The organism is Pseudomonas sp. YuFO20 (assembly GCF_035064975.1).
GTDB lineage: Bacteria > Pseudomonadota > Gammaproteobacteria > Pseudomonadales > Pseudomonadaceae > Aquipseudomonas > Aquipseudomonas putida_AE.
The window spans coordinates 1-55,466 of the sequence record NZ_JAXDEO010000020.1 but is presented as its reverse complement, the minus strand read 5'-3'; the positions used below and the strand labels follow the sequence as shown (position 1 = coordinate 55,466).

52 protein-coding genes and 5 tRNA genes (1 of these 57 running past the window's edge) are annotated in these 55,466 nt (G+C 61.4%); 29 read left to right on the top strand and 28 right to left on the bottom strand.

Going from position 1 to position 55,466, the window contains the following annotated elements:
• The 10 genes from paaD to paaF form a co-directional block, all read right to left on the bottom strand.
• Positions 1–508: the 5' portion of a 1,2-phenylacetyl-CoA epoxidase subunit PaaD gene (gene paaD / locus SOP85_RS13310; RefSeq protein WP_323627194.1), read on the bottom strand. It extends 26 nt beyond the left edge of the window; 508 of the gene's 534 nt are visible here — the first part of the coding sequence; its start codon is at positions 506–508; its stop codon lies off the left edge, out of view.
• A complete protein-coding gene (gene paaC / locus SOP85_RS13305; RefSeq protein WP_274075479.1) occupies positions 495–1,256 on the bottom strand; it encodes a 1,2-phenylacetyl-CoA epoxidase subunit PaaC in 762 nt (253 codons plus the stop codon). The genes paaD and paaC overlap by 14 nt, the downstream gene beginning before the upstream one ends.
• 8 nt (positions 1,257–1,264) lie before the next feature.
• The gene (gene paaB, locus SOP85_RS13300; RefSeq protein WP_007943393.1) at positions 1,265–1,546 is read right to left on the bottom strand and encodes a 1,2-phenylacetyl-CoA epoxidase subunit PaaB; all 282 of its coding nucleotides are present in this window, start codon (positions 1,544–1,546) and stop codon (positions 1,265–1,267) included.
• A gap of 171 nt (positions 1,547–1,717) precedes the next feature.
• Positions 1,718–2,707, bottom strand: coding sequence for a 1,2-phenylacetyl-CoA epoxidase subunit PaaA (paaA, locus tag SOP85_RS13295; protein WP_274075478.1), 990 nt, complete (start codon positions 2,705–2,707; stop codon positions 1,718–1,720).
• Between the two features lie 310 nt (positions 2,708–3,017).
• On the bottom strand, positions 3,018–4,343 hold the full coding sequence (gene paaK / locus SOP85_RS13290; RefSeq protein WP_323627190.1) for a phenylacetate--CoA ligase PaaK: 1,326 nt from the start codon (positions 4,341–4,343) through the stop codon (positions 3,018–3,020).
• A gap of 99 nt (positions 4,344–4,442) precedes the next feature.
• Complete coding sequence (gene pcaF / locus SOP85_RS13285) at positions 4,443–5,654, bottom strand: 3-oxoadipyl-CoA thiolase (RefSeq protein WP_323606868.1); 1,212 nt, start codon at positions 5,652–5,654, stop codon at positions 4,443–4,445.
• A complete protein-coding gene (gene paaI / locus SOP85_RS13280) occupies positions 5,647–6,096 on the bottom strand; it encodes a hydroxyphenylacetyl-CoA thioesterase PaaI (RefSeq protein WP_323627189.1) in 450 nt (149 codons plus the stop codon). Before paaI ends, pcaF begins: the two co-directional genes overlap by 8 nt.
• On the bottom strand, positions 6,089–7,606 hold the full coding sequence (gene paaH, locus SOP85_RS13275) for a 3-hydroxyacyl-CoA dehydrogenase PaaH (RefSeq protein WP_323627188.1): 1,518 nt from the start codon (positions 7,604–7,606) through the stop codon (positions 6,089–6,091). The genes paaI and paaH overlap by 8 nt, the downstream gene beginning before the upstream one ends.
• 3 nt (positions 7,607–7,609) lie before the next feature.
• On the bottom strand, positions 7,610–8,401 hold the full coding sequence (gene paaG, locus SOP85_RS13270) for a 2-(1,2-epoxy-1,2-dihydrophenyl)acetyl-CoA isomerase PaaG (protein WP_274075473.1): 792 nt from the start codon (positions 8,399–8,401) through the stop codon (positions 7,610–7,612).
• 37 nt (positions 8,402–8,438) lie between these two features.
• Positions 8,439–9,212: a 2,3-dehydroadipyl-CoA hydratase PaaF gene (paaF, locus tag SOP85_RS13265; protein WP_323627187.1), complete on the bottom strand. Its 774-nt coding sequence runs from the start codon at positions 9,210–9,212 to the stop codon at positions 8,439–8,441.
• Between the two features lie 350 nt (positions 9,213–9,562).
• Between paaF and paaY the strand changes: the two genes are divergently transcribed.
• The 3 genes from paaY to feaR all read left to right on the top strand — a co-directional run bounded on the left by paaY (position 9,563) and on the right by feaR (position 12,205).
• Complete coding sequence (gene paaY / locus SOP85_RS13260) at positions 9,563–10,153, top strand: phenylacetic acid degradation protein PaaY (RefSeq protein WP_323627185.1); 591 nt, start codon at positions 9,563–9,565, stop codon at positions 10,151–10,153.
• A 128-nt stretch (positions 10,154–10,281) separates the two neighbouring features.
• Positions 10,282–11,205: a phenylacetic acid degradation operon negative regulatory protein PaaX gene (paaX, locus tag SOP85_RS13255; RefSeq protein ID WP_274075470.1), complete on the top strand. Its 924-nt coding sequence runs from the start codon at positions 10,282–10,284 to the stop codon at positions 11,203–11,205.
• A gap of 85 nt (positions 11,206–11,290) precedes the next feature.
• Entirely contained in the window at positions 11,291–12,205 is a 915-nt protein-coding gene (gene feaR, locus SOP85_RS13250) for a transcriptional regulator FeaR (protein WP_323627184.1), read from the top strand.
• A 132-nt stretch (positions 12,206–12,337) separates the two neighbouring features.
• Here the strand turns inward: feaR and tynA are convergent, their stop codons facing one another.
• The 3 genes from tynA to SOP85_RS13235 all read right to left on the bottom strand — a co-directional run bounded on the left by tynA (position 12,338) and on the right by SOP85_RS13235 (position 15,715).
• Positions 12,338–14,626 (bottom strand): primary-amine oxidase, encoded by a 2,289-nt coding sequence (gene tynA / locus SOP85_RS13245; protein ID WP_323627183.1) that lies wholly within the window; start codon positions 14,624–14,626, stop codon positions 12,338–12,340.
• 106 nt (positions 14,627–14,732) lie between these two features.
• Complete coding sequence (locus SOP85_RS13240) at positions 14,733–15,401, bottom strand: DUF3313 domain-containing protein (RefSeq protein ID WP_274075467.1); 669 nt, start codon at positions 15,399–15,401, stop codon at positions 14,733–14,735.
• A complete protein-coding gene (locus tag SOP85_RS13235) occupies positions 15,401–15,715 on the bottom strand; it encodes a hypothetical protein (RefSeq protein ID WP_274075466.1) in 315 nt (104 codons plus the stop codon). Before SOP85_RS13235 ends, SOP85_RS13240 begins: the two co-directional genes overlap by 1 nt.
• 164 nt (positions 15,716–15,879) lie before the next feature.
• Between SOP85_RS13235 and SOP85_RS13230 the strand changes: the two genes are divergently transcribed.
• The 5 genes from SOP85_RS13230 (at position 15,880) to SOP85_RS13210 (ending at position 22,196) form a co-directional block, all read left to right on the top strand.
• Positions 15,880–16,587: a response regulator gene (locus SOP85_RS13230; protein WP_323627181.1), complete on the top strand. Its 708-nt coding sequence runs from the start codon at positions 15,880–15,882 to the stop codon at positions 16,585–16,587.
• The gene (locus tag SOP85_RS13225; protein WP_323627180.1) at positions 16,584–17,930 is read left to right on the top strand and encodes an ATP-binding protein; all 1,347 of its coding nucleotides are present in this window, start codon (positions 16,584–16,586) and stop codon (positions 17,928–17,930) included. Before SOP85_RS13230 ends, SOP85_RS13225 begins: the two co-directional genes overlap by 4 nt.
• Positions 17,931–18,026: 96 nt before the next feature.
• On the top strand, positions 18,027–18,527 hold the full coding sequence (locus SOP85_RS13220) for a sigma-70 family RNA polymerase sigma factor (RefSeq protein WP_323627179.1): 501 nt from the start codon (positions 18,027–18,029) through the stop codon (positions 18,525–18,527).
• 157 nt (positions 18,528–18,684) lie between these two features.
• Positions 18,685–19,668: a FecR family protein gene (locus SOP85_RS13215; protein ID WP_323627178.1), complete on the top strand. Its 984-nt coding sequence runs from the start codon at positions 18,685–18,687 to the stop codon at positions 19,666–19,668.
• A gap of 98 nt (positions 19,669–19,766) precedes the next feature.
• A complete protein-coding gene (locus SOP85_RS13210) occupies positions 19,767–22,196 on the top strand; it encodes a TonB-dependent siderophore receptor (RefSeq protein WP_323627177.1) in 2,430 nt (809 codons plus the stop codon).
• Between the two features lie 86 nt (positions 22,197–22,282).
• On the opposite strand, the gene SOP85_RS13205 is transcribed toward SOP85_RS13210, so the two are convergent.
• Positions 22,283–23,434, bottom strand: coding sequence for an MFS transporter (locus SOP85_RS13205; protein WP_323627176.1), 1,152 nt, complete (start codon positions 23,432–23,434; stop codon positions 22,283–22,285).
• 169 nt (positions 23,435–23,603) lie between these two features.
• Here SOP85_RS13205 and SOP85_RS13200 point away from each other — a divergent pair, with 169 nt between their 5' ends.
• The gene (locus tag SOP85_RS13200) at positions 23,604–24,596 is read left to right on the top strand and encodes a diaminopimelate epimerase (protein WP_323627175.1); all 993 of its coding nucleotides are present in this window, start codon (positions 23,604–23,606) and stop codon (positions 24,594–24,596) included.
• A 109-nt stretch (positions 24,597–24,705) separates the two neighbouring features.
• On the opposite strand, the gene codA is transcribed toward SOP85_RS13200, so the two are convergent.
• The 5 genes from codA to SOP85_RS13175 form a co-directional block, all read right to left on the bottom strand.
• Positions 24,706–25,953 carry a cytosine deaminase gene (gene codA, locus SOP85_RS13195; protein WP_274075458.1) on the bottom strand — a complete coding sequence of 416 codons (1,248 nt, stop codon included), beginning with the start codon at positions 25,951–25,953 and terminating at the stop codon, positions 24,706–24,708.
• A gap of 522 nt (positions 25,954–26,475) precedes the next feature.
• Complete coding sequence (locus tag SOP85_RS13190) at positions 26,476–27,306, bottom strand: alpha/beta fold hydrolase (protein WP_274075457.1); 831 nt, start codon at positions 27,304–27,306, stop codon at positions 26,476–26,478.
• 84 nt (positions 27,307–27,390) lie between these two features.
• Positions 27,391–27,747, bottom strand: a complete 357-nt coding sequence (queD, locus tag SOP85_RS13185) for a 6-carboxytetrahydropterin synthase QueD (RefSeq protein ID WP_008056290.1) — start codon at positions 27,745–27,747, stop codon at positions 27,391–27,393.
• 75 nt (positions 27,748–27,822) lie between these two features.
• Positions 27,823–28,902: a patatin-like phospholipase family protein gene (locus tag SOP85_RS13180; RefSeq protein WP_323627174.1), complete on the bottom strand. Its 1,080-nt coding sequence runs from the start codon at positions 28,900–28,902 to the stop codon at positions 27,823–27,825.
• Positions 28,903–29,005: 103 nt separating this feature from the next.
• Entirely contained in the window at positions 29,006–29,704 is a 699-nt protein-coding gene (locus tag SOP85_RS13175) for a murein L,D-transpeptidase catalytic domain family protein (protein WP_323627173.1), read from the bottom strand.
• An 82-nt stretch (positions 29,705–29,786) separates the two neighbouring features.
• Between SOP85_RS13175 and SOP85_RS13170 the strand changes: the two genes are divergently transcribed.
• The 3 genes from SOP85_RS13170 to SOP85_RS13160 all read left to right on the top strand — a co-directional run bounded on the left by SOP85_RS13170 (position 29,787) and on the right by SOP85_RS13160 (position 33,223).
• On the top strand, positions 29,787–31,547 hold the full coding sequence (locus SOP85_RS13170) for a L,D-transpeptidase family protein (protein WP_323627172.1): 1,761 nt from the start codon (positions 29,787–29,789) through the stop codon (positions 31,545–31,547).
• Positions 31,548–31,652: 105 nt separating this feature from the next.
• Positions 31,653–32,441 carry a lipopolysaccharide biosynthesis protein gene (locus SOP85_RS13165; protein WP_274075453.1) on the top strand — a complete coding sequence of 263 codons (789 nt, stop codon included), beginning with the start codon at positions 31,653–31,655 and terminating at the stop codon, positions 32,439–32,441.
• A 122-nt stretch (positions 32,442–32,563) separates the two neighbouring features.
• Positions 32,564–33,223, top strand: a complete 660-nt coding sequence (locus SOP85_RS13160) for a ribonuclease T2 (RefSeq protein ID WP_323606855.1) — start codon at positions 32,564–32,566, stop codon at positions 33,221–33,223.
• Here the strand turns inward: SOP85_RS13160 and SOP85_RS13155 are convergent, their stop codons facing one another.
• Positions 33,224–33,691, bottom strand: a complete 468-nt coding sequence (locus tag SOP85_RS13155; RefSeq protein WP_323606854.1) for a hypothetical protein — start codon at positions 33,689–33,691, stop codon at positions 33,224–33,226.
• Positions 33,692–33,903: 212 nt separating this feature from the next.
• Between SOP85_RS13155 and SOP85_RS13150 the strand changes: the two genes are divergently transcribed.
• Complete coding sequence (locus SOP85_RS13150) at positions 33,904–35,475, top strand: sensor domain-containing diguanylate cyclase (protein ID WP_274075450.1); 1,572 nt, start codon at positions 33,904–33,906, stop codon at positions 35,473–35,475.
• Between the two features lie 116 nt (positions 35,476–35,591).
• Positions 35,592–36,998, top strand: coding sequence for a DUF1254 domain-containing protein (locus tag SOP85_RS13145; protein WP_323627169.1), 1,407 nt, complete (start codon positions 35,592–35,594; stop codon positions 36,996–36,998).
• A 54-nt stretch (positions 36,999–37,052) separates the two neighbouring features.
• Here the strand turns inward: SOP85_RS13145 and SOP85_RS13140 are convergent, their stop codons facing one another.
• Entirely contained in the window at positions 37,053–37,352 is a 300-nt protein-coding gene (locus SOP85_RS13140) for a hypothetical protein (protein ID WP_274075448.1), read from the bottom strand.
• Positions 37,353–37,509: 157 nt separating this feature from the next.
• Here SOP85_RS13140 and SOP85_RS13135 point away from each other — a divergent pair, with 157 nt between their 5' ends.
• Positions 37,510–38,304: an exodeoxyribonuclease III gene (locus SOP85_RS13135; protein ID WP_274075447.1), complete on the top strand. Its 795-nt coding sequence runs from the start codon at positions 37,510–37,512 to the stop codon at positions 38,302–38,304.
• Between the two features lie 111 nt (positions 38,305–38,415).
• Positions 38,416–39,243, top strand: a complete 828-nt coding sequence (locus tag SOP85_RS13130) for an arylamine N-acetyltransferase family protein (protein ID WP_323606850.1) — start codon at positions 38,416–38,418, stop codon at positions 39,241–39,243.
• A 59-nt stretch (positions 39,244–39,302) separates the two neighbouring features.
• Here the strand turns inward: SOP85_RS13130 and SOP85_RS13125 are convergent, their stop codons facing one another.
• Positions 39,303–39,626, bottom strand: a complete 324-nt coding sequence (locus SOP85_RS13125) for a BrnA antitoxin family protein (protein WP_274075445.1) — start codon at positions 39,624–39,626, stop codon at positions 39,303–39,305.
• Between the two features lie 3 nt (positions 39,627–39,629).
• Positions 39,630–39,911: a BrnT family toxin gene (locus tag SOP85_RS13120; protein WP_323627168.1), complete on the bottom strand. Its 282-nt coding sequence runs from the start codon at positions 39,909–39,911 to the stop codon at positions 39,630–39,632.
• Between the two features lie 255 nt (positions 39,912–40,166).
• Between SOP85_RS13120 and SOP85_RS13115 the strand changes: the two genes are divergently transcribed.
• The gene (locus tag SOP85_RS13115) at positions 40,167–41,684 is read left to right on the top strand and encodes a nucleobase:cation symporter-2 family protein (RefSeq protein ID WP_274075443.1); all 1,518 of its coding nucleotides are present in this window, start codon (positions 40,167–40,169) and stop codon (positions 41,682–41,684) included.
• 138 nt (positions 41,685–41,822) lie between these two features.
• Here the strand turns inward: SOP85_RS13115 and SOP85_RS13110 are convergent.
• Positions 41,823–41,898, bottom strand: a tRNA-Asn gene (locus SOP85_RS13110).
• 230 nt (positions 41,899–42,128) lie between these two features.
• Between SOP85_RS13110 and SOP85_RS13105 the strand changes: the two genes are divergently transcribed.
• Complete coding sequence (locus SOP85_RS13105; protein WP_274075442.1) at positions 42,129–42,359, top strand: hypothetical protein; 231 nt, start codon at positions 42,129–42,131, stop codon at positions 42,357–42,359.
• Here SOP85_RS13105 and SOP85_RS13100 read toward each other — a convergent pair.
• Entirely contained in the window at positions 42,356–42,559 is a 204-nt protein-coding gene (locus SOP85_RS13100; RefSeq protein WP_111282164.1) for a hypothetical protein, read from the bottom strand. The genes SOP85_RS13105 and SOP85_RS13100 overlap by 4 nt on opposite strands.
• Before the next feature lie 235 nt (positions 42,560–42,794).
• Positions 42,795–43,991: an amino acid aminotransferase gene (locus tag SOP85_RS13095; RefSeq protein ID WP_323627167.1), complete on the bottom strand. Its 1,197-nt coding sequence runs from the start codon at positions 43,989–43,991 to the stop codon at positions 42,795–42,797.
• A gap of 337 nt (positions 43,992–44,328) precedes the next feature.
• Here SOP85_RS13095 and uvrB point away from each other — a divergent pair, with 337 nt between their 5' ends.
• Positions 44,329–46,344 (top strand): excinuclease ABC subunit UvrB, encoded by a 2,016-nt coding sequence (gene uvrB / locus SOP85_RS13090; RefSeq protein WP_274075440.1) that lies wholly within the window; start codon positions 44,329–44,331, stop codon positions 46,342–46,344.
• Between the two features lie 107 nt (positions 46,345–46,451).
• On the opposite strand, the gene SOP85_RS13085 is transcribed toward uvrB, so the two are convergent.
• Both SOP85_RS13085 and SOP85_RS13080 read right to left on the bottom strand, forming a co-directional pair.
• Positions 46,452–47,942, bottom strand: a complete 1,491-nt coding sequence (locus tag SOP85_RS13085; protein ID WP_323627222.1) for an MDR family MFS transporter — start codon at positions 47,940–47,942, stop codon at positions 46,452–46,454.
• A 49-nt stretch (positions 47,943–47,991) separates the two neighbouring features.
• A complete protein-coding gene (locus SOP85_RS13080; RefSeq protein WP_323606849.1) occupies positions 47,992–49,080 on the bottom strand; it encodes an HlyD family secretion protein in 1,089 nt (362 codons plus the stop codon).
• Positions 49,081–49,301: 221 nt separating this feature from the next.
• Here SOP85_RS13080 and gltX point away from each other — a divergent pair, with 221 nt between their 5' ends.
• The 10 genes from gltX to SOP85_RS13030 all read left to right on the top strand — a co-directional run bounded on the left by gltX (position 49,302) and on the right by SOP85_RS13030 (position 55,310).
• Entirely contained in the window at positions 49,302–50,783 is a 1,482-nt protein-coding gene (gltX, locus tag SOP85_RS13075; protein ID WP_323627166.1) for a glutamate--tRNA ligase, read from the top strand.
• Between the two features lie 263 nt (positions 50,784–51,046).
• A tRNA-Ala gene (locus SOP85_RS13070) sits at positions 51,047–51,122 on the top strand.
• A 79-nt stretch (positions 51,123–51,201) separates the two neighbouring features.
• Positions 51,202–51,277 (top strand) — tRNA-Glu (locus tag SOP85_RS13065).
• A gap of 53 nt (positions 51,278–51,330) precedes the next feature.
• Positions 51,331–51,406, top strand: a tRNA-Ala gene (locus SOP85_RS13060).
• Positions 51,407–51,487: 81 nt separating this feature from the next.
• A tRNA-Glu gene (locus tag SOP85_RS13055) sits at positions 51,488–51,563 on the top strand.
• Positions 51,564–51,747: 184 nt separating this feature from the next.
• Positions 51,748–52,287 (top strand): TetR/AcrR family transcriptional regulator, encoded by a 540-nt coding sequence (locus SOP85_RS13050; protein WP_274075437.1) that lies wholly within the window; start codon positions 51,748–51,750, stop codon positions 52,285–52,287.
• Between the two features lie 29 nt (positions 52,288–52,316).
• Positions 52,317–53,150, top strand: coding sequence for an alpha/beta fold hydrolase (locus SOP85_RS13045; protein WP_274075436.1), 834 nt, complete (start codon positions 52,317–52,319; stop codon positions 53,148–53,150).
• Between the two features lie 49 nt (positions 53,151–53,199).
• A complete protein-coding gene (locus SOP85_RS13040; RefSeq protein WP_323627165.1) occupies positions 53,200–53,637 on the top strand; it encodes an acyl-CoA thioesterase in 438 nt (145 codons plus the stop codon).
• Between the two features lie 145 nt (positions 53,638–53,782).
• Positions 53,783–54,742 (top strand): tRNA dihydrouridine synthase, encoded by a 960-nt coding sequence (locus tag SOP85_RS13035; RefSeq protein WP_274075434.1) that lies wholly within the window; start codon positions 53,783–53,785, stop codon positions 54,740–54,742.
• A 121-nt stretch (positions 54,743–54,863) separates the two neighbouring features.
• The gene (locus SOP85_RS13030; protein WP_323606846.1) at positions 54,864–55,310 is read left to right on the top strand and encodes an Hsp20 family protein; all 447 of its coding nucleotides are present in this window, start codon (positions 54,864–54,866) and stop codon (positions 55,308–55,310) included.
• Positions 55,311–55,466 lie beyond the last annotated feature (156 nt).

Sequence of the window (55,466 nt, the reverse complement as noted above, 5' to 3'; positions counted from 1 at the left end):
GTTCCCGGCAATCGACGCAGCGGTACAGCGCCTTGCACGCGGTGGAACCAAACTCGCTGAGCACCTCGGTGTGGGCGCTGCCGCATTGCGGGCAAAGAACCAGCGGGCTCTCGCCTTGCAGGCTGCGTTTGCTGGTGCTGCCTTCGGGCGGCGCGATGCCGTAGGCGCGCAGGCGTTCGCGGCCGCTGGCGCTGATCCAGTCGGTGGTCCAGGCCGGGGTCAATTTGCGCTCAAGTTGCGGCGCCTTGAATCCGGCGAGTTCCAGCGCCTGGCGGATATCGCCCTCGATCACTTCGGTGGCCGGACAGCCGGAGTAGGTCGGCGTGACCACCACGTGAAGGTGGCCGGCCTGCCAATCCAGGTCGCGGACGATGCCGAGGTCGACGACGCTGACCACCGGCACTTCCGGGTCCATGACTTCGGCCAGGATCGCCCACGCAGCGGCCAGGTCGGTCGGTTGAGCCGGCCGGGCGCCGAGGTCGCTGGCGATCAGCTCACCAGGTTGCATCGGGGTACGCTCGTGGCAGGAACTGCATTTCGGCCAGCAGGATGCCCAGGTGTTCGGTGTGCAGGCCCTTGCGTGCGTTCAGATAGAAATAGCTTGGCGCGGCCGGCACGGGCAGGGTGGCGCTGGTGAAGATCTGGTTGACCTTGGCTTGCCACTGGGTGGCGATGCTGGCGATGTCCGGAGTGATGCCGGCTTCGCACAGGCGCAGCTCGCTGTCATCGGCCGCGATCAGTTCCACGGTGAAGCGCCAGACTTCGGGGATGGCCGCGAGCATGCGCTGGTGGCTTTCCTCGGTGCCGTCACCCATGCGCTCGATCCATTCGCCGGAGCGGCGCAGGTGATAGGTCACTTCCTTCACGGCCTTGGCAGCGATCCCGGCAATGCGTTCGTCGCTGGACTGGCTCAGGCCCTGCAACACCGGCAAATGCCAGGCGTCATAGAGGAACTGCTTGAGCATGGTCACCGCGAAGTCGCCGTTGGGTTGTTCCACCAGCAGCAGGTTGCGATAGGCGCGCTCGTCGCGGCGGAACGCCAGGTGATCGGCGTCACGGCCGTCGTCCAGCAGTTCGGCGGCGTAGTCCAGCCAGTTGCGCGCCTGGCCCACCAGGTCGAGGCCGACGTTCATCAGCGCCAACTCTTCTTCCAGCGCTGGCGCCTTGCCGCACCACTGGCACAGGCGCTGGCCCTGGATCAGGGCGCTGTCGCCGAGGCGCAGCAGGTATTCGATCAGATCAGTCTTGTTGTTCATGGTCGACCTCACATGTGCCCGACTTCGGCCGGCAGCTCGTAGAAGCTGGCGTGGCGGTAGACCTTGTCGTCCGACGGATCGAACAGCGGGTCTTTTTCATCCGGCGAAGAAGCGGTGATCAACGCGGAAGGCACCACCCACAGGCTCACGCCTTCGCTGCGACGGGTGTACAGCTCACGCGCGTTCTCGATGGCCATGGTGGTGTCGGCGGCATGCACGCTGCCGACGTGTTTGTGGTTGAGGCCGTGCTTGCTGCGCACGAAGACTTCGAAGAGGGTCCACTCGGACATTTCAATTACTCCACATCTGTTCGGTTTTTTGCTGACGGGGCTGAAGATCAAAAGATCGCAGCCTTCGGCAGCTCCTACATGGGATCACCGGCTCCTGTAGGAGCTGGCGCAGCCTGCGATCGTTTGGCGGCATGGGAGTCGCCGAAGATCAAGATCATCAAACGGGCCGGATCAGGCGGCGTTCTTGTTTTGTTTTTTGCGGGCGTGGGCGACGGCGGCTTCACGAACCCAGGCGCCGTCTTCGATCGCCTTGCGGCGGGTGGCGACGCGTTCGGTGTTGCACGGGCCGTTGCCCTTGAGCACTTCGTAGAATTCGCTCCACTGGATTTCGCCGAAGTCGTAGTGGCCGCGTTCGGCGTTCCACGCAAGGTCCGGATCGGGGCAAGTGCAGCCCAGCAGTTCCAGCTGCGGGATGGTCTGGTCGATGAAGCGCTGGCGCAGTTCGTCGTTGCTCTGGCGCTTGATTTTCCAGGCCATGGACTGCGCGCTGTTCGGCGAGTGTTCGTCGCTCGGGCCGAACATCATCAGCGACGGCCACCACAGGCGGTTGATCGCGTCCTGGACCATGTCTTTTTGCGCCTGGGTACCGTGACGCATCATGGTCAGGAGAATTTCGTAGCCCTGGCGCTGGTGGAAGCTCTCTTCCTTGCAGATGCGCACCATGGCCCGGGAGTAGGGGCCGTAGGAGGTGCGCTGCAGCACCACCTGGTTGACGATCGCCGCGCCATCCACCAGCCAGCCCACCGCGCCCATATCGGCCCAGTTCAGCGTCGGGTAATTGAAGATGCTCGAGTACTTGGCCTTGCCGCTGTGCAGCTTGGCGATTTCTTCATCACGGTCGGCACCCAGGGTTTCCATGGCGCTGTACAGGTACAGGCCGTGACCGGCTTCGTCCTGGATCTTGGCCATCAATTGCAGTTTGCGTTTGAGGCTTGGCGCGCGGGTGACCCAGTTGCCTTCCGGGAGCATGCCGACGATTTCGGAGTGGGCGTGCTGGGAAATCTGCCGGATCAGGGTCTGGCGGTAGGCATCTGGCATCCAGTTCTTCGCTTCGATCTTGATTTCTGAATCGATTTTTTCCTGGAAGGCGCGTTCCTGTTCGGACATCTCCGAGAGGTCTTTTATGCGCTTTACGCCTGTTTCTACGAGCTGTGCGTACATGGGGGGTCTCCCGCCGTGAATCTGTTGAAGGCATGGAGAACTTTATAAGCGATACAGAATTTAATATCAAACATAAAATGACGTGTCGTATTTATTTTTGTATCGCTTTCAGGTTGAGCGGTCCTTCATGAAACACCGTTCCCCTGTAGGAGCTGGCTTGCCAGCGAAAGCGGTGGCTCAGTTGGCAAATTTATCGACTGGACGCATGCCTTCGCTGGCAAGCCAGCTCCTACAGAGAGGGGTGTCTGTTTTTCATGAAAAAAACCCAAAAAAAAGCCCCGCAAAAGCGGGGCCATAAGGGGTGCAGCAGTCATGCTTTAGGGCGTTTGTCCAATACGTGGCAAGCCTTGCCCTCGGAACGCTTGATCGAGTGGAACGGCTGCAACACGATCCGCGAACTGATCCCGATATACGTCTTGATGTGCTTGCTCAACTCCCCGCAAATAGCCTTCTGCTGTTCATCGCTCAGGTGCTGATGTTCGGCCTTCAACTCGACGTGCACGTCCACGCTGTCCAGGTTGCCATTGCGATACAGATGAATCTCATAGCACTCGGCAAGTTGTTTGACTTTGAGCACCTGCTCCTCGATCTGCGTCGGGAACACGTTGACTCCGCGGATGATCAGCATGTCATCGCTGCGCCCGGTGATCTTGTCGATGCGCCGCATCGGCCGCGCCGTACCCGGCAGCAGGCGCGTCAGGTCGCGGGTGCGGTAGCGGATCATCGGCAGGGCTTCTTTACTCAGGGAGGTGAACACCAGTTCGCCCATCTGCCCGTCCGGCAGCACTTCGCCGGTGACCGGGTCGATGATTTCCGGGTAGAAGTGGTCTTCCCAGATCGTCGGGCCATCCTTGGTTTCGGCGCATTCCATCGCCACGCCCGGGCCCATGATTTCCGAGAGGCCGTAAATGTCCAGGGCGGTGATGCCCATGCGCGCCTCGATGGCGCTGCGCAGTTCGGCGGTCCATGGCTCGGCGCCGAAGATGCCCAGGCGCAGGGCCAGCTTGTGCGGGTCGATGCCCTGGCGCTCGATCTCGTCGGCGATGTTGAGCATGTAGGACGGCGTGACCATGATGATGTCCGGCTGGAAATCCTTGATCAACTGCACTTGTTTTTCGGTCTGGCCGCCGGACATCGGGATCACCGTGCAACCCAGGCGTTCGGCTCCGTAGTGGGCGCCGAGGCCGCCGGTGAACAGGCCGTAGCCGTAGGAGATGTGCACCTTGTCGCCACGCCGGCCACCGGCGGCGCGGATCGAGCGCGCCACCACGTTGGCCCAGGTGTCGATGTCATTCTGGGTGTAGCCGACCACCGTCGGTTTGCCGGTGGTGCCGCTGGACGCGTGCAGGCGCACGATGTCGTGCATCGGCACGGCAAACATGCCGTAGGGGTAGTTGTCGCGCAGGTCGGACTTGGTGGTGAAGGGGAATTTCGCCAGGTCGTCGAGGGACTTGATGTCGTCCGGGTGCACGCCCAGCGCATCGAAGCGCTGACGGTACAGCGGCACATTGTTGTAGGCGTGGTTCAGGCTCCAGCGCAGGCGCTCCAGCTGATGCTGGCGCAGCTCGTCGATGCTGGCGGTTTCCAGCGGGTCCAGCACGGGATCAAGCACGGCTTGGGCAATTGGCATGTTCATGTGTTCACTCGAATTGTTTTTGTGTTCCAGCCCCTGCATGCAGGGGCTTTGAGTGCATGCCCCAAGGATACCTCTCGGCTCCCCGGGAATCGCGATTCTTTAGTGGGATAGACGCTCGATGATCAGCGCGATCCCCTGGCCGACGCCGATGCACATGGTGCACAGGGCGTAGCGGCCATTGCGTTCCTCAAGTTCATGCAGGGCGGTGGTGACCAGGCGTGCGCCGCTCATGCCCAACGGGTGGCCCAGGGCGATGGCGCCGCCGTTGGGGTTGACCCGTGGGTCGGTGTCGCTCAAGCCCAGTTCGCGCAGTACGGCCAGGCCTTGGGCGGCAAAGGCTTCGTTGAGCTCGATGACGTCCATGTCCGCCAGGCTCAGGTTGGCCACTTCCAGCACCTTGCGCGTGGCTGGCACCGGGCCGATGCCCATGATGCGCGGTTCGACGCCGGCGGTGGCCATGGCGACAACGCGACCGCGGGCGGTCAGGCCGTGGCGTTTGGCGACTTCCGGGCTTGCCAGCAACAGCGCGCAGGCGCCGTCGTTGACCCCGGAGGCGTTACCGGCGGTGATGCTGCCGCCTTCGCGGAACGGCGTGCCCAGTTTGGCCAGCTGTTCCAGGGTGGTGTCGCCACGCGGATGCTCGTCGTGCTCGACCACTTTGGTCGGGCCTTTGCGCTGGGGAATTTCCACCGCGACGATTTCCCTGGCCAGGCGGCCGTTGGCCTGGGCCGCGGCGGCGCGTTGCTGGCTGCGCAGGGCGAAGGCGTCCTGGTCGGCCCGGGAGATGTTGAACTGTTCGGCGACGTTCTCTGCCGTTTCCGGCATTGAGTCGATGCCGTAGGCCTTTTTCATCAGCGGATTGACGAAACGCCAGCCGATGGTGGTGTCGAAAATTTCCGCAGAGCGGGAAAACGCCTGCTCGGCCTTGCCCATCACCAATGGCGCGCGGGACATCGATTCGACGCCACCGACCAGCATCAACCCGGTTTCGCCGCTGCGAATCGCCCGGGCTGCAGTGCCGATGGCATCCAGCCCGGAGCCGCACAGGCGATTGAGGGTGGTACCCGGCACGTTGACCGGCAACCCGGCCAGCAATGCCGACATGCGCGCGACGTTGCGGTTGTCTTCACCGGCCTGGTTGGCGCAGCCGTAGATCACATCGTCCACGCTGCTCCAGTCGACCTGCGGGTGGCGGCGCAGCAGTTCGCGCAGGGGCACCGCGCCGAGGTCGTCGGCGCGCACGCTGCTCAGGACTCCGGCGTAGCGACCGATCGGGGTGCGGACCGCGTCGATGATCAGGGCGTCATTCATTGGGGGTCTCCTGCGCCAGCACCGAGCCGCGCACTTTGTAGGATTTGCCGTGGAACAGGGCGATTAGCTGGCCCTGCTGGTTTTCGATGCGTACGTCGTAGTTGCCGGTGCGGCCGGAACGGCTTTGCTCGATGCAATCGGCCGTCAGCGTGTCGCCCAGGCGCGCCGGGGCGATGTAGTCGATGCTGCAGCCGATGGCCACCGTGGCTTCGTTGTAGCTGTTGCAGGCAAAGGCGAATGCCGAGTCGGCCAAGGCAAACAGAAAGCCGCCGTGGCAGGTGCCGTGGCCCTGCACCATGTCTGCACGCACGGTCATACCCACACGGGCGCAACCAGGGGCCGCGGACAGTAGACGGATGCCCATCCCCTGGCTGGCGGCGTCACGCTGGAGCAGCGTTTGTGCACAGTTGACGGCCAGGTTCATCGCTTCGTGGTTAGTCATGGAACGTTCTCCCTTCGGCGACCCGACGGCGCAGCAGTAGCGACGGCCGGTAGCGTTCTTCGCCATAGGTGGCTTGCAGGTTGTCCAGCACGGTCAGGATTTGCTCGAGCCCGATGGCGTCGGCCCAGGCCAACGGCCCCTGTGGATAATTGACTCCGGCGCGCATCGCCAGGTCGATGTCGGCCGCCGAGGCCACGCCTTGCAGCAGGGCATCGGCCGCTTCGTTGGCCAGCATCGCCACGGTGCGCAGGACGGCCAGTGCCGGGCTGTCGCTGAGCAGGCTGACCTTGAGGCCGGCGCGTTGCAGCAGGGCGATTCCTTGTTCCAGGGCCAGCGGATCAATGCCCGCCGCATGGCTGATGGCGATGCGTTGGGCCTTGCTGTAATCGAGGGTCAGATCCAGCAGGATCAGGTTGCGCAGTCCGTCTTCCCTGGCGCGGTGACAGGCCATGCGCCCGTCGCTCAAGGCCAGCACCGCGTCACCGACCCGCAGCAAGCCGCGACCATCGCGCTGGATGACGTTGATGCCTTGCTCGCGCAGACGCACAAGCAAGCCTTGGGCGATGCCCAGGTCGCCTTCGGCAATGCACGCTTCGACGGCCGCAGCACTGCTGATCTCGGCGGCGGGCGGACGCTCGGCCCCTTGGACGTAGCTGTAGAATCCCTGGCCGCTTTTACGACCCAGGCGCCCGCCGTCCACCAGCTCTTTCTGGATCAGCGAAGGCAGGAAGCGTGTGTCCTGGTAATAGGCATCGAACACCGAGCAGGTCACGGCATAGTTGACGTCATGGCCGATCAGGTCGGTCAGCTCGAACGCGCCCATGGCAAAGCCGCCGGCCTCGCGCATCAGCGCATCCAGGGTCGCGCAGTCGGCGGCACCTTCCTGGAGCATGCGCAGGCTTTCTGCGTAGAACGGCCGGGCCACGCGGTTGACGATGAAACCCGGGGTGGAGCGGGTGTGCACTGGTTTTTTGCCCCAGGCCTTGGCGGTGTCGTACAGGCACTCGGCCAACGCCGGATCGCTGGCCAGGCCGCAGACCACTTCCACCAGCGGCATGACCGGCGCCGGGTTGAAGAAGTGCAGACCGAGCAGGCGTTGCGGGTGAACGAGTTGCGCGGCGATGCGGGTGATCGACAGCGACGAGGTGTTGCTGGCCAGGATGCAGCGCTCGCCGCAAATCTCTTCCAGCTGGCGGAACAGCGCGCGCTTGACCTCGAGGTTCTCGACGATGGCTTCGATGATCAGCGCGCAATCGGCCAGGGCTTCGATCGCTTCCACGGCGTGCAGGCGTGCAATCGTCGCGCTGCGCGCATCGGCGGACAGCTTGCCGTTCTCGACCCGTTTGCCCAGTTGCCGGTCGATGCCGGCAATGGCCTGGGCGGCAGCGCCGGGGCGATTGTCCAGCAGCAGCACCGGATGCCCGGCCTGCGCCGCGACCTGGGCAATGCCGGCGCCCATGGCACCGGCGCCGATCACCGCGATACGTGCAGAATTGTTCAGTGCGGTCATGACTCAGCGCCCCTTGAAGCTTGGGCTGCGTTTTTCCATGAACGCGCCGACACCTTCGCGATAGTCCTCGCTGCGCCCGGCCAGGCGTTGCAGGTCACGTTCCAGTTCCAGCTGTTCGTCAAAGGTGTTGCTCAGGCTGGCGTTCAGGCTGCGCTTGATCAGCGCCAGGCCGTAGGTCGGCTGGGTGGCCAGGTGTTGCGCCAGTTTCAGGGCTTCATCGCGCAGTTCGGCGTCTTCCACGCAGCGATAGATCAAGCCCCATTGCTCGGCCTGTTCGGCCGTCAAGCGATTGCCGAGCAGGGTCAGTGCCTTGGCGCGGGCCATGCCGACCAGGCGCGGCAGGGTCCAGGTGCCGCCGGAGTCGGGGATCAGGCCGATCTTGCAGAACGCCTGGATGAAGCTGGCCGAACGCGCTGCCAGCACCAGGTCGCAGGCCAGCGGAATGTTCGCGCCGGCACCGGCGGCCACGCCGTTGACCGCGCAGATGACCGGCATCGGCAGGTCGCGCAGCTGGCGGATCAGCGGGTTGTAGAACTTCTCGATGGACTCGCCCAGGTCCGGCACGGCGCTGCCTGGTGCGACATTGCGGTCGCTCAGGTCCTGGCCGGCGCAGAAGCCACGACCTTCGCCGGTCAGCAGCAACACGCGCACGTCGGGGTTCTGCCGCACTTGCTTGAGCGCTTCCTTCACTTCGCCATGCATCTGGGTGTTGAAGCTGTTGAGCTGCTCCGGGCGATTGAGGCTGAGCAGGGCGACGCCGGCCTCGATGGAAAACAGGATGTGTTCGAAGTTCATGGTCTTGGCGCTCTCTTGGCGATCTCGAATTCGGTGATTACTGACCGGTGAAGGTCGGCGTGCGTTTTTCCTGGAAGGCGGCGATGCCTTCGTCGCGGTCGCGGGTGCCGGCCAGCACGGTGAAGGCATGGCGCTCGAAACGCAGGCCGCTGGCCAGGTCCGTGTCCATCGCCTTGAGCAGCGCTTCCTTGGCCAGGCGCACCGCCAGCGGGGCTTTGCCGGCGATGTGGCGGGCGATCTGCAGGGCGCGATCGACGGTGAGTTCCGGCTGGGTAACTTCGCTGACCAGGCCGGCGCGCTGGGCCTGGCGGGCGTCGATCGGCTCACCGGTCAGGACCATTTGCATGGCCATGGACTTGCCGACGGCGCGCAGCAGGCGTTGGGTGCCGCCTGCGCCGGGCATGATCCCGAGATTGATTTCCGGCTGGCCGAAGCGGGCGTCAACACCTGCAATGATGATGTCGGCGTGCATCGCCAGTTCGCAGCCACCGCCGAGGGCGAAGCCGTTGACTGCGGCGATCAGCGGTTTGTTGAAGCGGGTGATGGCCTGCCAGGAGGCCTGGCGCGGGTCGTCGAGGATGCCGACCAGGTCGCGCTCGGCCATTTCCTTGATGTCGGCACCGGCGGCGAAGGCCTTGCGACTACCGGTCAGGACCACGGCACGGGTCTCGGGATCGGCTTGGGCCACGCTCAATTCGTCCGCCAGTTCGCCCAGCAGCTGCGTGTTCAGGGCGTTCAGCGCTTGCGGGCGCTGCAGGGTAATCAGGCGTACGCCAGGCTCGATGAATTCGACGGCAAGGGTTTGAGGCATGGCGGAGGCCCTCACGGTGAACGCTCGGCGGTGATGCCGGCTTGTTATTGGATCGGCCTCAGGGGGCCGGTTTTGCCGGAGTATACCTGCAATGTGATACGCAAAAGCAATACGAAAGTTTGTTTAATGTGTCTTATTGATGTGACGTGAGCTGTGATCGAGTGATGTCGTATCGCTCTGAATGGCGGGGTTTATCCCTATTTTATTGGGTTTAATGGCTGTTTTTGCGCCGCGGCGCAGGTCGTCGGAAAAGCCTCATTCAAGTGATACGCTTTTTTGTCTTTATGAATGTAAAAGAGATATGATACAAAACAAGTCAATATCCGCATCGCTTTGTGAAGGAAGCTGCCATGACCTGCTACAGCCTTGATGGCCTGACCCCGGTGGTTGATCCGAGCGCCTATGTGCATCCGTCCGCCGTGTTGATCGGCGACGTGATCATCGGCCCCCACTGTTATGTAGGGCCGCTGGCCAGCCTGCGGGGCGACTTCGGGCGGATCGTGCTGGAGGAGGGCGCCAACATCCAGGACACCTGCGTGATGCACGGCTTTCCCGACAGCGACACGGTGGTGGAGCGTAACGGTCACATCGGCCACGGCGCGGTGCTGCACGGTTGCCGGATCGGCGCCGATGCGCTGGTGGGGATGAATGCGGTGGTGATGGACAACGCGCGCATCGGCCCGCGGTCCTTCGTTTCGGCGGCGGCCTTCGTCAAGGCCGGCTTCGAATGCCCCGAGCAGTCGCTGGTGATGGGCGCACCGGCCAGCGTCAAGCGCACCTTCAGCGATCAGGAAGTGGCGTGGAAACAGGCGGGGACTCGTGAGTATCAACAGCTGGCCAGGCGGTGCCTGGAACAGATGCAGGTGTGTGAACCGCTGGCGGAGCCAGAGCCGGATCGCCCGCGTATCAGCGACAGCGGCCATCGCCCTAAAGGCGGTTGATTCCCCCGTAGGAGCTGCCGCAGGCTGCGATCTTTTGATGTTGATTTTTGAAAGATCAAGATCAAAAGATCGCAGCCTCCGGCAGCTCCTACCGGTATATTCCTTTTCTTTTTTTGCTCGGTACGCCCATGTCGTCCCTGACACCCTTGAATCACCTGATCACCCGCTTCCAGGAACAGACGCCGATCCGCGCCAGCTCGCTGATCATCACGTTGTACGGTGATGCCATCGAGCCCCATGGCGGTACCGTGTGGCTGGGCAGCCTGATCCAGTTGCTCGAACCGATCGGCATCAACGAACGTCTGATCCGCACCTCGATTTTCCGCCTGACCAAGGAAGGCTGGCTGACCGCCGAAAAGGTCGGTCGGCGCAGTTACTACAGCCTGACCGGCACCGGTCGCCGGCGTTTCGACAAGGCATTCAAGCGGGTCTACAGCACCACGATGCCGGCCTGGGATGGTTCCTGGTGCCTGGTGATGCTGTCGCAACTGACCCAGGACAAGCGCAAACAAGTGCGCGAAGAGCTTGAATGGCAAGGTTTTGGTGCGATATCACCTGTGGTGCTGGCCTGTCCGCGCAGTGATCGCACCGATGTCAACGCCACGCTGCTCGACCTCGGCGCCCAGGAAGAAACCATCGTCTTCGAAACCACCGCCCAGGACGTACTGGCCTCCAAGGCCCTGAGGCTGCAGGTGCGCGAGAGCTGGAACATCGAGGAACTGGCCACCCACTACAGCGAATTCATCCAGCTGTTCCGACCGCTCTGGCAAGCACTTCGCGAGCAGGAGAACCTGCAGCCTTCGGACTGCTTCCTGGCGCGGATCCTGCTTATTCACGAATACCGCAAATTGCTGCTGCGTGACCCGCAACTGCCGGACGAGTTGTTGCCCGGCGATTGGGAAGGACGCGCGGCCCGACAGTTGTGCCGCAACATTTACCGTTTGATCTACGCCAAGGCCGAGGAATGGCTGAACAGTGCACTGGAAACCGCCGACGGCCCGTTGCCGGATGTGGGCGAGAGCTTTTATCGACGCTTTGGCGGGTTGAAATAACCCGTCGAGGGTAAAGGAGAGTCGCTGTTCAGGAGAACCTGTTGATTGACGTAGACAATAAAAACAAGCCTGCGTGAGGCCTGACATGATTTCTACAACTGCACAGCGCCAGGATGGGTTCGATCAGTGGATCCATCAGATCAACCAGATCTGTGGCGCCTTCAACGCACAACCCCTGGGTACCGGCTTTGCGGGCCAGATCCGCGAATACCGCAGCGATGCCCTCAAGCTCAGCTTCGTCGACGCCTGCCAGGCGCGGCTGTACCGCACGCCGCAGGAAGTGGCGGCGGGCGAGGGTGGCAAATACTTTGCGGTGTTCCAGCTCGATGGCACTGCGGGCATGGCCCAGGGCGACGACCGGGTGCTGCTGTCCGCCGGGGACATCACCTTGATCGATGCGGCGCGGCCCAGTGATTTCACCTACAGCGAAAACTCCCGGCAGTTGTCGTTGATCCTGCCGTATCAACTGGTCGAACAGACCCTGCGCTTCAACCAGGTCAAGTGCGGCCACCGCATCGCTGCGTCGTCGCCCATTGCCATGCTCTCCCATCGGCTGATCCTCGACGCCACGCGCCAACAGCATCTGACCCGGCAGGAAAGCGAAGCGACCCTGGAGGCGATCGTCAGTCTGTTGCGCCCGGCCATCAGCCAGACCGACGATTGCACCGATCCGCACGAGCGGACCTTCCGCAAGACCCTGAGCTTCATCGACCAGCACATCCGCTGCGAAGAACTGTGCCCGGAATGGCTGGCGCGGGAAGTCGGCATGTCGACCCGTGGCCTGTACCGGATGTTCGCCAAAAAAGGCCTGGTGGTGGCGCGCTACATCAAGAACCGCCGGCTGGACCTGTGCGCCGAATCCCTGCGCCAATCGCGCAAGGAAGAGAAATTGTCGGTGCTGGGGTATTCGTGGGGTTTTTCCGATTCGAGCTATTTCTCGACGGCATTTAAATCGCGTTTCGGCATAGCGCCGGGGGAGTATCGCAAACAGCATGCGTGATATTTCACTGGCAACGATTATCCATGTGGGAGCGGGCTTGCTCGCGAAGGCGGCGTGTCATTAAACATATACGCCGACTGACACACCGTCTTCGCGAGCAAGCCCGCTCCCACAGGTTTTGCATTCGCATGATTATTTCGGGGAGTTGAGGTTCAGCGTCGGCGTTTCATCGAAGAAATTCCACGGCTTGAGCAGCACATGCACCCATTCGGTCGGCATGATCGGCCATTCTTCGGCCCGGGCGATGTGGGTGGTGCCGGTGGTCAGCCAGACCACGTCGTCGGTGTTCTCGATCGAATGGTTATCCTGGGTGAATTGCCCCAGTCCCGAGTCTTTGTCCGAGCGGTTCGGGTACTTGCCTTCCGGGTACTTTTCCTCCGGGTTGTATTGCGTCACCCACAGCTGTTTGTCCATGAAGCTCAGGCGGTGGTACAGCCATTCATCGGTGCCGAAGTTGGCGCCCTTGGCCACCGGGTGCGTGCCACCGGCATAGGGAATCAGCTGGTAGGACACCGGGTTGCCGACCTTGTTTTCCTTGCTGAAGTTGGTCAGCAGGCGCACGGTCGATGGGTCGAATTTCTGCGCCGCTTGCTGCTCGGTGCTGACCACGCGGGTTTCGGTCTGCATGGTGCTGGTACGCGGGCCGCCTCGGTCGTTGGGCAGCACTACCGGGTTCACCTCTACCAGGGAGTTTTGCTCGCCGTCCACGTCCATGTCGAGGCGGAAGTTATAGATGTGCTGGTGCGTGGTGCCGACGATGTTGTGGTCCAGCAAGGTGCCATAGCGCGTGTCTTCCTTGGCGGTGTCTTCGTGCATGGTCCTGGATTTCACGCCCTTGACCGCTTCGATGCCGGTGGCGCCGGCATCGATGCCGATGGTGCCGTTCTGCTGGAAGACCCAGTCGAAGATGTAGTCGTAGTTGCCGACGGTGCTGATCCAGCGCACCACCAGTTCGCGCCGCTCGGTGCTGAGGTTGGGCTGGCCCATTTCCTGGTGTTTGTATTCCGGCCCGGCGTAGCGCTCGAACACCGCCATGGCTCGCGGGATCGCGGTCGGTGCACCGGTGTAGTCGGCGATCGTGGCGTCCAGCAGCACGGCGTTTTCCGGGGCGTCTTTACCGCGGGCGATTGGCGAGGTCAGGGTGCCCATGCCGTAGTCGCCCGAGTCGAGGTAGGCCTTGAAGTACCAGCCGACGTCCGGGTCGCCGTAAGGCACGATCATGCCGCCCAGGGAGCCTTCGTACATGACCTTGCGCTTCTTGCCCTGGTCGTCATAGGTGACCGTGGACAGGATCGGGCCGACCCGCGAATCGAGGCGAACGTGGAAATCCCAGTTCTGCCAGTGAATGCTGTTGCCGGTGATGGTGTAGTTCTTGCCTTCGGGTTCGATGATTTCCAGCGGCTTGACCGCTACGCCCTTGCGCCCGCGTCCGTCGTAGGGCGTCGGTTTCATCGGCACCGGAATCAGCGCTTCGTCTTCGATCTTGATGAGCTTTTTCTGCTCCAGATCGACAATCGCCACCAGGCCCTCGATCGGGTGCGCCCAATAGTTGCCGTCATCGACGTTGAGGTAGCTGACGATCTTCAGCAGGCGCTTGTCCTGGGCCAGACCGTCCTTGCCGTCGAAGTAACCGACGGTCAGCGGCGTCGCGACGACCTTCTTCACATCGTTGATGCCGCGCTTGGCCAAGGCTTGCGCGTATTCGGGGCTGGTCTCGACTGCGGTCTGCACCGTGGCGAAATCATCCAGCAGCACCATGCCGTGAGCGCCTTCGATCGGCTTCCATGAGTTGAGCGTCTTGCTGTCTAGATCCACCAGCGCTTCGATCACATGCTTGCCGTCGAGCACCACGATAGTGGCCTGGCGCGGCTGGGTGACGTTTTGCCCGGTGAAGACGAAGTTCCACACCTGATCTTTCGGCGGTTCCTTGACCGATACTTCGGTGAAGCGAAAACCTGGCTTGTAGTGTTCCGATTGCTTGACGATGTCCACCGCCGTGGTGATTTCAGCCGCACTCAGGGGGTTGAGCGGGTTGGGACGGGTTTCGACGACGAAGGTCGTGTCCAGGCCGGACTGGAAGACCTGGTTGATGAAGTCCTTGGACATGTACGCGGTCTTGCCCTTGAACACCACGGGCACTGTCAGCTCCATGCGCTTGCCGTTGAGCATGGCCACTTTACTGTCCGGCTTGACCTTGAGATAGACGCCGTCCTTGGCAATGGTGAACAGGTTCGAGTAGTCGTCCCATTTGACGGTGGCACCAAATTCCTCGAGACCCGCTTGCAGCGGCACCATTTCGGCGTGGCCACCGTGGGCCTGGGCAGTGCCCATGCACAAAGGCAGGCCGAGGACACTCAGGGAAATGGCCAGGGCGAGCCGGGCAAGCGGTGATCTTTTGGGCGATGCTTTGGCGCTGGACATGGGTGCATTCCTGGAGAAAAGCCGGTGACTGGCATTGTTGCACTTTGCTACAGCCAGTCGATGCCTGCCTTTGGATTCCTGCCAGATTGCTTTGTGTGCCTGCCTTTTACTTGCGCATCGCCACATACGAATTGCGCAGGTCGCTGGCCCAGCCGTCGAGCACGCCCTTGACGTTGGCCGTGGTAATCACCTGCTTGTCGTTTTCCAGCGGTATTCCCGTGCCCTTGCGTACTACCGTGGCGACGAGGGTTTTGCTCCCGCCATCGAGAAAGGCGACCTCGGTGGCAATTTCACTGTCCTGGTCACGGATTCCGGTGGCGGTACTGACGCCTGCGACAACCAGGGTGATCGGTAGCCATTCGTAAAAGCGCAGGCCCTGGGTGCTGGCAGACACCCGGGTGATCGCCGGTCGCACGATCAGGGTCTTGGGTCCCGGAGTGTTGACCACGGTCAAGACCTTGCCCAGCTCATGCTTGAGCACCGCATCGTAGTACCAGGTGGTGTCGCCAAGGGTGGTCTGTGGCAGGCGTTCGCTCGGCTTGGGCTCCGGGTAGTAGCGGCTCGGTTCGATGTAGACCTGGGTGTAGCGGTCGAGCTCAAGCTTCGGGTTTACCCAGCTCAGTACCGGTTGGCCCGAGGGCGACTGGTGCTCCGTCAAGGTGCTGTAGTCGTTCAAAAAACCTGAATAGTTGTCCGGCGCGACGGTTTTGCTGCTGCACGCTGAGAGGGCGATGCTGGCGACTGCCAAAAGCGGCAGCGAGAAGAGTTTTCTCATCAAGGTGTTCCTGGGTGGAGGGGGGAGCTAGGCAGGTCTTCCGAGCATTCGATACGCAGATCGCCGTTGGCCATGATCCATTGGGTGAACTCGGCAATCGGAACGCGGTGGATGTATTCCACCCAGGTCCCGGTGCTCGGGCTGTATTGCTCGAAATAGCGGCGCAACACGACGTGGGTCCGATCATCGGTCAGTCCCAGGCACGCCTGCTGGAATAGAATCGGCTCGTCGTTCGCTGGCGCACTGGTGCGCTGGTTGAGGATCACCGTATGAGTGCTGTCGGTTGTCTCGGTCGCGTAATTCGATCCCTGCATGGAAGACCTCATGTATTGGAATCCGCGCAGGGTGCCGCAGGGCAGTAACGACCGTATGTCCGATTGATGTCGGGCGGGCAGGAATGTTTCCGGGTTGAAATATATGACCCTGGCCGCGGAATGGTTTTAGATACGCTCTTTTTTTGACCCTGGATCCCCTGAACGTGAGCAGACTGCTGATCGTCGACGACGATGTGGAAATCCTGTCCCTGCTGAAGCAGTTTTTTGTCCAGCATGCCTACGAGGTGGACCTGGCCACCCATGGCGAGGCCATGTGGACGATGATCGAGAAAAATCGTCCGGACATCATCATCCTTGACCTGATGCTTCCCGGCGAAGGTGGCCTGAGCCTGTGCCAGAAATTACGCGCGCAGACGGACATTGCAATCGTCATGCTGACCGCGATGGGTGAACTGAGCGACCGCATCGTCGGCCTGGAACTGGGCGCCGACGATTACCTGACCAAACCTTTCGACCCGCGGGAATTGCTCGCCCGACTGCGCGCCGTGCAGCGTCGCGCTGGCGAGAAAAGCCAGGGGCGCGAGCCGTCGCGGCCGATCATCACCTTTGCTGATTGGCACCTGGATATCACCTGCCGCGAATTGCGCTCGCCCGAGGGCGTGATGATTCCGTTGTCCGCTGGCGAGTTCGATCTGCTGTTGGTGTTTCTCGAGCATCCGCAGCGCATTCTCACCCGGGAACAGCTGATCGACCTGGCTCGCGGCCAGAACCACGAGGCCTATGACCGCAGCATCGATGTGCAGGTCAGTCGACTGCGCCGCAAGATCGAGCCCGACAGCAAGCGCCCGGACCTCATTCGCACGGTGCGTAATGGGGGCTATATGTTCTGCGCCAAGGTGACCCGCTCGTGATTCGTCGCCTCGATACCCTCAGGTCGCGGATTGCACTGACAATCGTCGCGGCGATGCTCGCTTCGCTGGCCCTCAATGGCCTGTTCGTGCAGCTGGCGGGCACCTGGGGGCGCCCGCCGATCGACCGCACCGGCCTGCTGGAGCAGATTGCCGCGAACGTCCGGGTGATCGAGGCGGCGCCCGTCCCGTTGCGCTCGTCATTGGCCCTCGCCGCGAGCCATCCGACGCTTGAGGTGGTCTGGCACGAACGGCGGGGCGATTTCCATCTGCCCTCGAACGGTACGCAGGTGGGGACTGAACATTCGCCGCTGCAAGAGTTGCTCGGTGATGTCCCCCGGGACATCCAGGTCTTCAATCCCGGCGACTGGCCGGACCACAGCCCCCAGGCGCACTACGTGGCCCTGGTTCAGCTACGCGATGGCAGCTGGCTGTCGTTCACGCCCCCGGAACGCAGCTGGGGGCTCGATTCCAATGTACGGATCCCGATCATCATTGCCTTGGGGCTGGTGGCAACCCTGCTGGTCGCCTGGATTGCCACGCGGCAACTGGCCAATCCGCTGCAACGTTTTGCCAGCGCCGCACGGCGCTTTGGCGATGACCTGCGCGCGCCGCCGATCAAGATCGAAGGCCCCCATGAGATACGCCAGGCAATCATTGCCTTCAACACCATGCAGGCACAGATCCGCCACTTTCTCGGCGAGCGCACACAGATGCTCGCGGCGATCTCCCACGACTTGCGCGCGCCCCTGACGCGGATGCGCCTGCGCAGCGAATTCATGGAAGACCTGGAACAGCAGCGCAAAATGGTCCGCGACATCGAAGAGATGCAGACGATGATCAACGCGGCGCTGGGTTTTTTCCGGGATGAAAGCCACGGGGAGCAGAGCACCGCATTCGACCTTTCGGAACTGCTGCAGACGATCGTCGACGACTTTCGCGACCAGGACATCGTCGTCGACTTCAGCGGTCCAGCCCATCTGGTGTACGAAGGCCGTCCGCTCGGGATCAAGCGGGTGATCGTCAACCTGCTGGAAAACGCCGTGAAATATGGCCAGAAACCGGCCATCGGGCTGACGGGGGATGGGCGCAGGGTCTGCATCGAAGTCAGCGACGAGGGCCCCGGTATCCCGGAGTCCGCCCTCGAACAGGTGTTCGATCCCTTTTACCGTCTGGAGACTTCACGCAACCGGGATACCGGTGGCGTGGGGCTGGGACTGTCCGCCGCGCGGGCGATCGTGCGCGAGCAGGGGGGGGAGCTGACGCTGCGCAATCGCAGCGGCGCGGGGTTGGTGGCGCGTGTTGAACTGCCGGGCGCTCGCGGCGCAAAGGCTATCGACCGTTAGTCGTTGATCGACCGTTAGTCCGCCCGGCCGCAAACCGTTGCCTTGGCTTAATAGGAAGCATTACTATTCACGCCCTCGCACCCACAGCACACCGCAATGACCCCCAAGCTGCCCCGCAGACACGGCTTTTTCGAGCACTACGAAGAGTTGGTTGGCACCTGGACCCGTCGCCTGAGAAACCGTCAACAGGCCGAGGACCTGGCCCACGATACCTTCGTGCGGGTGCTCGAGTCGGATTCGGCGGCGGTGCAGCAACCCCGGGCCTATCTGCACCAGACGGCGCGCAACATCGCGGTGGACGGTTATCGGCGTGAGGATCGGCGGGGCGCCATGGAGTCGGAGGCGATCGATCTCAGTGTGTCGTCATCCGGCGACCCGGAGCATTTCATGCAAGCGATCCAGTTGGCGGATTCCATCGAACGGGCGCTCACCGAGCTGCCCGTCAACTGCCGCAAGGTGTTTGTCTGGCAGAAAATCGAAGGCCTGACCCAGGCTGAAATCGCCGAACGCCTGGGACTGTCCAAGAACATGGTGGAAAAGTATATGATCCGCACGCTGCGGCATCTGCGTGACCGCCTGGATGAGTTGCAGTCATGATGTGCGGTGGCCTTGAAAATACCCGTAGGAGCTGCCGCAGGCTGCGATCTTTTGGCGGTCTTGAAGTGGCCGAAGATCAAAAGATCGCAGCCTTCGGCAGCTCCTACACCAACCGCATACCGCGTGATTTCTCATCCCCGGCCAAACAGGAACTTCCATGATGGATACTCGTGATTGTGCGTGCGGGCAAACAGCGGTTCGCGATGAAGCGGCGCGGTGGTTTGTGCGTTTTCAGGAACCCGCGGTCGATGTCGAGGCGTATCGCCAATTCGACAGCTGGCTGAACCAGCATCCTCAACACCGCAACGAATTCGAAGTGCTCCAGGGCCTGTGGAGCGCCGCCGACCTGCTGCCGACGACGCGTCTGCAGGCGTTGTGCGAGGAAGCACCGAATCGCAGCAAACGACGCCCGTTGCTGCGCTACGCGGTTGCGGCCAGTGTGTTGGCGATGGCCGTCGGCCTGGGGCTATTCAACGTTTTGCAGCAACCTTCGCCTTACACCGCCGAGTTTTCCACGGCGCTGGGCGAGCGTCGCCAGGTCGCCTTGCCCGACGGTTCGACGGTCGATCTGGATAGCCGCAGCCGCATTCAGGTGCGTTTTGAAAAGGATCGTCGCGCCATTGAACTGAGCGAAGGTGAAGCGCTGTTCAGCGTCGAACACGACAGCAACCGGCCCTTTGTGGTCGAGGCGGGTAGCGGCAAGGTCATCGTCACCGGCACGCGCTTCGATGTGCGCCGGGGCAGCAGCGACACTCGGGTGGTGGTGGAGCAGGGCACGGTCAAGGTGCAGGGACGCGACGCCGCCGCCAACGACTTCATCAGCCTGACCGCCGGCCTGGGCAGCCATGTCGATGCCGCGGGCAAGGTCGCGCCGGCCTACGCGGTCAATCCCGCCGAACTGACGGCCTGGCGCACCGGCAAACTGGTGTTCAACAACGCCAGCCTGGCCGACGTTGCCGAGCAGGTCTCGCGCTATCGGGAAAAGCCGCTCAAGGTCGGCAATGCCGCCGTGGGCAATCTGCGCCTGACCAGCGTGTTCAAGTCCGACAATACCGACGCCTTGCTCAAGGCCTTGCCGAACATCCTGCCGGTGGCCGTGCGCACCCTCGACGACGGCAGCCAGGAAATAATTTCAAAATAAAATTCAGGTTTTTTTCGAGTTCATCGTCTTCCTGTTCAACTGCAACTGGTTTGCATTAACAAGCGCACACTCTTGCGATCTTCAGGATTACGTTCGACGTGAAAAAGACCACCGCTAAAAACAACAAATCCACTTGGTTGCCGCTGGCCCTTGCACTGGCGGTCAACTTGGCGCTGCCTCAGGCATTCGCTGCCGACGCTATCCAAATTCCGGCGCAACCCCTGGGTCAGGCCCTGAGTCAGCTGGGCCAGCAAACCTCGCTGCAGGTTTTTTTCAGTCCTGAACTGGTGGCCGGCAAACAGGCCCCGGCGGTGGAAGGCAATATCGCGCCGGAAGAAGCGCTGCGCCAGTTGCTGCAAGGCAGCGGCCTGCAGTACCAGATCGATGAAGGCTCGGTGACGTTGCTGCCAGCCGCGGCAGCGACCTCTGCGGCGAACGGCCCGCTGGAGCTCGGCGTGACCGACATCAAGGTGGTGGGCGACTGGCTCGGTGATGCCGATGCCGCGGTGGTACAGAACCACCCCGGTGCCCGTACCGTGATTCGCCGCGAGGCCATGGTCGAGCAGGGCGCAATGAATGTCGGCGACGTCTTGAAGCGTGTGCCGGGTGTCCAGGTGCAGGAGGCCAACGGCACCGGTGGTAGCGATATTTCGCTGAACGTCGGCGTGCGCGGATTGACCTCGCGCCTGTCGCCACGCTCGACTGTGTTGATCGATGGCGTACCGGCAGCCTTCGCCCCCTATGGCCAGCCGCAATTGTCCATGGCGCCGATTTCCTCCGGCAACCTCGACAGCATCGACGTGGTACGTGGCGCAGGCTCCGTGCGTTACGGGCCACAGAACGTCGGCGGGGTGATCAACTTCGTGACGCGAGCAATCCCTGAAACAGCCTCGGCGGAAATCGGCAGCACCCTGGAAACCTCCCAGCATGGTGGCTGGAAGCACATCGATACAGTTTTCGCCGGCGGCACCGCCGACAACGGCATGGGCGTGGCGCTGTTGTATTCCGCGGTGAACGGCAACGGTTACCGCAAGAGCAACAACGGCAATGACATCGACGACGTGATCCTCAAGACGCACTGGGCGCCGACCGATGTGGATGACTTCAGTCTCAATTTCCACTACTACGACGCCAGCGCCGACATGCCCGGCGGCCTGACCCAGGCCCAATATGACGCCGATCCGTTCCAGTCCGACCGCGACCACGACAACTTCAGCGGCCGGCGCAAGGATGTGTCGTTCAAGTGGATTCGGCAACTTGACGACCGCACCCAGGCCGAGGTGCTGACCTACTACACCGACAGTTTTCGTGGCAGCAACATCGCCGCTCGCGATCAGAAAACCCTCGGCTCGTTCCCGCGCACCTACTACACCTTCGGCATCGAACCACGGGTCTCCCATGTGTTCGATGTCGGCCCGAGCACCCAGGAAGTCAGCGTCGGTTATCGCTACCTGAAAGAAGCCATGCACGAAGAAGCCAGCCGCCTGGCGCTGGTCAACAACGAGCCGGTGGTGCGCCCGGGTTCGGACGGCCACGTCTATCAGGACCGTACCGGTGGCACTGAAGCCAACTCGGTGTACATCGACAACAAGATCGACGTCGGCAACTGGACCGTCACCCCGGGTATCCGTTTCGAACACATCAGCACCGATTGGCATGACCGCCCAGTGCTCGACACCGCTGGCAGGCCGGTGCCGGAGAAGAACCGCAGTATCGAAAGCAACGAGCCGCTGCCGGCCCTGAGCGTGATGTATCACATCTCCGATGCCTGGAAACTGTTCGCCAACTACGAGACTTCGTTCGGCAGCCTGCAGTACTTCCAGCTGGGCCAGGGCGGCACGGGTGACGAGACCGCCAATGGCCTTGAGCCGGAAAAAGCCAAGACCTACGAGCTCGGTACGCGCTACAACGATGAAGTGTGGGGCGGTGAAGTGACGCTGTTCTACATCGACTTCGATAAAGAGCTGCAATACATCAGCAACGATGCCGGCTGGACCAACCTCGGCGCCACCACGCACCAGGGGATCGAGGCTTCGGTGCACTATGACATGGCGGCCCTCGACCCGCGCCTGGCCGGCCTGACCGCCAACGCCGGCTACACCTACACCCGCGCTGTCTATGAAGGCGAGATTCCGGACTTCAAGGGCCGCGACCTGCCGTTCTACTCGCGCCAGGTGGCGACGGCCGGGCTGCGCTACGACATCAATCGCTGGACCTACAACCTGGATGCCTTCGCCCAGTCCAAACAACGCTCGCCGGGCGTGGCGGTGAACGCTGACGGCAGCTTCAGCAACAACTACATCACCGAAGGCACGGCGGATGGGCAGTACGGCGACATTCCGGGCTATGTCACCTGGAACGCGCGTGCGGGCTACGATTTCGGTCCGCAGGTGTCGAACCTGAAGCTGGGGGCCGGGGTGAAAAACATCTTCGACAAGCAGTACTTCACCCGCTCCAGCGACAACAATGCGGGCATGTATGTGGGTACGCCGCGCACGTTCTTTGTGCAGGCCAGCGTCGGGTTCTGACAGACCGAGGTGCCTGCATTCGCTGGCAAGCCAGCTCCTACAAGGGTCGCGCAAACCCTGTAGGAGCTGGCTTGCCAGCGAAGCTTTTAAACCTTCAACACCTTCCCGCCAATCGCCACCGCCAGCAACAACAGCGCCATCAAGCCGAAGGCAAAACTCAAGCTGGCGGCATGGGCGACAAATCCGATCACCGCGGGCCCGGCGAGTATGCCCGCGTAACCCAGGGTGGTAATGGCCGGCACGGCGATGCTTTCCGGCATCACGGTTTGCTTGCCTACTGCGGTATACAGCACCGGCACGATGTTGGAACAGCCGGCGCCCAGCAATGCATAACCCACCAGCGCCGCTTCCCAACTGGGGGCGAACGTGGCCAGGCACAGCCCGGCCGCCGCCGTCACCCCGCCGAAGACAATGACCCAGGTCGCACCCAGGCGCCGCACTATCGAATCGCCGGTCAGGCGACCCACCGTCATGGTCAGGGCAAATGCTGCGTAGCCCAAACCGGCATAGGCCTTGTCGATGCCGCGTTCCTGCGCCAGGAATACCGCGCTCCAGTCCAGGGCGGCGCCTTCGGCGAGGAACACGATGAAACACATCCCGCCGATAAACAGCACGATGCCGTGGGGAACCGCGAACGCCGGCCCCGAACTTTCGCTGCCATAGGGCAGCATGTGCGGTGCAGCCTTCAACAGCGCAACCAGCAGCAGGACAATGACCACCAGCATCGCGCCCAGCGGCGCGAGCCCCAGGCCGAGCAGCGCACTGACGCCCGCCGCGCCGACGATTCCGCCCAGGCTGAACAAGCCGTGGAACCCCGACATCATGTTTTTGCCGCTGGCCCGTTCGACGATCACCGCTTGCAGGTTCACCGTCGAATCCACAGTGCCCAGGCCCGCGCCGAACATGAACAGTGCGCCAATCAGGGCTGGAATCGACGTTACCGTAGCCAGCAGCGGCAGCGCCGCACAGATCAACAGGGTGCCGCCGGTCGCCACCTTGCGGCAACCGAAGCGCGAGGCCAGGAGGCCGGCCACGGGCATGGCCAGTATCGAGCCGACACCCAGGCACAGCAGCAGCAAACCCAGGGTGCCTTCATCCAGCCCGGCCCGCGCCTTGGCATAGGGCACCAGCGGCGCCCACGCGGCGATACCGAACCCGGCGATGAAAAAGGCGATGCGCGTGGACATCTGTTCCTGGCGTCCTGGCACGAATGAGGTCCGGGTGTTGAGGTTGGTCATATCAATCCTTGGCAAAAAACGTCGCGTCTGCAAGGGACAATGACTTGCCCCGTGGGTTCGTTCAGCGGTCGTGGCGTCCTGCACGCCGACAGGCTGACATCCTTGCACAGCCGGACCCTGTTTCGCGATATGTTGTGCCAAAGCCAAATATCCAGCAGGGAGGGGCGCCATGGCGCGGATGTACGATGCACGGGGCAATATCTACGGGGTGTTGGCGCCAGAGACGCTGCGCCGGCAGGGCATCGATGTGCCCGATCAGGCCGACCATGCCGCACAGACCCGTGAGGCCTGGACGCTGGCGGCCATCGAAGCGTGCTGTGCCTGGGCGCCCGGCACGCAACCGCCGGGCAGCAAGGATCATCGCAGCGACGGCTTGCTGGTCGGCCCCTTTCAGTCAGCGCCGCCCTTTGATCTGTTGATCGTCAATACCGACGGCACCCTGGCCGAGCGCAGCGGTAACGGGCTGACGATTTTTTCCCAGGCGTTGAGCGACCAGGGGCTTTTTCCCGGCGACGAAGCCTGCGTGCTCAGGGTGCATCACGACAAATCCGACACGCCTTCACCGGGGCAGACCGCAGTGAAAGCTGCGCAAGTCGAGGGCGTGCAGGGTTTCTGGCTCGACCTGGGCCAGCCTGGATTCGGGCCGTCGGCGGTCAGTGCCGTTGGCGTTGAAGCTGCCCAATTGAACGGGTGTGAGCTCAGTCACGTGCGGCAATTGTCGGCGCTTAATGGCGCCTGGTCGCGCAGTCAGTTAGTACGGGTCGGCAATCCCCATTGCGTGACGCTGGTGGACGGCGCCGAGGCCTTGCCGAGCAATGAGCAGATGCGCGAGCCGGCGATGGGCGAAGGGCTGACGCGTATCGCGTTCGCCATGCCGACCGGGGCCGGGCAGCCTTGTGCGGCGGGGATCAATTTGCAATGGGCGATGCATGAATCCGGGCAGTGCGTGGTTGCGCGAGTGTTCGAGCGGGGCGAAGGGCCGACGGCGTCCTCGGGGACGAGTGCGACGGCGGTGGCGTGTGCGGCGTGGCGGGTCGGTTGGGTCCGCGCTGGCGAGGTGAAGGTGACGATGCCTGGTGGCACGGCGCCGATTTTGCTGGAAGAAGAGCTGGGAGAGCTGAGTCGGGTCAGCCTGTTTGGTACGGCTCGATTGATCGGTTGAATTTGAAGTCGCCTTCGCGAGCAAGCCCGCTCCCACAGTGGGTCAGTGTTCGCAATCCACTGTAGGAGCGGGCTTGCCCGCGAAGGGGCCAGCCCAGTCACCGCAACCTTCAGATCTGCTCGCCGGAGAACTCCACCACCGGCATCGTCCGCTTCATCAACACCTTGCCGCCACGCACCGAATACAGCGGCAAGCCCTGGCTGCGAATGACCTCGTAATCGTTCTCCGCGGACAGGATCAGCAAGTTCGCCGGCCGTCCGGGTTCAAGCCCGTAGCGCTCATCCAATGCCATGGCCCTGGCGCTGTTGACGGTGACCAGGTCCAGGGCGTTTTGCAGGTTGCGATAACCGAGCATGTGACAGATGTGCAGGCCGGCTTCGAGCACCCGCAGGATGTTGCCATTGCCCAGGGGGTACCAGGGGTCGACGATCGAATCCTGGCCGAAACACACGTTCATGCCGGCTTCCAGCAGCTCGTTGACCCGGGTCACGCCCCGGCGTTTCGGGAAATTGTCGAAACGCCCTTGCAGGTGGATGCTTTCGGTGGGGCAGGAGACGAAGCTGATCCCCGCGTGCCCGAGCAGGCGAAACAGCTTGGCGCAGTAGGCGTTGTCATACGAGCCCATCGCCGTGGTATGGCTGGCGGTGACCCGCGAGCCCATGTCGCGGCTGCGGGCTTCTTCGGCCAGCACTTCGAGGAAGCGTGACTGCGGGTCATCGGTTTCATCGCAATGCACGTCCACCAGGCAACCGGTGCGCTCGGCCAGGTCCATGAGGAATTTTATCGAGCTGACGCCCTGGTCGCGGGTGTACTCGAAATGCGGAATGCCGCCCACCACATCGGCACCCATGCGGATGGCTTCTTCCATCAGCTCGCGGCCATTGCGGTACGACTCGATGCCCTCCTGGGGGAATGCGACGATCTGCATGTCGACCAGATGCCGGCTTTCTTCGCGCACCTCGAGCATGGCCTTGAGCGCGGTGAGCTGCGGGTCGGTGACGTCGACGTGGGTGCGCACGTGCTGGATGCCGTGGGCGGCAAGGGCCTGGAGGGTTTTCCTGGCGCGCACCTTGGTGTCTTCCTCGGTGATGGTGACCTTGCGCTCGCCCCAGCATTCGATGCCTTCGAACAGCGTGCCGCTCATGTTCCAGCGCGGCTCGCCAGCGGTGAGGGTGGCGTCGAGGTGGATGTGCGGTTCGACGAAGGGCGGCACCACCAGGTTGCCACCGGCGTCCAGATCGTCGGGACCCAGGGTCGGCGCTTCGGTCTGCCGGGCGATGTTGCTGATCAGGCCGTTTTCCAGGTGCAGTTCATGCAGGCCTTCCTGGTTGCGCAGCCGGGCGTTGATGATGTGCATCGGGCAGATCCTTTCAGAGAACCGTTGGGACGATATCTCTACGTTAGCTCGGCAGCGGCAAATGCCGCCAGCGGTCTTTTTTAGCGCCGCCATATGTTTTGTTGACCGCGTACATATCCATTCCTGCGGTAACGGCCACTTATGGTTTCGCTCTTACAGCGAGTCACTTGGAAAAACGGAACGCCGCCCGGCCCCAAGTAACCAAGGGCTCTTGCCCCTGGCGTTCGGTGCCTCGCTGGGGCTCGGCATGCCCTCGCTCCGGTCCTGCTCCGTGGGCCCGCCGCGCTGGGCCATCCATGGCCCAGCGCGGCTAAACCGGCATCCATGCCGGTTTGCCCACTGCGCAGAACCTCCACTCGGCCTCTCGATGGGGCAAGAAAATCAAAAGCAAAAGCAGAGCAAAAGCCAAAGCGAGGCGAGCTAACGCTCGACCTCGTTGTCAGGTGGTGCGCGTTCCCCTGTAGGAGCTGGCTTGCCAGCGATGGCGGCCTCAAGACCAACCCAATGTTCAAGGCGGCCGCGTCAAACCGTCATGTTCAACGGCAAAAAACGCATCAATGCAGCGACAACGGCTTCCGGTGCATCTTCCTGAACCAGATGCCCGGCTTTGGCCACCGCATGAAACTGCGCCCCCGGAATCATGGCCTGCAGGGCCCGCCCGCGATCGATGGGAATCCACTGGTCGTCCTCGCCCCAGAGAATCTGCACCGGGCAGCGAATCGTCGGGTACAGCCCCTCGGCCTCGCGGGTGTAGCGCTCGTCCATCTGCGCGATCTGGCGATAGAACGCCGCCTGCCCCGGATCGCCCAGCCACGGTTGCACATAGGGTGCGAGTTCGTCATCCGGGATGTCGCGCTTGATCGCCCCGCGGATATAAGCCGGGACTATGGCCCGCTGAATGTAGTCCGGCACACCGCTGAACGCAGCTTGGTGCTGACGCACATGTTGCACGAACGGCGAACCCCAGGGCGTCAGTGCCACCGGGTCGATCAGCGTGAGGCTGCGGTAATCCTTGCCGTTGAGCAAATGGCAGCGCAGGGCGGTTGCCCCGCCAAAGTCGTGGGCCACTACGTCCGGGTGATCCAGGCCCCAGTGTTCCAGCAACTGCGCCATTAACTGGTTTTGCACACCCAGGGAGACGTCGCCATCGACCTTTTCCGATTGCCCGTAGCCCAGCAGGTCGAAGTAGTGCACCCGATGCGTGGTGATGAAGTGCGGCGCAATCCGGTGCCAGACATGGGAAGAGAAGGGCGTGCCATGCACGAACACCAGCGGCGGGCCATCGCCGCGCACGGCATAGCGAACGGAATGCCCATTGAAGCGATAGCTTTGAGCCAGCGGCCAGTCAGTCATGTGCGTGTCCTCTTGGCAGGTGCGAGCCAAAAAGCATAGGCATAAAAAAACCACCGGTCTCGGTGGTTTTTTTGATCGATTGGCTCACTCGCCGCGATAGATGCACCCGCTGGTGCAGGTCTCGTGAATCCGGATGGCGCTCAATTCCGGCAGCAGCGGCTTGAGCTCAGCCCAGATGAATTTGGCCAGCACTTCACTGGTCGGATTCTCCAGGCCAGGAATATCGTTCAGGTAGTTGTGGTCCAGACGCTCATACAGCGGCTTGAAGATCGCCTTGATTTCCGAAAAGTCACGAATCCAGCCGGTGTGCGGATCGAGGTCGCCACTGAGGTGAATCGCCACTTTGAACGAGTGACCGTGCAGGCGGCCGCACTTGTGGCCGTCCGGGACGTGGGGCAGGCGGTGGGCGGATTCGAAGGTAAATTCTTTGAAGATTTCCACAGTGGTTTCAGCTCTGTTCAGGTGGCGATCGCCGCGGCGATGTGGGCAGGTGGCGAGTTTAACAGCTTGTCCTGACTAAAGGGTCAGCAAGCGTTCGGCGAGACGACCGTTGGCCGCCAGTTCGAGAAACTCGTCGCCCAGGCGGCGGCTTTCATCCATGGTCGTGCGCCAGTATTTCTGACGGCTCGGGGCGTCGCCCATGAAACGCTTGAAGTCATTGCGGTCTGGCAATTTGCCATAGGGCAGGCGCGCCAGGTGCTCCTTCGAAGGCGCCAGCAGCAGCACATCCTGCAAGCGCTTGGGGCAGGCGCGACGCCATGGCAGGGTCTTGTCGAACCAGCCGGGAATCACCCGGTCGGTGAAGTGCGGATAAAGCACGATGTCGTTGCCGCTGTAGGGCAAGTCCAGGTGATAGTCCAGCAGACCGCCATCGCGGAATGTACCCGTACCTGCGCCAGGAAGATGACGCACGCCTTCCATCACCATCGGGATAGAACCCGAGGCGAGCAGGGCTTGGCGCAGATTGGCGCTGTCCAGGGCGACGAAGCGCGACGGAAAGTCGTTCAGCGCGTTGACCGGCGGTGCCAGGCGCGGATCGTGGATGATCAGCCGCTCGAAGTGCCGGGACAGCCGCGCACGACCGCGCAGGTTGTCGGCGATCACTGACGACAGGCCCAGGCCCAGTCGGCCCCGGTGGTCGTCCGCGAGCAGTCCGTGGCTTTTGACCACCATGATATTCAAGCGGTAATGGGGGTTGTCGAGCACAGCCGCGTCACGCCCGTCGAGCAGATCATCGAGCATGCGCCGGGAGCTTTCGCTGATCTGCGCCATGGTCACGCCTTTGGCAAAGTTCTGCTCGGTGTACAGCTGGCCGAGGCGCCGCAGGCCTTCGGCGGCATCCGGCAGGCAGGCACTGGCGAAACGCCAGGAGCCCACCGATGCACCGATCAACGAGCGCTCGCGCGGCACCGCCGGCAACCATTCGCCAAACAAGGCCAGGTCCAGTCCCTGAATGCCCAAGGCCTTGGGACCGCCGGCGGCACCGGGCAGCGTGCCGACATCGGCGGCGCTCAAGCCGTTCTGGCGAATGCGTGCCAGTGCCCGGGCGCCGGCCTTGAGCGTCAGGGAGGGGAACTTGATATGGATAGCGGTCATACCGGTCTCGAATGCGGGCGAACCGGCGGATTATAAGCGTGCTTACACGCAATTTCCCTGACGTGGTTCCCGTCTTTGGCCGATGACCGCTTGCGTGGGCCGTTTACTGGCGTGAAGTGACTTTGTCCGACGAGGCTACAGTACCGCCGCCGCAATTGATGTAAGAAGACGATTTCAGCCAACGCTGGTCCGGATAGTAGGAAAACAGCAGCTGTCCATCCTTCATCGAGTCAATCAGGCGATGAGCGATGGCGGGCCTGACCGCCGGGCAACCCAGGCTCCTGCCGATCCGGCCGTTGGCGCGAGCCAGCACCGGGCTGACATAGGGCGCGCCGTGAATGACGATGGCCCGGTCAAAGGCGTTATCGTTGAAGCCAGGCTCCAGGCCTTCCATGCGCAAGGAATAGCCGTTCTTGCCGACGTAACTCTGTTGGGTGCGGTACAGGCCAAGGCTGGTGGCGAAGCTTTCATTCTGGTTGGAAAACTGGGTGGTCATGTTTTCGCCGCTGTTGCGGCCATGGGCGACAAGTTCGTGGAACAGCAGCTTGCGTTTTTTCAGATCGAACACCCACAGGCGTTGTTCGGTCGAAGGTAGGGAATAATCGATCACTGCTAGTCTCTGTGCCGGAACAGAGCCTTGGGCGCGGGTACACTGTGTGGCGCGAACTGCCAGGGCAATGACCTTGGCATTGGCGTTTGGAGCCGCTTTGGCCAGCGCGACTTCGAGCGAATCGGCGTAGGCTGACGGGAGGATAGCCGACGTCAGCAACAGGGCTGTCAGGCTAAAGCGATGTAGCGCCATAAAAATGTCTCTTCAGGAATATTTCGAGTCTAGCAGTGAGTTGGACGCTAGCCCTTTGATTACAGGCGATTAAGGATTATCCATGGGTCAATTAACAAGGTCATTCGTCATAAGCCGTGTATTTTTTATGGTCTTTCTGATCAGCGGCGCTGCGATGGGTGAAACTTCGCCGATCGTGCCGGTATCTCCGGCGCCAGTGAGTGTGCTCGGTGCTGCGCCCGATGACGTCGTTGGTCAGGCCATCCAGGCGGAGCTCGAACCGCTGCAATCTTCATTCCCGCCTCTGTTGACCTCGCGCAAACATCAACGGGTGGATGTCGCCCGGGTAGTCCTGGATTTCTATTCGCATCGCAATTTCCGCGCCGCCTGGACCAACGGGCGAGATGTCAGCCAGTTGCTCCAAGGACTTGATGGTACCCAGGCCGATGGCCTGATCCCCGAGGATTACCGGGCTGGCGAACTGGCCCAGGCGCAACTGGCGCTGCAGGCCACGGCGCCGACGCCGGCGCCGGCGCAATGGGCGGCTTTCGACATCGCGGCAACTCGTACGTACATCACGGCGCTGCTGCAGTTGCGCCGTGGCAAGGTAGATCCGGCCCGGTTGGATTTTCACTGGAACTTCGAGCCCGAGGGCATTGACCCGCGCGAGGATATGAACAGCTTCTTTACTGCCCTGGATGATCACGACGTCGCTCGTGCGTTCGTTCTGGCGCCACCTCAGGAGGCGGTTTATCGCAGCCTGCGCGAGAGCCTTGCGCAGTTGCGCCAGATTCGTGACGCCGGTGGTTGGCCAAAAGTCGCCGAAGGGCAGTCGCTCAAGCCCGGCATGGACAATGCCGCTGTCAGGCAATTGCGCGCACGCCTGGTGGCAGCCGGTTATCTGGACCCGCACAAATCGAAGCGTACCGATTACGACGACAGTGTCATCGCCGCGGTGAAGAAGTATCAGCTCGAACAGTACCTCGGCGCCGATGGCGTGGCGGGGGCGACGACGCTGGCGGCACTGAATGTGCCGGTCGAGGCGCGAATCGATCAGGTGCGGGTGAACATGGAGCGGGCGCGCTGGCTGCTCTATAAGCTGCAAGGCACGTTTGTCATCGTCGATATCGCCGGCTACAAGGTCGCCCTGTACCGCGACGGCCAGCCGGTCTGGCGTTCCCGGGTGCAGGTCGGCAAACCGTTTCGCAGCACGCCGGTGTTCCAGTCGGAAATCACCTACGTCACGTTCAACCCCACCTGGACCGTTCCGCCGACGATTCTGGTCAAGGATATGTTGCCCAAGATCCAGCAGAATCCGGGCTACCTCGCGGCCAACCGGATTCGCGCTCTGGACCGCGAAGGCAACACGCTCGATCCGTCGACCGTCGACTGGTCCAACGCGCGCGGCATCACGCTGCGCCAGGACGCCGGTCCGGAAAACTCACTGGGGCAGGTGGTCATCCGCTTCCCCAACGACTATGCGATCTACCTCCACGACACCCCCCATCGCGAGCTGTTTGCCAAATCCATGCGGGCCACCAGCTCCGGCTGCATCCGGGTGGAGAATCCGTTGCAGTTGGTCGAACTGCTGTTCAACGACCCTGTGCGCTGGAATTCGGCGGGTATTCAAAAGCAACTGGCCAACGGTAGAACCGAAAACATCAAGCTTCCCGTCAAGGTGCCCGTGCTGCTGGCCTATTGGACGGTGGACCTGAATACCGACGGACGGGTGACGTTCAAACCCGACGTTTACGGTTACGATTCCCCGGTGCTGCGACTCTTGAACCAGCCGTCCAAGTTGCCCGCTCTGGAGTTGCAACGTGCAGAACCGCCAATGGTGGTCACAGGCCAGGACAAATCGTAACCCCAGGCGTCTTTTCGAGATGCCGAGCCGAAGGTTTACCCGCTGAAAACTATCGACATGGAAGTGGGTCACAGTTGATCAATAACAGGGATAGAGACATTGACGATGGATGTTGCCGATAAAAAAATGACACACATCACAGATTCGTTTCGGGTGCATGATCTGGATGAGTGCCGCAACACTCAAACGGGTCCCGTGTTCATCGTGGCGTCGGGTGCGTCGGCAAAAGATTTCCCGTTACACAAGTATGCCGGCGTTCCAATGATCACCATGAACGGTGCCATTTCGAAATTCACCGGGACGGGGATCAAGCCGTACTTCTATGTCTGTACGGATCAGGGTTTTTCCGAGCAGCAACCGGAACTGTTTACCGAAGCCATGCGCCTCAGCGAGCGGGTTGCGCTGTGGGAAAAACATATCTGGCACACCTCGGTAAAGCCTCAGGGCAAGCTGTACTTGCTGAGCCGGGCACCCAGGCTTTCGTGGAGCGAATTTTTCAGGACAGACAAGGATTTGGTCAGGGTCCGCAGGCTAGGCAGTGGCCGCAACAAAACCCTGGGTTTCAGCAAGAATCTCAAACGTGGTTTTTTTGACGCCCGTACCGTCGCCTACCTGGCTTTGCAGCTTGCCTACCACCTGGGATTTACCCGGGTATTCCTGGTGGGCGTCGACCTGGACCCGACGGCGGGGCGCTTCTATGAGAGGTCGGGCAGTTTCGCTTCTCCCTGTGTGCTCGATGAGCATTTTCATACGCGAATCCTGCCGTCGTTCAAGATCCTGTCGCAGCAGGTGGTGAACAAGGATTTTCAGGTTTACAACCTGTCCGACATCTCGAAAATTCCACCGCGGGTGATCCCCCGGATGACGCTGCAAGAGCTCGACAGGTTGCTCTGACGGATCACGCGACATTAATTATTTCGACTCACTCTCGTGGTGCGAAAGCGCTGGTGGCTATGCCAAAGTAGCGGCTTTTGATCGACCCATCGTCGGTCAAGCCACCCTGCGGGAGCGTGCCGATGAACAGACTTTACGCCGTGGTCGCGCTGATCCTGTTGACGTTCGCCAGCGTCGGCACGAGCAGCGCCCGGGACTCGCGAAATGGCGGGCCGGCATCCGTGGCAGGGGTGTTTGATTACTACCTGTTGGCGCTGTCCTGGTCACCCACTTACTGCCTGACCCATGCTGACGACGCGCAATGTTCCGGCAAAGGCTATGGCTTTGTACTTCACGGCCTCTGGCCGCAATACACCGGGGGCGGTTGGCCGAAGTCCTGCGCGCCGAGGGAGAAGCTCTCGGCAGAGGAGCGGGCCAAGGGCTTGATGTTATACCCGTCGAGGAAACTACTCGAGCACGAATGGGCCAAGCACGGCACGTGCAGCGGCCTCGGCGCCGACGGGTACCTGGAGGCCTCCGACAAGGCCCTGGGCGCGGTCAGCATTCCCGAGCAACTGCAACCCTTGAGCACCACGCATTATTTTACAGCCGCGGACATAACGCGGATGTTCCGCCAGAGCAATCCGCAGATTCCGGCGGATGGCATTGTGGTGATCTGCAACGGGCCGCAGTTGTCGGAGGTTCGGGTCTGCATGGACAAGGACCTGGCGTTTGCCTCTTGCGGCAAAGGCGTGAAGACCCAATGCCGCGCCGGGGATATCCGGGTTCCACCTTTGCGCTGATCAGAGCGCCAGTCCTGCCTGTACCACCGACAGCAGATTGTTTTCTGTCAGCGCCACCGCATCCGGTCGCGTGGCAGCCTGCTCGATCCCTTGCAGCCACCAATGTGTTGCACCGTGTTCGTCCACGGTGCGCAACAGGGCAAGTTCGTTGCCCTGGCAGTGAATTTCGACTCGCCCTTCGCCATCCGCCGTAAAGCGCGCAACAGGGTCGAACGTGATGCTCAGGCGATTGGCGCTGATCACCAGTTGGTCGATGGCATAGTCGAACGTGTCACCCAGCGGGTGACTCTCGAAGACGTGAGTGGGGTTGCGCCGCAGGACCAGACCGGCCTCGGTCAAAGGCTGCAGCCAGGCCTCGATCTGGTGATACAGCTCGTAGACCTGGCCCGGCCAGCTGTCGATCGCCTGATCAATGCCGGTAGATCGGGTCTGTTTCAATTTTATCGCGAGCTCGTCTGCCTTGCTCATGTTCAATTCCCTGACGTGGTGTAAGACACATCCTAGCTGCTTGAGGGCGATCAGGTTGTTGTCCTGCGTCAGGCCCTCTGACGGTTTCCAGGTGGGCGGGGCAACCATTTGGCGTCTGGTGCCCTTTTCCCGTTTGGAACACCGTAGACTTGGCGCCCGAAACCAGGGGCATGGGGTGTCGCTCATGCCTTGCCCTTTCAGGGAGCGCATTTTTGCCAACACGCCTTGATGACCTGTACCACGCCCCCGGCGTCGCCCTGAAGCGCATCCCGCTGCGCAAGGCGGCAGTGTGGTTTATCGGCACGGTGTGCCTGTGCCTGTGCGCCTTGCTTTATCTGCAACTGGAACAATCCCGGCGCCACGACCTGAGCCAGGCCCAGGTCGCTTCGTCGAACCTGACGCGGGCCATGGCACAGCAGGCCGAAGACACCTTTATGCAAGCCGACCTGGTGCTGACCAGCCTGGTTGACTGGATCCAGGCCGACGGGTTCGGCGCGGCCCAGCGTCCGCGCTTGCAGAAGACCTTCACCCGACGGGTGCAGGCGCTCAGCCAATTGCACGGCATCCTGCTGTTCGACCAAAAGGGCCAGTGGGTCGTCACCTCATTTGCGGCACTGCCTCGCGGCAGCGGCGTGGCAGATCGCGAGTACTTCAAGTTTCACCAACAGAACGTCTCGACCGTGGCGCACATCGGCCCGGCCATCCGCAGTCGGGAAAATGGCGAATGGATCATTCCGATCTCCCGGCGGGTCAACGACCGCAATGGCCAGTTCCAGGGGGTGCTGTTGGCCGGGATCAAGATGTCGTACTTCGAGCAGTTCTTCAAAAGCTTCAGTATCGACGACAACGGCGCGATGTTTCTGGCGCTGACCGATGGCACGCTGCTGGCCCGTCGACCCTATGTGCAGGCGCAGATCGGTACCTCATTGGCCAAGGGGGAAATCTTTCAGAACCTGTTGCCCCAGGCGACTTCCGGCAACGCGATGTTCGCTTCCCAGGTGGATGGCATTGTCCGCCTGTATGGCTATCGGCAGCTGGAGGCATACCCCCTCGTGGTCTCGGCGGCCTCGTCCCGGGACTCGATCCTGGCGGACTGGTACGACACGGCGTTTCGTTCCAGTGCGATCGTCGTGCTGGTGATGCTGGGCGTTGGCCTGATCGGTTGGGTGTTCATTCGCCAGGTGCGTGTCGGTGAGCAGGTCGAGGCGGATTTGCGCATGGCTCAGCAGGCGCTGGAGCTGATTGCCACCCACGACAGTCTGACCGGCCTGGCCAATCGGAGGCTGTTCGAGCGAGCCCTGGATATCGAATTCGGCCGCGGCGCCCGGCAAAACAGCCCGTTGAGCCTGATCATGCTCGATATCGATTTCTTCAAGCGCTACAACGACACCTACGGTCATGTGGTGGGCGATCACTGCCTGGCCGAAGTGGCCCGGGCCGTGAAAAGCTGCTGCCATCGCAAGGCCGACCTGGCGGTGCGTTACGGTGGAGAAGAGTTTGCGGTGTTGCTGCCTGACACCGATCTCCATGGTGCCATGACCCTCGCCGAACAGATTCGCCGCAGCGTCATGGGCAAGAACATCGTCCATACGGGCTCGCCTACCGGATACGTGACCGTAAGCCTCGGTTGTTATTCGTTCGTGCCGACGGGGCGTGACAGCATGGAGGTGTTCATCCAGCGCGCGGATGCTGCCCTGTATCAGGCCAAACATTCGGGTAGAAACCGTTCGGCGGTGTTGTCGATGGAGGGCGGGGTCGAGGCGCTGATGCGATCGGATCGTTGAGGCGAGGTTCGATTGCCCGATTGTCCGCCTGTCAGAACTTGGGCAATTGATCGTCTAGAGTTGCGGTAGCTCTGCCGCTCCCGGCAGATCTCCCCATCGCACGGACGATCGCCACCATGTCGATAACCCAAGCATTGACCGCCATTGCCCTTACCCTTGTGTCCAGCGCTGTCTTGCCGCTGGTCAGTCATGCGCAAGCGAAAATGACCGCAGAAGAAGCCCACGCCATCGGCGTGGATGCCTACGTTTATTTTTATCCGCTGTTGACCATGGACATCACCCGCAAGCAATTCACCAACATCGAACCGGGCAAGGAGTTCGGCAAGGGCCCGATGAACATGTTCGTGAGTGTGCCCGAGTACCCGCCGGCGAATTTCAAAGGGGTGGTGCGCTCGAACTTCGACACCTTGTATTCCATTGCATGGCTCGACCTGACCAAGGAGCCGCTGGTCATCGCCGCCCCGGACACCGCCGGACGTTTTTACTTGCTGCCGATGCTCGACATGTGGAGTGACGTATTCGCATCGCCCGGATGGCGCACCACGGGTACCGACGCCGCGCAATTCCTGGTAACGCCACCGGGCTGGACCGGCACTGTGCCTGCTGGACTCAACCACCTGCCGGCGCCGACGCCCTTTGTCTGGGTCATCGGGCGAACCAAGACCGATGGCGCGGCGGACTACGCGGCGGTGCACAAGATCCAGGCCGGCTACACCGTGACGCCGTTGTCGCGGCTGGGCAAGGGCGCAGAGCTGGTCAGTGTCAAGATCGACCCGGCCGTGGACATGACGACCCCACCGAAAATCCAGGTCGACAACCTGTCGGCGGCCGACTTCTTCGCCTATGCCGCCGAACTGCTCAAGGTGCATCCCGCCCACAGCACCGATCAGCCGCTACTGGCGCAGCTCAAGCGTATCGGCATCGAGCCGGGCAAGTCGTTCGACATGAATGCACTGGACCCGGAAATAAAAGCCGCCCTGGAGACTGCACCCAAGGACGCACAAGCGCTGATGGCGTGGAAGGTGCCGACCCTGGCGCGAGTAGTCAACGGGTGGTCGATGAACACCGACACCATGGGCGTCTACGGCAACTACTACCTCAAGCGCGCGATCGTGGCGCAGATGGGGCTCGGCGCCAACTTGCCCGAAGACGCGATTTATCCGTTGAATATGGGCGATGAAAACGGCAAGACCCTCGATGGAGCGCACAAGTACGTACTGCATTTCCCCAAGGACGAGACGCCTCCGGTGAACGCCTTCTGGTCGATCACGCTGTACGACCCCGAAGGTTTCCAGGTGGGCAACGGGCTCAACCGCTTCGCGGTCAGCAGCTGGATGCCGTTCAAGAGCAACGCCGACGGTTCGCTGGATATCTATTTCCAGAACGAAAGCCCCGGCAAGGAGCTGGAAGCCAATTGGCTGCCGGCGCCCAAGGGGCCGTTCAACCTGACCATGCGCTTGTACGGTCCGAAGGCCGAGGCGTTGAATGGCAAGTGGAATCCTCCGGCGGTCAAGCAGATGTAGGCGCATCCTATAAAGGCAGCCGACGCTGAATCACCATCGGCTGCCTTTACGCGTTCAGCTACCCGTCCCGCCGCCAGCCCCGCCAGTCCCGCCGCCGGCCCCGGTACCCCCTCCGGCACCCGAACTGCTGCTGCCACCCGCACTCCCACTCGAAGAGCCGGTTGCGCCACCGTCACCGGCGTTGCCGCCCGAGGGCGAGCTTGGCGTGTTGTCGGGCGGCATGACCGGGCCGCTGGTAGCACCGGATTTGGTGCCCGTCGCGTCAGCGCCATCGCCGGATTCTGCGAAAGTGGCCAAGGGCGCCGCGCAGAGCAATCCAGCGAGAAACAGCGAAGTGATTTTGGTGTTGATCATGGTCCGTCTCCAAAAGATGAGTCGTTACCTGAAGTTGGTGTGAAGGGCAGGGTGGTTGGTGCCGGCTGGATGACGAGTGGCACAGGCCGTGACCGACCGAACACCTTGCAGGCGGCGCGGTCACACCCAAAAGGCCCAGCCAAACGGGACGGTGGTCATGAAAAAGTTGCGAATCGCGACGTTCAACGTCAACGGCATGCGCGCCCGCCTGCCGAATCTGTTGGCCTGGCTGGAGCGTGAGCAGCCGGACATCGCCTGTCTGCAGGAGCTCAAGTCGGTCGACAGCGCATTTCCCGCCGCGCAGCTTGAGGCCATCGGCTACGGGGCGATCTGGCAGGGGCAAGCGTCGTGGAACGGGGTGGCGATACTGGCCCGGGATGCGCAGCCGCTGGAAAGCCGCCGAGGTCTGCCGGGCGATGACGACGATAATCACAGTCGGTATCTGGAAGCGGCCGTCCACGGGGTGCTGGTGGGTTGCCTGTATTTGCCCAATGGCAATCCGCAACCCGGGCCGAAGTTCGATTACAAGCTGGCCTGGTTCGAGCGCCTGATACGCTACGCGCAATCGCTGCAGGGCAGCGAGCATCCGGTGGTGCTGGCGGGTGACTACAATGTGGTGCCCACCGATCTCGACATCTATAACCCGCGTTCCTGGCTCAAGGATGCCTTGCTGCAACCCGAGAGCCGTGAGTGTTATCAGCGTCTGCTGGACCAGGGCTGGACCGATGCCGTACGTCATCTGTATCCGCAGGAGAGGGTCTACACCTTCTGGGACTATTTTCGCCAGCACTGGCAAAAGAACTCCGGCTTGCGCATCGATCACCTGTTGCTCAACCCGGCCTTGAGTCCTTACCTCGAAGAAGCCGGGGTCGATGCCTGGGTGCGCAACGAGCCCCATGCCAGCGACCATGCGCCCACCTGGATTCAATTGGGCTCGCGCAAGCGCCGGTGAATTGTCTTGCCGGCCGATTGGCTAAATCAATTGTCGGCCGTGGCCCTTCATCCTTTATACATAGCCCCCCTGGCGGAGCGATCCGCAGCTTGCGTGCATAAGGATCAAGCGATGAGCGAGCCACGTCTGACTAACCTTGCGTCATACCTGCAACGTCTGGGCTTCGATGCTCCCCCGGCACCGACCCTTGACACCCTGCGCCTGCTTCAATTGCGCCACACCGGCGCCTTTGTGTTTGAAAACCTCACTACGCTGGCGGGCGAGCCGGTGCGCATCGATCTGACGTCGATCGAGCAAAAGGTCCTGCAGGATGGACGTGGCGGTTACTGCTACGAGCTCAACTGTCTGTTTCTGGCTTTGCTGCAGGCGCTTGGCTACGAAGCGCGGGGCATCAGCGGGCGTGTGGTGATGGGCCAGCCAGAAGGCGCCTGGACCGCTCGAACGCACCGCTTGAGCCTGGTGACGCTCGATGGCGTGCGCTACATCACTGACGTCGGCTTCGGCGGCATGGTGCCCACCGCACCGCTGTTGCTCGACAGCCGTGATGAACAGTCGACGCCTCACGAGCCGTATCGGATCGAGCAGCATGCCGACGGCTACACCCTTCGCGCGAAGGTCGGGGAGGAGTGGCGCGCGATGTACATCTTCGACCTGCAACGCCAGGAGGACATCGATTACGCCGTCGGCAACTGGTATGTCTCGACCCACCCCGAATCGTCCTTCGCCAGGCAACTGATGGTGGCGCGGACGGGGGAGGGCTGGCGTCGTACCCTCAATAACGGCAGCTTTGCGATCCATCGCATGGGGCATGACAGCGAACGCCGGGAAGTGGCCGATGTGCAGGAGTTGATGGGTGTACTGGAAAGCGAGTTCGGGATTCGGGTGCCAAACAATGCGACATTGATGCGCACACTTGAGAGATTGATAGTGCCGCAATAGGCGGTTCATCGTGCACACAAAAAAGGGGCAGATTGGATCAGCCTGCCCCTTTTTCGTGCCTACGGACGGGCTTCGGGCTCCATCAGCCGCTGAATTTCGCTAAGGGCTTGCGCGAGCTTTTTTTCCAGGCTTTTCAGATCAGAGCCGGTGATCCCCTTTTTCAGGTGTTTAACAGTTCCGGTCCCTGCCTTGTCGTGTTCGGTCAGCAACGCCCGGCGCAGCGTGTTGTTGATCGCGGTCTGGTAGCCATAACCCTCGCTTTCCGCGAGCGCTCGCGCTGCCTCGATGACGACGTCGTCGAGCATGATGGTGATGCGGGTCTTGCCTTTGCCGGGGGCAACCGCCCCGCGGCTGGCATGGCTGAAGTCGTACTCGTCTTTCATGGGTCAAGCCTCCAGATACTGGCGGCGCTCGTTTTTGCTGGCGAGGCGCGCGGAAATGATTCGAACGAAATTCGGTTCACGGTAGGTGTATGCAACGACCAGCACACGCCCCTTGCCATCCAGCCCCATGATGATCCAGCGCGGTTCATCATGGTGATCGTCCTGCAAGGTCAGGGCACGTTCGTCGTAGAACACGGGCTCTGTCTCTGCGAGGCTGATGCCCAGATGCTTGAGTTTGTTGGCCGCGTTCTTCGCCTTGTGATACTGAATTTCGAATGGCTTCATTATGCATACTTTATATGTATTTGGAAGACGGCGATTACTACCGATGGTCGCCATGAATTCAAAAGACTAGTGGGCGCAGGACAATGGGCCGGACGGATGTATTTCAAGGTTTTTTACGAGAAGGAGCGTGGTGGCACACAGTCTGCATGAACGACCGTTCATAATTTGACTGGCAAGTTGTATACAACTCTATGGACATTTGTCCTGAGTATTGAATACAGTGTGCGCATAACAAAAACCAGGGAACCCCCTAACATGAAAACGCCCCATGTTTCACACCAACGGCCTGAAGATGAAAATCTCGGGATCGGCGCGAATATGGCTTACGGCCTGCAACATGTTCTGACCATGTACGGTGGCATCGTCGCGGTGCCTTTGATCATTGGTCAGGCGGCCGGCCTCTCGCCGGCGGACATTGGATTGTTGATTGCTGCTTCATTGTTTGCGGGGGGGCTGGCCACGTTGCTGCAAACCCTGGGTCTACCGTTTTTCGGTTGTCAGTTGCCGCTGGTGCAGGGTGTGTCGTTTTCCGGCGTCGCAACCATGGTGGCGATCGTCAGCAGTGGAGGCGAGGGTGGATTTCAGTCAATCCTGGGGGCGGTGATAGCCGCGTCCCTGATCGGGTTGCTGATCACACCGGTGTTCTCGCGAATTACCAAGTTCTTCCCGCCGCTGGTCACGGGTATCGTGATCACCACCATCGGCCTGACGCTGATGCCGGTGGCGGCACGCTGGGCCATGGGTGGCAACAGTCATGCCCCTGACTTTGGCAGCATGGCCAACATCGGCCTGGCAGCGATGACGCTGGTGTTGGTGCTGTTGCTGAGCAAGATCGGCAGCGCCACCATCTCCCGGTTGTCGATCCTGTTGGCGATGGTCATCGGTACGGTCGTCGCGGTGTTCCTCGGCATGGCGGATTTCTCCTCCGTCGGCCAGGGCCCGATGTTCGGTTTCCCTACACCTTTCCACTTCGGCATGCCGACCTTCCACTTCGCGGCGATCCTGTCGATGTGCATCGTGGTCATGGTGACCCTGGTGGAGACGTCCGCCGATATCCTGGCCGTGGGTGAAATCATCGACACCAAGGTCGATTCCAAGCGCCTGGGCAATGGTCTGCGCGCGGACATGCTGTCGAGCATGATCGCACCGATCTTCGGCTCCTTCACCCAAAGCGCCTTCGCCCAGAACGTCGGGCTGGTGGCGGTGACCGGGATCAAGAGCCGCTATGTGGTGGCCACCGGTGGCCTGTTCCTGGTGATCCTCGGCCTGCTGCCGTTCATGGGGCGCGTCATCGCCGCCGTGCCGACTTCGGTCCTCGGCGGGGCCGGTATCGTGCTGTTCGGCACCGTCGCGGCCAGTGGCATTCGTACACTGTCCAAGGTCGACTACCGCAACAACGTCAACCTGATCATTGTCGCGACCTCCATCGGTTTCGGCATGATCCCGATTGCCGCGCCAAACTTCTACGATCACTTCCCAAGCTGGTTCGCGACGATCTTCCATTCGGGCATCAGCTCTTCGGCAATCATGGCCATCGTGCTCAACCTGACCTTCAACCACCTCACCGCCGGTAACTCCGACCAGCAGTCGGTGTTTGCGGCGGGTACCGAGCGGGTGCTGCGCTACCAGGACCTGGCGGCATTGCGCGAAGGGGATTACTTCAGCGACGGCAAGTTGCACGACTGTGACGGCAAGGAAATTCCAGTGGTTGAGGTGGATCACGGGCATGGCGAGCCACGGGCGGTGCATGCCAAAAGCAGTGAGCATGTCTGACGGTTTAAACGCTTAAGATCAAAAGATCGCAGCCTGCGGCAGCTCCTACATGCCGCAGGCTGTGGTTTTTTTACTTTTCCATCGGCCACAAAAAAGCCCCTGAATCTTTCGATTCAGGGGCTTTTCGATTTTGCTGTCTGGCTCCACGACCTGGACTCGAACCAGGGACCCAGTGATTAACAGTCACTTGCTCTACCAACTGAGCTATCGCGGAATGGCGCCTATGTTACTGATTCAAAAAGAGAAGTCAAGCATTTGATAGCAGCGGGAGGGTTTTCTCGGGATGGACGGTGGTTTATCGGTGATTGGCGGTTACCGGAATTGCCTGTGGGGGCTAACATGGCGGCCCGGAAGTGGTTACACGCGCTGCCGGCCATTCGCCGATAAGGTAAGCGCCATGACTTGCTTGACCGCCACACAACCTCGAAGCAACGGGGTGTTCCCATGAGCATCGCGCAAATCAGCCTGCCCAAGGGGGTCGGCCCGCACGCCGAAAAACTGTTTGATGCCATCACCCAGGCCAGCAACGCCGATGAGCTGAACCGTGCAGGGGGGAAGGCCGAGGGGTTTGTCCTGGGCCTGGAAAGCACCAAGGCGATCAAGAGCCAGGTTGCTGAATCGCTGTATGTCGCCTATGACGACGCTGCCAGCCAGCGCGCGAGCGAACTGGCCTAGCCGCCGAAGGTAATGGTGCCCAGCATCAGTTTGGCGTAGAGCGCGGTGGCGCCCAGTTGCACCAGCCACAGGGCCAGGCCGCCGAGAAACACGCCGGCAGCGACTTGCATCACCAGGTTGTTGCCGCGTTGTTTGGCCGGGGTGCGGGGGATGAAGTCATCCAGGTCATCGCGGTCGGCACGTAGGTCATCGTTTTTCATATCGGCTCTCATAAGTATCTCGGGTGTACACATAACTTGTGGGAGCGGGCTTGCTCGCGAAGACGACAGCACATTCAACATTAATGTGGCAGTCAGAACGCATTCGCGAGCAAGCCCGCTCCCACATTTTGATCTGTGTGCAGTTTAGAGGGGGAGGTCATGGCTTTGAGAATTATCTGCGACAAATAAAAAACGGGAAGCCCAAAGGCTTCCCGTTTTTCGTACCACGCGAAAGTCAGATCACCTGAACAATCGCATCCGTCACAACCTGGATGTTGCTCTGGTTCAACGCAGCCACGCAGATACGGCCGGTGTCCAGGGCGTAGATGCCGAACTCGTTGCGCAGGCGATGCACTTGTTCAACCGACAGACCGGAGTAGGAGAACATGCCGCGCTGACGACCGACGAAGCTGAAATCGCGCTGCGGCGCGTTTTTCGCCAGGGTGTCGACCATCTGCGTGCGCATGCCACGAATGCGAAGGCGCATTTCGGCCAGCTCGGCTTCCCACTGGGCGCGCAGTTCCGGGCTGTTGAGCACGGCAGCGACGATGCTTGCGCCGTGGGTCGGCGGGTTGGAGTAGTTGGTGCGGATCACACGTTTGACTTGCGACAGGACGCGTGCGCTTTCTTCTTTCGATTCGCTGACGATCGACAGGGCACCAACGCGCTCGCCGTACAACGAGAACGATTTGGAGAACGAGCTGGAGACGAAGAAGGTCAGGCCCGATTCGGCGAACAGGCGCACGGCAGCGGCGTCTTCGTCGATGCCATCGCCGAAACCCTGGTACGCCATGTCGAGGAACGGCACGTGACCTTTGGCTTTCACCACTTCCAGGACGTTGTTCCAGTCCGCGGGGCTCAGGTCCACGCCGGTCGGGTTGTGGCAGCAGGCGTGCAGGACAATGATCGAGCCGGACGGCAGGGCGTTCAGGTCTTCCAGCAGGCCCGCGCGGTTCACGTCGTGGGTCGCGGCATCGTAGTAGCGATAGTTCTGCACCGGGAAACCGGCGGTTTCGAACAGCGCGCGGTGGTTTTCCCAGCTCGGGTCGCTGATCGCCACGACGGCGTTTGGCAGCAGTTGCTTGAGGAAGTCGGCACCGATTTTCAGGGCGCCGGTACCGCCAACGGCCTGGGTGGTGATGACGCGGCCAGCGGCGATCAGCGGCGAATCATTGCCGAACAGCAGTTTTTGCACGGCCTGGTCGTAGGCGGCGATGCCGTCGATTGGCAGGTAGCCACGGGAAGCGTGTTGAGCGACGCGAATGGTTTCGGCTTCGACAACGGCGCGCAGGAGTGGAATTTTCCCCTCCTCGTTGCAGTAAACACCGACGCCCAAGTTGACCTTGTTGGTACGGGTATCGGCGTTGAATGCTTCGTTGAGGCCCAGGATTGGATCGCGTGGTGCCATTTCGACAGCGGAGAACAGGCTCATTTTTGCGGCGGCTCTGAATGGAGAGTGGAGGGACGTGTCGCGCTCCAGCCGAATGCACTAGAGCGGTGCACAAACGGGGAGCTAGTATAGAGGCCATCCGCGAGTGATGGCGACAGACGAATCCGCTTTTAAGGTAAGTTTTTCCGATTATTTTTCGACCGTTAGTCGATTGGCGTCGTCTAAGTCTTTACCCGTTGTAGGACGTTTGCCTTGAAAGCGCTGGCAATCGGCTCCACATTGAGCGCAATCCAGTTTTTTTCCTCGGGCGACATCGGTCGTTTGTGGTCTTTCTCGTTCGTGTCGGTTTCACCGGCAAGAGTGATCCCAGAGGTTCTACATGTCTGAATTCCAGTTAGTCACCCGTTTCGAGCCCGCCGGCGATCAACCGGAAGCCATCCGCCTGATGGTCGAGGGCATCGAAGCCGGGCTGGCGCACCAGACGTTGCTCGGTGTGACCGGTTCGGGCAAGACCTTCAGTATCGCCAACGTGATCGCCCAGGTGCAGCGCCCGACCCTGGTGCTGGCGCCGAACAAAACGCTGGCTGCGCAGTTGTACGGTGAGTTCAAGGCGTTCTTCCCGAACAACGCCGTGGAGTACTTCGTTTCCTACTACGACTACTACCAGCCCGAAGCCTACGTGCCGTCTTCGGACACCTTCATCGAGAAAGACGCCTCGATCAACGATCACATCGAGCAGATGCGGTTGTCCGCGACCAAGGCATTGCTGGAGCGCAAGGACGCGATCATCGTCACCACGGTGTCGTGCATCTATGGCCTGGGCAGCCCGGAAACCTACTTGAAGATGGTTCTGCACGTGGATCGTGGCGACAAGCTCGACCAGCGTGAACTGCTGCGGCGCCTGGCTGACTTGCAATACACACGCAATGACATGGAGTTCGCCCGTGCGACCTTCCGTGTGCGCGGCGATGTGATCGATATCCACCCGGCGGAATCGGATTTCGAAGCGATCCGCATCGAACTCTTCGACGATGAAGTGGAAAGCCTGTCGGCCTTCGATCCGCTGACCGGAGAAGTCATCCGCAAGCTGCCGCGCTTCACCTTCTACCCGAAAAGCCACTACGTGACGCCCCGGGAAACCCTGATGGGCGCCGTCGAAGGCATCAAGGTCGAGTTGCAGGAGCGCCTGGAATACCTGCGTTCCAACAACAAGCTGGTGGAAGCCCAGCGCCTGGAACAGCGCACCCGGTTTGACCTGGAGATGATTCTCGAGCTGGGTTATTGCAACGGCATCGAGAACTACTCGCGTTACCTGTCCGGTCGCGAAGCCGGGGCGCCGCCGCCGACCCTGTACGATTACCTTCCGGCCGACGCCTTGCTGGTGATCGACGAATCCCACGTCAGCGTGCCGCAAGTTGGCGCGATGTACAAAGGCGACCGGTCACGCAAGGAGACGCTGGTGGAATATGGCTTCCGCCTGCCGTCGGCGCTGGACAACCGGCCGATGCGTTTCGACGAGTGGGAAAGTATCAGCCCGCAGACGATTTTCGTCTCGGCAACGCCGGGCAACTATGAAGCCGAACACGCCGGGCGTGTCATTGACATGGTGGTGCGCCCCACTGGCCTTGTGGACCCACAAATCGAGATCCGCCCGGCACTGACCCAGGTCGACGACTTGCTGTCGGAAATCACCAAGCGCGTCGCCCTGGAAGAGCGGGTGCTGGTGACGACGCTGACCAAGCGCATGGCCGAAGATTTGACCGATTACCTGGCCGATCACGGCGTGCGCGTGCGCTACCTGCACTCGGACATCGACACCGTGGAACGTGTGGAAATCATCCGCGATTTGCGCCTGGGCACCTTCGATGTGCTAGTGGGGATCAACCTGCTGCGCGAGGGCCTGGACATGCCGGAAGTTTCGCTGGTGGCGATCCTCGATGCCGACAAGGAAGGTTTCCTGCGTTCCGAGCGCTCGCTGATCCAGACCATCGGTCGGGCGGCACGTAACCTCAATGGCCGGGCGATCCTGTATGCCGACCGGATCACCGGCTCCATGGAGCGGGCGATTGGCGAAACCGAGCGTCGCCGCGACAAGCAGATCGCCTTCAACCTGGCCAACGGCATCACGCCCAAGGGCGTGTTCAAGGACGTGGCCGACATCATGGAAGGCGCCACCGTGCCGGGCTCGCGCAGCAAGAAGCGCAAGGGCATGGCCAAGGCCGCCGAAGAAAACGCCAAGTACGAAGCCGAATTGCGCTCGCCGGGCGAGATTGCCAAGCGCATCAAAGCGCTGGAAGAGAAGATGTACCAGCTGGCGCGGGACCTGGAGTTCGAAGCGGCGGCGCAGATGCGTGATGAGATTGCCAAGTTGCGCGAGCGCTTGATCACAGTCTGAAAAAGCAAGGACACCGTTGACCTGTAGGAGCTGGCTTGCCAGCGAAGGCGGCATCAGGGCCACCTCGATTCGCTGGCAAGCCAGCTCCTACAGAGGTTGCGGTGGCCTCAATGGGCTTCGCCAGCCTTGAGTCCAGCCGGCAACTTCCTGGTCAACAACACCGCCAGCATGCTGATCCCCAGCGCTATCCCGACAAAATGAAAGGCATCGTTATAGGCCATGATCGACGCCTGCTGGTGGGCGATCTCACTGAGCTTGCCCAAAGCTGCGGCTTCACTGCCGAACCGATCCGTCAGTGACGCCATCCGCTCCGCCACCTGCGGGTTGGTCGGCACGATCGCTTCGCGCAAATAATCGTAGTAAGTCTTGGTTCGCGCATCCAGCAGCGTGGCGAGCAGGGCGATGCCGATGGCGCCGCCGAGGTTGCGCAGGATGTTGAACAGGCTCGATGCCGACCCCGCATCCTGGGGCAGGATGTACGCGGTGGCGATCAGGGAAATGGTGACCATGATCAGCGGCTGGCCCAAGGCGCGAATGATCTGGATCTGATTGAACTGCGGCCCGGCGAAGTCCGGATTCAGTACGCCCGAAGAAAAACTCGCCAACCCGAAGAGTCCGAAGCCCACCGTGCACAGCCATTTGGGCGAGACATACTTCATCAGCTTGGGCACCAGCGGAATCAGGAACAGCTGCGGCACGCCCATCCACATGATCACTTCGCCGATCTGCAGGGCGTTGTAGTTCTGGATCTGCGCCAGATACAGCGGCAACAGGTAGATCGAGCCGTACAGGCCAACCCCCATCCCGATGCTGGAAATGCTCGACAGACCGAAGTTGCGATTGCCCAGGATGCCGAGGTTGATCAGCGGATTGGGTTTGGAAAACTGCACGATCACGAAGGTGATCAGGCTGATCAGGGCGATGCTGCCCAGGCTCACGATCAGGTCCGACTCCAGCCAGTCCTTGCGATGGCCTTCTTCGAGAAACACCTGCAAACAACCCAGGCCGACGCCCAGGGTGACAATGCCGGCGTAGTCGGTGCTTTTAAGCAGTTCCCAGTGCGCTTCCTTCTTCTCCAGGCCGTACAGCAGGCCGGCGATCATGATCAGGCCGGGCGGAATGTTGATGTAGAAGATGTATTCCCAGCCCCAGTTTTCGGTCAGCCAGCCGCCCAGCGTCGGGCCGATGGAGGGCGCGAAAGTGGCGGTCATGGCAAACATGGCCATGCCTTTGGCACGGTGATGTTCAGGGAGTTTGATCAGCGTCATGGTGAACGCCAGCGGAATCAGGGCGCCGCCGGTAAAACCCTGGAGGGCGCGGAAGACAATCATGCTTTCCAGGCTCCAGGCCATGGAGCACAGCAAGGAGGCGACGAGGAAGCCGAGGGACACCCACACCGCCAGGCGCCGCGCCGACAATAGCTGCACGAGCCAGGCGGTGAGGGGAATCATGATGATTTCCGCCACCAGGTACGAGGTGGAAATCCACGAGCCTTCTTCCAGGGTTGCCGACAGCGCGCCCTGGATGTCCTTGAGCGAGGAGTTGGTGATCTGGATGTCGAGCACCGCCATGAAGGCGCCGAGCATCACGCTCATCACCGCAATCCAGTCCCGCCGGGTCGGCTCGCCGACCGGGCGGATCAGTTGATCACCGGCCATCGTCAGGGTTGTCTTGGCTGCTCAATTTGGCGCTGGCGTTGTCCGGTGCGTCCTTGATGTTCACCTTGGCGGTGACCGACATGCCCGGGCGAATTTTGCCGCGCAGCGGGTTGTCGGCGGCGAAGGTCAGTTTTACCGGAATTCGTTGTACGACCTTGGTGAAGTTGCCGGTGGCATTGTCTGGCGGCAGCAGGCTGAACTGCGCACCCGAGGCGGCGAACAGGCTGTCGACCCGCGCCTCGATCGGCGTGTCGCCGTAGGCGTCGAAGGTCAGCTCAGCCTTCTGTCCGGGCTGCATGTGGCCGATCTGGGTTTCCTTGAAGTTGGCCTGGATCCAGATGTCTTCATCGGGCACCACCGACAGCAGGTAGGCGCCGGCCTGCACGTACTGGCCTTCACGGGCGGCACGTTGGCCGATCAGGCCGCTGATCGGCGCATGGATTTCACTGCGGGTGAGGTTCAGCTCGGCCTGGGCCAGATCGGCCCTGGCATTGGCGATCTGCGCGTCGAGGCGTTTGATTTCAGCGGTCAATGCGTTGACCTGCTGGCGTTGTCCCTGGGCATCCGCCTGGGCTTTGGTCAGTTGCGAGCGGGCGATGTGGTTGTCGGCGGAGAGGGTGGTCACGCGCTCTTCGGAGACATAACCGGGCTTGCGCAAGGTCTCGGCGCGGGTCAGGTCGATCTGGGAACGGCCCAGGCTTGCCTGGCTGGATGCCACTTGCGCATCGCTGGCGGCAATCAGGCTGGCCTGCTGGGTCAGTTTGCTCTGGGCTTGCAGGCGTTCGGCCTGGCGGGTGGCGAGGGTCGAATTGGCGCGGTCGACGGCGAGGCGGAAATCGTCGCCTTCGAGCCTGATCAGCAACTGGCCTTTCTCGACGTGCTGGTTGTCCTGCACCAGCACCTGATCGATTCGTGCACCCAACTGGCTCGACACGCGGGTGATCTCGCCCTGGACATAGGCGTTGTCAGTGCTTTCATAAAAGCGCCCGTTGAAAAACCAATGGGCAAAAAAGCCCCCGGCGATCAGCAGGACAATCAACAGGAAGATGGATAGGCGACGCTTGAGTTGGGCAGGCATGGGGCAAACTGTAGTCGAGAATATGTAAGGAAAGTTATCAGCAGGTGAATCTGGCATACAGCCGATAAACGGTAAATGCCATCGGCTGATATTCGGCCATTCACCACGCTATACGCGCGTTGTAGACGCAACCTTGGCTTAAATGCCCTGTTCACTGGAGCGGGGCGGGTGTCGCCTGTTACCATTCGCCCTTTGTTTGACCTTCTTTTTCGAGACTTGCCATGACCACCGTCCGCACGCGCATCGCGCCATCGCCTACCGGGGACCCCCACGTAGGTACCGCTTACATCGCATTGTTCAACTACTGCTTTGCCAAGCAGCACGGCGGTGAGTTCATCCTGCGGATCGAGGACACCGACCAGCTGCGCTCGACCCGCGAATCGGAACAGCAGATTTTCGACGCCCTGCGCTGGCTGGGCATCGACTGGAGCGAAGGCCCGGACGTCGGCGGCCCGCACGGTCCGTACCGGCAGAGTGAGCGCGGCGATATTTACCAGAAGTATTGCCAGCAGTTGGTCGAAATGGGCCATGCCTTCCCGTGCTTCTGCACCGCCGAAGAGCTGGACCAGATGCGCGCCGAGCAAATGGCCCGTGGCGAAACCCCGCGTTACGACGGCCGCGCGCTGTTGCTGTCCAAGGAAGAAGTGGCGCGCCGCCTGGCCGCTGGTGAACCCCACGTGATCCGCATGAAGGTGCCGAGCGAAGGCGTCTGCGTGGTGCCGGACATGCTGCGTGGCGACGTGGAAATCCCGTGGGACCGCATGGACATGCAAGTCCTGATGAAGACCGACGGCCTGCCGACGTACTTCCTGGCCAACGTGGTCGATGACCACCTGATGGGCATCACCCATGTATTGCGCGGCGAAGAGTGGCTGCCATCGGCACCGAAACTGATCCTGCTTTACGAGTACTTCGGCTGGGAACAACCAGAGCTGTGCTACATGCCGCTGCTGCGTAACCCGGACAAGAGCAAGCTGTCCAAGCGCAAGAACCCGACGTCGGTGACCTTCTACGAGCGCATGGGCTTCATGCCTGAAGCCATGCTCAACTACCTGGGACGCATGGGCTGGTCGATGCCGGACGAGCGCGAGAAGTTCTCGCTGCAGGAAATGGTCGACAATTTCGACCTCAAGCGCGTCTCCCTCGGCGGGCCGATTTTCGACATCGAGAAGCTGTCGTGGCTCAACGGCCAGTGGCTGCGTGACCTGCCGGTGGAAGAATTCGCCGCGCGCGTGCAGAAGTGGGCGTTCAATTCCGAATACATGATGAAGATCGCGCCGCACGTTCAGGGCCGCGTCGAGACCTTCAGCCAGGTGGCACCGCTGGCCGGGTTCTTCTTTGCCGGTGGCGTGAACCCCGATGCCAAGCTGTTCGAATCGAAGAAGCTGTCGGGTGACCAGGTTCGCCAGTTGATGCAGTTGATCCTGTGGAAACTCGAAAGCCTGCGCCAGTGGGAAAAAGACAACATCACCGCGACCATCCAGGCGGTGGTCGAATCCCTGGAGCTGAAGCTGCGTGATGCCATGCCGCTGATGTTCGCCGCGATCACAGGGCAAGCCAGTTCGGTGTCGGTGCTTGATGCAATGGAAATCCTCGGGCCGGACCTGACCCGTTTCCGTCTGCGCCAGGCGATCGACCTGCTGGGCGGCGTGTCGAAGAAAGAAAACAAGGAGTGGGAAAAGCTGTTGGGCGCGATCGCCTGATTTCCCCCTGTAGGAGCTGCCGCAGGCTGCGATCTTTTGATCTTGCTTCTATAAAGCCAACGTCAAAAGATCGCAGCCTGCGGCAGCTCCTACAGGTCCGTGTTCTGTGTAAACCTCCCGGATTTCTTGGGCGAGGGCGGTAAGTGGTTGTTATGTCGGCAAAAAATTTTAAATTTTTTGAAAAATAAGTTTGACAGGCTTTCGATACGCCCTTAAGATTCGCCCCGTCCTCAGCGATGACATCGAAGATGCATCAACGATGAGGGGCTATAGCTCAGCTGGGAGAGCGCTTGCATGGCATGCAAGAGGTCGACGGTTCGATCCCGTCTAGCTCCACCAATTTACACTTCAAGGTCTGGCCACACCGGCCTTGAAGCGATCAACATTCAGCGTTGATCTGTTGTATAGAAGGGTTTGCGTCCCCTTCGTCTAGTGGCCTAGGACACCGCCCTTTCACGGCGGTAACAGGGGTTCGAGTCCCCTAGGGGACGCCAGTTTTACAGAAACGATGTTGCAAGATGTCGTTCCGCCGCGAGGCGAAAAATCCGGGGCTATAGCTCAGCTGGGAGAGCGCCTGCATGGCATGCAGGAGGTCAGCGGTTCGATCCCGCTTAGCTCCACCAATTTTACAAGTTCAAGGTCTGGCCACACCGGCCTTGAATCGATCAGCTCTCAGCACTGATCAGTTGTATAGAAGGGTTTGTGTCCCCTTCGTCTAGTGGCCTAGGACACCGCCCTTTCACGGCGGTAACAGGGGTTCGAGTCCCCTAGGGGACGCCACGATTACCCGCTCTGCGGGATTTTATAAGGGTCATTCAATTATTGAATGGCCCTTTTGTTTGTCTGGCGTTTGGCCAAATCTCCCTCTTTCTCTCAAACTGTTCTTCAGACCAGCGGTCACATCCATGACTTGTAGAATATTATTATGAGAATAATATTCTAGTCGTAATATTCGGAGGCAACGATGAACGATAAAAAAGCTCAAACCCGCGAACGCATCCTCAAGGCTGCCAGCGCCGCGCTGATCCAGCGTGGTCCGGCCGAGCCGAGCGTTGGCGAAGTGATGGGCGCAGCCGGCCTGACGGTCGGCGGCTTTTATGCGCACTTCGAAAGCAAGGACGCCATGATGCTGGAGGCGTTCAAGCAGTTGCTGGGTCACCGCCGTGACCTGATTGCCGACATGGATGCCCAATTGACCGGTGAAGAGCGCCGCACCCTGGTCGCAGCGTTTTATCTGTCACGCAAGCACCGCGACTCCAGCGAGTCGGCGTGCCCGATCCCGGCCTCGATCGGTGAGCTCGGTCGCCTGCCCGAGGCGTTTCGAATCGCGCTGAATGAACATATGGAGCTGATGGTCGCGCAGTTGGCGGCCAGTCCTGAAGACACCGACAAAGCCCTGGCCGACCTGGCCTTGATGGTGGGCGGCCTGGCGCTGGCACGGGCGCTGGGCCCCGGTGATTTATCCGATCGATTGCTGCGCGCGGCCAAGTCGGCGGTGCGTTGACCTGAAGGCTGCGGCCTGGGGAGAATGCGATGAGCACGTTGAAGTGGGTTCGTGGCGTTAATGGCACCTTGGGCTGGTTCGCCCCGAAGCTGGTGGCGAGCAAGATGCGCCTGGCGTTCATGACGCCGCGCGACTTCCCGCCCCGTGACTGGGAGCTGCCGCTGCTGGCAAAGTCGGAGCGCATCACCCTGCGTTTCGGTCTGTCGGCACTGCGTTGGGGGCAGGGCCCGGCAGTATTGCTGATGCACGGCTGGGAAGGGCGGCCCACGCAGTTCGCCAGCCTGATAACGGCGCTGGTCGATGCCGGTTATTCGGTGGTCGCCCTGGACGGCCCGGCCCATGGTCGGTCTCCCGGGCGCGAGGCGAACGTGGTGCTGTTCGCCCGTGCCATGCTCGAAGCCGCCGCCGAGTTACCGCCGCTGCAAGCGGTCATCGGCCACTCCATGGGCGGCGCCAGTGCGATGCTCGCCGTGCAGTTGGGCCTGCGCACCGAAACCCTGGTCAGCATTGCTGCCCCGGCGCGGATCCTCGGAGTATTGCGCGGTTTCGCCCGCTATGTAGGGCTGCCGCCGAAAGCCCGTTCGGCGTTCATCCGCCAGGTCGAGACCGATGTCGGCATGCGCGCTGCGATGCTGGATGTCGCGCACTACCAACTCGATATGCCTGGCCTGATCGTGCATGCCGAAGACGACACCCACGTTCCGGTCAAGGAATCGCAACTGATCCACGAATCCTGGTTCGACAGTCGTCTGCTGCGCCTGCAGGAAGGCGGCCATCAGCGGGTACTGGCCGACCCACGGGTCATTGATGGCGTGTTATCACTGCTGGCCGGTCGCAGCCTGCAATCGCGCCAATCGGCCTGAGCATCCGTTACACTGCCCCGGTCGAATCAATCTGACCGGGGAGTGGGGCATGGGCTGGGATCGGGCAACGCCGTTTATCATTGATCTGCAAGTGGGTGCCGAGGACATCGATGGGCTGGGGCACGCCAATAACGCGGTGTACGTGACCTGGCTCGAACGCTGTGCGTGGCGCCACTCCCAGCGCCTTGGCCTGGATCTGGTCGAGTATCGGCGCCTGGACCGGGCGATGGCGGTGGTGCGCCACGAGATCGATTACCTGGCGGCTGCCTACGAAGGCGACGAGTTGCAATTGGCGACCTGGATCGTCGATTGGGACCAGCGCCTGAAAATGACCCGGCATTTCCAGTTGAAGCGTCCCAGCGACAACACCACCCTGTTGCGCGCCCAGACCACTTTCGTCTGCATTGAACTATCCAGCGGCAAGCCCAAGCGCATGCCGGCCGAATTCATCGAAGGCTATGGCCCCGCCATCCAAACCCCTGCCTGACACAATCCCCCTGTAGGAGCTGCCGCAGGCTGCGATCTTTTGATCTTAAAATCAAAGTCAAGAGATCGCAGCCTGCGGCAGCTCCTACAGGGGGGTGAAACCCGGTAAACTACCGCACGTTTTTTCCTTGAGTAGTGTTTTCCCCATGCAAATTGCCCTGGCGCCCATGGAGGGGCTGGTCGACGACATCCTGCGCGACGTATTGACCCGAGTGGGTGGCATCGACTGGTGCGTGACCGAGTTCATTCGGGTCAACGACCAGTTGCTCACGCCGGCCTACTTCCACAAATTCGGCCCGGAATTGCTCAACGGTGCCCGGACGGCCTCCGGTGTGCCGCTGCGTGTGCAGCTGTTGGGTTCGGATCCTGTGTGCCTGGCGGAAAACGCCGCGCTGGCCTGCGAACTGGGCTCTGAAGTGATCGACCTAAACTTCGGTTGCCCGGCCAAGACCGTGAACAAGTCCCGTGGCGGCGCGGTGTTGCTCAAGGAGCCCGAACTGCTCAACCAGATCGTCGAGCACGTGCGACGCGCCGTGCCCGCGCACATTCCGGTGACCGCCAAGATGCGCCTGGGCTTCGACAGCCCGGACGGTTCGCTGGTCTGCGCCACGGCGCTGGCCGAGGGCGGCGCCGAGCATATCGTGGTGCATGCCCGGACCAAGGTCGATGGCTACAAGCCGCCGGCGCATTGGGAGTGGATCCCGCGCGTACAGGAAGTGGTCAAGGTGCCGGTGTTCGCCAACGGCGATATCTGGAGCGTCGAAGACTGGCGCCGTTGCCGGGAAATCAGTGGTGTGGAAGACATCATGCTCGGTCGCGGCCTGGTCTCGCGCCCCGACCTGGCCCGGCAGATTGTCGCGGCCAAGGCCGGTGAAGAGGTCGTCGAGATGACCTGGGCCGAGCTGTTGCCATTGATCCAGGATTTCTGGCTGCAAGCCAAGGCGCAGATGACCGCGCGTCAATCGCCCGGTCGCCTGAAGCAATGGCTGGCCATGCTGACGCGCAACTATCCCGAGGCGGTCGAGCTGTTCAGCGTGCTGCGCCGTGAGACGGAACTGGACCAGGTGTCGCGTTTGCTGGGGCTCCAGGTGGCTGAAGCGGCCTGAAAAAAATCTTCAAAAAATCTCTTGAAATGCAATCAGCGGTCCCTATCTAAGGGTTACGCGATGCCGAATTCGGGTCGCGGAGACAAAAAAACTTGCTGATTGTTTTCAGGAGATTTGAACCATGAGTACTGCATTTTCCCTGGCTCCACTGTTCCGTTCCTCTGTCGGTTTCGACCGTTTCAACGACCTGTTCGAAACCGCGCTGCGCAACGAGCCGGGCAGCACCTACCCACCCTACAACGTTGAAAAACACGGCGACGATCAATACCGCATCGTCGTGGCGGCGGCCGGTTTCCAGGAAGAAGACCTGGACCTGCAAGTCGAGAAGGGTGTGCTGACCATCAGTGGTGGCAAACGCGACGCCAATGAGGACGTGACCTTCCTGCACCAGGGCATCGCCCAGCGTGCGTTCAAGCTGTCGTTCCGCCTGGCCGATCACATCGAGATCAAGGCCGCGGACCTGCGCAACGGTCTGTTGAGCATCGACCTGTTGCGGGTGGTTCCGGAAGAGGCGAAAGCCAAGCGCATCCCGATCAACGGGACGCAAAAACCGGCTCTGCAACACTAAGCCAGAGCAGAAAAAGGGCGCCATCAGGCGTAATGCCAGTCAGTTAAGCTGACTGGCATTTTTATTTCTGATCGGATACTTCGGCGATTTGAGCCGGATGGCTCGGGGATAAATACGCTCCTCTCGCCGATGAGGCAGGACATAGTGCGGCGCTGA

What these genes read in the sequence shown, in the direction of transcription:
- paaC (WP_274075479.1), bottom strand. Translation starts at nt 1,256, where the DNA reads ATGAACAACAAGACTGATCTGATCGAATACCTGCTGCGCCTCGGCGAC.
- paaB (WP_007943393.1), bottom strand. Translation starts at nt 1,546, where the DNA reads ATGTCCGAGTGGACCCTCTTCGAAGTCTTCGTGCGCAGCAAGCACGGC.
- paaA (WP_274075478.1), bottom strand. Translation starts at nt 2,707, where the DNA reads ATGTACGCACAGCTCGTAGAAACAGGCGTAAAGCGCATAAAAGACCTC.
- paaK (WP_323627190.1), bottom strand. Translation starts at nt 4,343, where the DNA reads ATGAACATGCCAATTGCCCAAGCCGTGCTTGATCCCGTGCTGGACCCG.
- pcaF (WP_323606868.1), bottom strand. Translation starts at nt 5,654, where the DNA reads ATGAATGACGCCCTGATCATCGACGCGGTCCGCACCCCGATCGGTCGC.
- paaI (WP_323627189.1), bottom strand. Translation starts at nt 6,096, where the DNA reads ATGACTAACCACGAAGCGATGAACCTGGCCGTCAACTGTGCACAAACG.
- paaH (WP_323627188.1), bottom strand. Translation starts at nt 7,606, where the DNA reads ATGACCGCACTGAACAATTCTGCACGTATCGCGGTGATCGGCGCCGGT.
- paaG (WP_274075473.1), bottom strand. Translation starts at nt 8,401, where the DNA reads ATGAACTTCGAACACATCCTGTTTTCCATCGAGGCCGGCGTCGCCCTG.
- paaF (WP_323627187.1), bottom strand. Translation starts at nt 9,212, where the DNA reads ATGCCTCAAACCCTTGCCGTCGAATTCATCGAGCCTGGCGTACGCCTG.
- paaY (WP_323627185.1), top strand. Translation starts at nt 9,563, where the DNA reads ATGACCTGCTACAGCCTTGATGGCCTGACCCCGGTGGTTGATCCGAGC.
- paaX (WP_274075470.1), top strand. Translation starts at nt 10,282, where the DNA reads ATGTCGTCCCTGACACCCTTGAATCACCTGATCACCCGCTTCCAGGAA.
- feaR (WP_323627184.1), top strand. Translation starts at nt 11,291, where the DNA reads ATGATTTCTACAACTGCACAGCGCCAGGATGGGTTCGATCAGTGGATC.
- tynA (WP_323627183.1), bottom strand. Translation starts at nt 14,626, where the DNA reads ATGTCCAGCGCCAAAGCATCGCCCAAAAGATCACCGCTTGCCCGGCTC.
- SOP85_RS13240 (WP_274075467.1), bottom strand. Translation starts at nt 15,401, where the DNA reads ATGAGAAAACTCTTCTCGCTGCCGCTTTTGGCAGTCGCCAGCATCGCC.
- SOP85_RS13235 (WP_274075466.1), bottom strand. Translation starts at nt 15,715, where the DNA reads ATGCAGGGATCGAATTACGCGACCGAGACAACCGACAGCACTCATACG.
- SOP85_RS13220 (WP_323627179.1), top strand. Translation starts at nt 18,027, where the DNA reads ATGACCCCCAAGCTGCCCCGCAGACACGGCTTTTTCGAGCACTACGAA.
- SOP85_RS13215 (WP_323627178.1), top strand. Translation starts at nt 18,685, where the DNA reads ATGATGGATACTCGTGATTGTGCGTGCGGGCAAACAGCGGTTCGCGAT.
- SOP85_RS13205 (WP_323627176.1), bottom strand. Translation starts at nt 23,434, where the DNA reads ATGACCAACCTCAACACCCGGACCTCATTCGTGCCAGGACGCCAGGAA.
- SOP85_RS13200 (WP_323627175.1), top strand. Translation starts at nt 23,604, where the DNA reads ATGGCGCGGATGTACGATGCACGGGGCAATATCTACGGGGTGTTGGCG.
- codA (WP_274075458.1), bottom strand. Translation starts at nt 25,953, where the DNA reads ATGCACATCATCAACGCCCGGCTGCGCAACCAGGAAGGCCTGCATGAA.
- SOP85_RS13190 (WP_274075457.1), bottom strand. Translation starts at nt 27,306, where the DNA reads ATGACTGACTGGCCGCTGGCTCAAAGCTATCGCTTCAATGGGCATTCC.
- SOP85_RS13180 (WP_323627174.1), bottom strand. Translation starts at nt 28,902, where the DNA reads ATGACCGCTATCCATATCAAGTTCCCCTCCCTGACGCTCAAGGCCGGC.
- SOP85_RS13175 (WP_323627173.1), bottom strand. Translation starts at nt 29,704, where the DNA reads ATGGCGCTACATCGCTTTAGCCTGACAGCCCTGTTGCTGACGTCGGCT.
- SOP85_RS13170 (WP_323627172.1), top strand. Translation starts at nt 29,787, where the DNA reads ATGGGTCAATTAACAAGGTCATTCGTCATAAGCCGTGTATTTTTTATG.
- SOP85_RS13165 (WP_274075453.1), top strand. Translation starts at nt 31,653, where the DNA reads ATGGATGTTGCCGATAAAAAAATGACACACATCACAGATTCGTTTCGG.
- SOP85_RS13160 (WP_323606855.1), top strand. Translation starts at nt 32,564, where the DNA reads ATGAACAGACTTTACGCCGTGGTCGCGCTGATCCTGTTGACGTTCGCC.
- SOP85_RS13155 (WP_323606854.1), bottom strand. Translation starts at nt 33,691, where the DNA reads ATGAGCAAGGCAGACGAGCTCGCGATAAAATTGAAACAGACCCGATCT.
- SOP85_RS13145 (WP_323627169.1), top strand. Translation starts at nt 35,592, where the DNA reads ATGTCGATAACCCAAGCATTGACCGCCATTGCCCTTACCCTTGTGTCC.
- SOP85_RS13140 (WP_274075448.1), bottom strand. Translation starts at nt 37,352, where the DNA reads ATGATCAACACCAAAATCACTTCGCTGTTTCTCGCTGGATTGCTCTGC.
- SOP85_RS13135 (WP_274075447.1), top strand. Translation starts at nt 37,510, where the DNA reads ATGAAAAAGTTGCGAATCGCGACGTTCAACGTCAACGGCATGCGCGCC.
- SOP85_RS13130 (WP_323606850.1), top strand. Translation starts at nt 38,416, where the DNA reads ATGAGCGAGCCACGTCTGACTAACCTTGCGTCATACCTGCAACGTCTG.
- SOP85_RS13125 (WP_274075445.1), bottom strand. Translation starts at nt 39,626, where the DNA reads ATGAAAGACGAGTACGACTTCAGCCATGCCAGCCGCGGGGCGGTTGCC.
- SOP85_RS13120 (WP_323627168.1), bottom strand. Translation starts at nt 39,911, where the DNA reads ATGAAGCCATTCGAAATTCAGTATCACAAGGCGAAGAACGCGGCCAAC.
- SOP85_RS13115 (WP_274075443.1), top strand. Translation starts at nt 40,167, where the DNA reads ATGAAAACGCCCCATGTTTCACACCAACGGCCTGAAGATGAAAATCTC.
- SOP85_RS13105 (WP_274075442.1), top strand. Translation starts at nt 42,129, where the DNA reads ATGAGCATCGCGCAAATCAGCCTGCCCAAGGGGGTCGGCCCGCACGCC.
- SOP85_RS13100 (WP_111282164.1), bottom strand. Translation starts at nt 42,559, where the DNA reads ATGAAAAACGATGACCTACGTGCCGACCGCGATGACCTGGATGACTTC.
- SOP85_RS13095 (WP_323627167.1), bottom strand. Translation starts at nt 43,991, where the DNA reads ATGAGCCTGTTCTCCGCTGTCGAAATGGCACCACGCGATCCAATCCTG.
- uvrB (WP_274075440.1), top strand. Translation starts at nt 44,329, where the DNA reads ATGTCTGAATTCCAGTTAGTCACCCGTTTCGAGCCCGCCGGCGATCAA.
- SOP85_RS13080 (WP_323606849.1), bottom strand. Translation starts at nt 49,080, where the DNA reads ATGCCTGCCCAACTCAAGCGTCGCCTATCCATCTTCCTGTTGATTGTC.
- gltX (WP_323627166.1), top strand. Translation starts at nt 49,302, where the DNA reads ATGACCACCGTCCGCACGCGCATCGCGCCATCGCCTACCGGGGACCCC.
- SOP85_RS13050 (WP_274075437.1), top strand. Translation starts at nt 51,748, where the DNA reads ATGAACGATAAAAAAGCTCAAACCCGCGAACGCATCCTCAAGGCTGCC.
- SOP85_RS13045 (WP_274075436.1), top strand. Translation starts at nt 52,317, where the DNA reads ATGAGCACGTTGAAGTGGGTTCGTGGCGTTAATGGCACCTTGGGCTGG.
- SOP85_RS13040 (WP_323627165.1), top strand. Translation starts at nt 53,200, where the DNA reads ATGGGCTGGGATCGGGCAACGCCGTTTATCATTGATCTGCAAGTGGGT.
- SOP85_RS13035 (WP_274075434.1), top strand. Translation starts at nt 53,783, where the DNA reads ATGCAAATTGCCCTGGCGCCCATGGAGGGGCTGGTCGACGACATCCTG.
- SOP85_RS13030 (WP_323606846.1), top strand. Translation starts at nt 54,864, where the DNA reads ATGAGTACTGCATTTTCCCTGGCTCCACTGTTCCGTTCCTCTGTCGGT.